Genomic DNA, 57,130 nt, shown 5'->3' with positions numbered 1-57,130 from the left:
TTGTCTCACTCGGTGGCAGTCCCAGCCAACGCTCCCGTTCCGGGGTGCTGCTGGAGCGCTCCCAACGCTGGTTGCAGGAGCAAGGTGTGGAAGTGGTGAGTTACCAGGTACGGGACTTCCCGGCCGAAGACTTGCTGCATACACGCTTCGACAGCCCGAAGGTGATCGACCTGCTGCAACAGATTGAAAACGCCGATGGCCTGCTGATCGCCACGCCGGTGTACAAGGCGTCGTTCTCCGGCGCATTGAAAACGGTGTTGGACCTGCTGCCCGAACGTGCTCTGGCTCACAAAGTGGTTTTGCCAATGGCCACCGGCGGCAGCATCGCTCACATGCTGGCGGTGGATTACGCGCTCAAGCCGGTGTTGTCGGCGTTGAAAGCCCAGGAAATGCTCCACGGGATTTTCGCCGTAGACAGCCAGATCGCTTACGGCGAAGGCAGCGTCCAGGCGCAGTTGGCACCGGAGCTGGAAGAAAGACTGAATGAATCACTGGAGCTGTTTTTCAGCGCCATGGCCCGACGGCCCAAGCCGATCGATCCGAACCTGTTGAATGAACGTTTGTTGAGTGCTCGCTGGAGCATTTAAACCCTTACCCGAATTTGAAGTACTCACCTTACTGGCCCGCTAACGGGCAAGCAGGTGCAGCCAAAACCCAACTGCAAAAAGGAGAGCGCCATGCGCACTGTCATTTTGCGTCGTGGTCTGGTCGCTCTGTTTGCTGCGGCTGTGTCCTTCGGCGTTATTACTCAAGCTCAAGCTCAAGCTCAAGCCGAGACCCTAAGAATCGGTTATCAAAAGTACGGCACTTTGGTGCTGCTCAAAGCCAAAGGCACTTTGGAAAAACGCCTCGCCGCCCAAGGCGTGGACGTGCAATGGACTGAATTCCCCGGCGGCCCGCAACTGCTCGAAGGCCTGAACGTCGGCTCCATCGACTTCGGCGTTACGGGTGAAACTCCACCGGTATTCGCTCAAGCCGCCGGCGCCGATCTGCTCTACGTCGCCTACGAACCGCCAGCGCCTCACAGCGAAGCGATCCTGGTGCCGAAGGACTCGCCGATCAAATCGGTGCAGGACCTCAAGGGCAAGAAAGTCGTCCTGAACAAAGGTTCCAACGTTCACTACTTGCTGGTCCGCGCACTGGAAGACGCCGGCCTCAAATACACCGACATCAAGACCGTATTCCTGCCGCCGGCCGATGCTCGCGCTGCGTTCGAACGTGGCAGTGTCGATGCCTGGGTGATCTGGGACCCGTACCAGGCTGCCGCCGAACAGCAACTGCAAGCACGCACCCTGCGTGATGGCCAAGGCATCGTCGACAACCATCAGTTCTACCTCGCGACCAAGCCATACGCGCAGAAAAATCCTGAGGTGATCAAGACCTTGGTGGAAGAAGTGCGCGCCGTCGGCGAATGGTCCAAGGCCAATCCCGACGACGTGACCAAACAAGTCTCGCCACTGCTCGGCCTGCCGGCGGACATCACCCTGACTTCGGTGAAACGCCAGGGCTACGGCGCGTTGTTCCTCACGCCTGAAGTGGTCGCCGCGCAACAGAAAATCGCCGACAGCTTCTACCAGCTCAAGCTGATTCCAAAGCCGCTGAGCATCAAAGACGTGATCTGGACGCCTCCGGCGGCCGTTGCCAAAGCTCAGTAATTCGAATCCCTAAGGAGACCACTCCATGAGCCTCAATATCTTCTGGTTCCTGCCTACCCACGGCGACGGCCATTACCTTGGCACCGCCGAAGGCGCTCGCGCCGTCGATCACGGTTATCTGCAACAAGTCGCGCAAGCAGCGGACCGGCTGGGCTTCGGCGGGGTGCTGATTCCTACGGGTCGCTCTTGCGAAGATTCGTGGCTGGTGGCCGCGTCGCTGATCCCGGTGACCCAGCGTTTGAAGTTCCTCGTCGCCCTGCGCCCCGGGATCATTTCCCCGACGGTGGCAGCGCGTCAGGCTGCGACGCTGGATCGCCTGTCCGGCGGTCGTGCGTTGTTCAACCTGGTCACCGGCGGTGATCCGGAAGAATTGGCCGGCGACGGTTTGTTCCTCACTCACGAAGAGCGCTATCAAGCCTCGGTGGAATTCACCCGCATCTGGCGCCGCGTGCTGGAAGGCGAAACCGTCGATTACGACGGTCAGCACATCAGCGTGAAGGGCGCGAAGTTGCTCTACCCGCCGATTCAGCAACCGCGTCCGCCGCTGTACTTCGGCGGTTCTTCGGAAGCGGCGCAAGACCTCGCGGCAGAACAGGTCGAGATGGTCCTGACCTGGGGCGAACCTCCGGCAGCCGTTGCCGAGAAGATCGAACAAGTGCGCGCCAAAGCCGCGAAGCTCGGGCGCACCGTGCGCTTCGGCATTCGTTTGCATGTGATCGTTCGTGAAACCAATGCCGAAGCCTGGCAAGCGGCGGATCGGCTGATCTCTCATCTGGACGACGACACCATCGCTCGCGCCCAGGCTTCTCTGGCGCGCTTCGACTCGGTCGGTCAGCAACGCATGGCCGCATTGCACGGCGGCAGCCGTGACAACCTGGAAGTCAGCCCCAACCTGTGGGCCGGTGTTGGCCTGGTGCGTGGCGGTGCCGGTACAGCATTGGTGGGCGATGGTCCGACCGTGGCCGCTCGCGTGAAGGAATACGCGGACCTGGGCATCGACACGTTCATCTTCTCCGGTTACCCACACCTGGAAGAGTCGTACCGCGTCGCCGAATTGCTGTTCCCGCATCTGGACATCGAACGTCCGGAATTGCCGAAAAGCGCCGGTTACGTCAGCCCGTTTGGTGAGATGGTCGCTAACGACATTCTTCCCAAAGCCGCGTCGCAGAGCTGAGGCGCGCCATGAAGAAACTTATCCATAGCCTTGCGCCCTGGGCGTTACCTGTTTTGCTGCTGGCGGTGTGGCAGTTGTCGGTGTCGGCGGGCTGGTTGTCGACACGGATTCTGCCGGCGCCGATCGCGGTCATCGAAGCCGGCGTCAGCCTGGTGCGCAGCGGTGAAATCTGGACTCACCTGGCGATCAGCGGCTGGCGTGCGGCGCTGGGCTTCGCCATCGGCGGCAGCATCGGCCTGACCCTGGGCTTCATCACCGGCCTGTCGAAATGGGGCGAGCGTCTGCTCGACAGTTCGGTGCAGATGATCCGCAACGTGCCGCACCTGGCGCTGATTCCACTGGTGATCCTGTGGTTCGGCATTGATGAGTCGGCGAAGATTTTCCTGGTGGCGTTGGGCACGTTGTTCCCGATCTACCTCAACACCTATCACGGCATCCGCAATGTCGATCCGGCGCTGGTGGAAATGTCCCGCAGTTATGGCTTGTCCGGTTTCAGCCTGTTCCGTCAGGTGATTCTGCCGGGCGCGCTGCCTTCGATTCTAGTCGGTGTGCGGTTCGCGCTGGGCTTCATGTGGCTGACGTTGATCGTCGCGGAAACCATTTCCGCCAGCTCCGGCATCGGCTACCTGGCAATGAATGCCCGGGAGTTCCTGCAGACCGACGTAGTGGTGCTGGCGATTCTCTTGTACGCCGTGCTCGGCAAACTCGCCGACCTCGCGGCCCGTGGACTTGAGCGCGTGTGGTTGCGCTGGCACCCGGCCTATCAGGTTGTTAAAGGAGGTGCGGCATGACGGCTCAACAACCTCCACGCCTGCTGCGCGGGATTCCGCTGGCAGTGCGCAAACTGCAAAAAACCTTCGGCGCGCGGCAAGTGCTGCGCGAGATCGATCTGCATATCCCGGCCGGTCAGTTTGTCGCCGTGGTCGGTCGTAGCGGTTGCGGAAAAAGTACCTTGCTGCGTTTGCTCGCCGGTCTCGACAAACCCACGGGCGGTGAATTGCTCGCGGGCTCAGCGCCACTGAATGAGGCGCGGGAAGACACCCGATTGATGTTCCAGGAAGCGCGTTTGCTGCCATGGAAAAAGGTCATCGACAACGTCGGCCTCGGGCTCAAGGGCAACTGGCGTCCGCAAGCGCTGGAAGCGTTGGAGTCGGTCGGTCTGGCCGACCGCGCCAATGAATGGCCAGCGGCCTTGTCCGGCGGCCAGAAGCAACGCGTGGCCCTGGCCCGCGCGCTGATCCATCAACCGCGTTTGCTGTTGCTGGACGAACCGCTGGGCGCGCTGGATGCACTGACCCGAATTGAAATGCAGCAGCTGATCGAACGGCTCTGGCAGAAGCACGGATTCACCGTGTTGCTGGTCACCCATGATGTCAGTGAAGCGGTGGCGATTGCCGATCGGGTGATCCTGATCGAAGAGGGCGAAGTCGGCCTCGACCTGCACGTTGAGTTGCCGCGCCCTCGGGTTCGCGGCTCCCATCGGCTGGCGGCGCTGGAAACCGAAGTCCTCAATCGCGTGCTGGCGTTGCCCGGCGAACCGCCGGCACCGGAACCTGTTTCACCATTGCCTACGCAATTGCGTTGGGCTCAATAACTCAAGCCTTATCCAACGACAGGAATCAACATCATGACAATCAAAGCCATCAACGTTCGTAACCAGTTCAAAGGCTCCATCAAGGAAATCGTACTCGGCGACGTACTGTCCGAAATTGACGTACAAACCGCCTCCGGCATCGTCACCTCGGTGATCACCACTCGCTCGGTGAAAGAGCTGGAACTGGTGGTCGGCAGCGAAGTGATCGCGTTTGTGAAATCCACCGAGGTGTCGATCGCCAAGTTGTAAGCGCGTGCGCAAACAACAACCCCGAACGGTTTAAGCCCTTCGGGGTTTTTTATGCGTGTGAGTCAGTGAGGTCGGCGGTGCGGCCTTCGCGAGCAAGCCTGCTCCCACATCTGACCGGCGTCGGACTCAGGTTTTGCATTCACTGGAGATCTAATGTGGGAGCGCGCTTGCTCGCGAAGAGGCCTGCACGGTCAATAAAGAAATCAGGCTGTAATAGCGCGCTTGGGCAGGTAGGGCGGCAAATACAGCCCTAGGTAGGCGTCGAATACCCGCATCCCTTCCTCAGCCATGCGCGGCGTGATCTGTCCGTGTTGTTGCACTGAGCGTGCATACACCCGATCCCCCAGCTCCATGGCCAACGCAAACACATCAACGTCCGTCGGCAGTCTCGGCAGCTCGAAGTGGTGGTCGAAGAGTTTGTGCATCAAGTCGCCAAGTTCGATGTCGTGCTGGCGGTCGGCCTGGGTGACCTCGGTCAGGCCGTGCTGGGCAAGGATCAGTTGGCGGGCGGCGGCGTCTTCGTCATAGATGTCGAGCATGCGCTGTTCCACTAGTCGCGAAAGATCGCGCCAGCCGTTGAGGGCTTCGTGGTCGATGGGGGCTTGCAGGCAGGCACGGAACGCAGCGTGGACGTCGGCCGTCAGGGCTTCGAGCAGCGCCGGGACGCTGGCAAAGAAGTGGTACACGGAGGAGGGCGGGATCTCCGCGCGTTCGGCGACGCTATAGATCGACAGGCTGGCCACGCCCTCGGCAGCCAGCAGCGTGCGGGCGGCATCGAGTATCGAATCGATCCGGGCCTGGCTGCGGGCGCGGGGTTTGCGTGGGGTGGCGAGTCGGGTCATCGAAGTCTCCTGCGGGGCAGCGGGCATTGTACGAGCAGGGATTGATGTTGTCTGCCAGGACGCCTTCGCGAGCAGGCTCGCTCCCACAGTTGATCTCCAGCGAACATGAATTTTGTGCACACAGGAAATCCCCTGTGGGAGCGAGCCTGCTCGCGATCCGCCGAAGGCGGCCATAAAAAAACGCCGCAAGCTGTGAGGCCGGCGGCGTTGTTTTTACTGCAACCGCTTACACGGTATGCAGGTACCAGTTGTACTCGAGGTCGGAGATGGAGTGTTCGAACTCCTCCAGCTCGCTCTCTTTACACGCGACGAAGATATCGATGTATTTCGGGTCGATGTACTTGGCCATGACTTCGCTGTCGTCCAGCTCACGCAATGCATCGCGCAGGTTGTTCGGCAGGCTTTGCTCGTTCTGCTCGTATGAGTTGCCTTCCACGGGAGCGCCCGGCTCGATCTTGTTGGTCAGGCCGTGGTGCACGCCTGCCAGGACCGAAGCCATCAGCAGGTACGGGTTGGCATCGGCGCCGGCAACGCGGTGTTCCAGACGGACCGCGTCGGCAGAACCGGTCGGCACGCGCACCGCAACAGTACGGTTGTCCAGACCCCAGCACGGTGCATTCGGCACGTAGAACTGTGCGCCGAAACGACGGTAGGAGTTGACGTTCGGGCAGAGGAAAGCCATCTGCGCCGGTAGGGTCTCGAGCACACCGCCGATCGCGTGACGCAGTGCGGCGTTCTGCTCGGGATCCTCACTGGCAAAAATGTTTTTGCCGTCTTTATCAAGAATCGAGATGTGGACGTGCAGACCGTTCCCCGCCTGGCCCGGGTAAGGCTTGGCCATGAAGGTGGTGTCCATTTCATGGTCGTAGGCGATGTTTTTGATCAGGCGCTTGAGCAGGACCGCGTAGTCGCAGGCCTTGATCGGGTCGGCAACGTGGTGCAGGTTCACTTCGAACTGCGCCGGGGCACTTTCCTTGACGATCGCGTCGGCAGGGATGCCTTGCTCTTTCGCACCTTCCAGAATGTCCTGGAGGCAGTCGACGTATTCGTCGAGGTCGTCGATCAGGTAAACCTGTGTCGAATGCGGGCGTTTGCCGGAGACCGGCGAGCGTGGCGGTTGCGGACGACCGTTCACGTTCTCCTGGTCGATCAGGTAGAACTCCAGTTCGAACGCGGCGCAGATGGTCAGGCCCATGTCGTCGAACTTGCGCACCACATTGGCCAGCACTTCTCGCGGGTCGGCAAAGAATGGCTGGCCTTCGAGTTCATGCATGGTCATCAACAGTTGCGCGGTAGGGCGCTTCTGCCAAGGCTCGTTGCACAGGGTGTCAGGGATTGGATAGCAGATTCGGTCAGCATCACCGATGTCCAGGCCCAGGCCGGTGCTTTCCACCGTCGAGCCATTGATATCCAGAGCAAATAGAGAGGCCGGCAGGTTGATGCCTTTCTCGTAAACCTTGTGGAGGCTGGTGCGTTCAATGCGCTTGCCGCGCACCACACCATTCATATCCGCAATCAGAAGGTCAACGTACAGAACCTCAGGATGTTCCTTAAGGAACGCGTTCGCTTCGTTAAGCTGAACGGCACGCGGGGGTACCGACATGATGCAACACCTTTGTTGTTAAAAATATCAATCATTGATCTCTGCGGATTCCAGTCAACCCGAACGGCATGCCGAAGTCAAGCGAGGCCTTTTTTGCCCTAAAAAAGCGCTCGTAAGGCTTTTTTGAGGCGCTTTGGGGCGTTTTTATGCCTTTGAACGCTTTGGCTGATGCACACTTGAGCGGGCCGTGTTGTATTTTTTACGGGGGTGTTGTGTAAAAAAATGAACAAGGCTAAGCTCGATTCAAACCCATAACACCAATAATACCGGGGTGCTTCATGTCTCGCCTGCCGTTAATCGGCGTCACCGCCTGCTCTAAGCAGATCGGTCTGCATGCTTATCACATCAGTGGCGACAAGTACGTCCGCGCCGTGGCCTCAGCGGCCAAGGGCCTGCCGATGATTCTTCCGTCCCTGGCCGATTTGCTGGCACCGTCCGATATTCTGGACAGTTTGGATGGCATCCTCTTTACAGGCTCTCCTTCCAATATAGAACCGTTTCACTATAGCGGCCTAGCCAGCGCGCCGGGCACTGCTCATGATTCTGCACGCGATGCCACAACCCTCCCGTTGATCCGCGCCGCAGTCGAGGCCGGCATTCCCGTACTCGGTATTTGCCGCGGCTTCCAGGAAATGAATGTGGCGTTCGGCGGCAGCCTGCATCAAAAAGTCCACGATGCCGGTCCCTTCATGGATCACCGTGAAGACGATAGCCTACCGCTTGAAGGACAGTATGCGCCAAGTCACCCGGTGCACATTCAACCGGGTGGTGTGCTTGCAGGTCTGGGCCTGGCGAGCGAGATACACGTCAATTCGATTCATGGTCAGGGCGTTGAACGTCTGGCGCCGGGCCTTTGCGTCGAAGCCTTGGCTCCTGACGGGTTGATCGAGGCAGTCTCGGTCCCGCAGGGCAAGGGTTTTGCTTTGGGAGTGCAATGGCATCCCGAATGGCAGGTAAGCTCAAACCCGGATTACCTTGCGATCTTCCAGGCATTTGGCGATGCCTGCCGTAAGCACGCATTACAACGCGACGCCGATGCGTCAAACAACGCCTGACTTATAAGAGTCAGGAAACCAAGCCTAGAGGCATTTATGAGTAACAACCTCGACCAGCTCACCGATTGGTTGAAAAACCACAAGATCACAGAAGTCGAATGCATGATCGCCGACTTGACCGGGATCACCCGGGGCAAGATTTCGCCGACCAACAAGTTCATTGCCGAAAAAGGCATGCGCCTGCCCGAGAGCGTTCTGTTGCAGACCGTGACCGGCGATTATGTCGAAGACGACATCTATTACGAACTGCTCGACCCGGCCGACATCGACATGATCTGCCGTCCCGACCAGAACGCGGTATTCCTTGTGCCCTGGGCCATCGAGCCCACCGCTCAGGTGATCCACGACACCTACGACAAGCAAGGCAACCCAATCGAGCTGTCGCCGCGCAACGTGCTCAAAAAGGTGCTGAAACTCTATTCCGACAAAGGCTGGCAGCCGATCGTGGCGCCAGAAATGGAGTTCTACCTGACCAAGCGCTGCGAAGACCCGGACTTCCCGCTGCAACCGCCGATAGGCCGTTCCGGCCGCCCGGAAACCGGTCGCCAATCCTTCTCGATCGAAGCGGCAAACGAATTCGATCCGCTGTTCGAAGACGTCTACGACTGGTGCGAATTGCAGGAGCTGGACCTCGACACGCTGATCCACGAGGACGGCACGGCGCAGATGGAAATCAACTTCCGTCACGGCGATGCCCTGTCCCTGGCCGACCAGATCCTGGTGTTCAAGCGCACCATGCGCGAAGCCGCGCTCAAGCACAACGTGGCCGCCACCTTCATGGCCAAACCCATGACCGGCGAGCCGGGCAGTGCGATGCACTTGCACCAGAGCATCATCGACATCGAGACCGGCAAGAACGTCTTCTCCAACGAAGACGGGACCATGAGCCAGCTGTTCCTGCACCACATCGGTGGTTTGCAGAAACTGATCCCCGAGCTGTTGCCGCTGTTCGCCCCGAACGTCAACTCGTTCCGCCGCTTCCTGCCAGACACCTCGGCACCGGTGAACGTGGAGTGGGGCGAAGAGAACCGCACCGTGGGCCTGCGGGTTCCGGATGCCGGGCCGCAAAACCGTCGGGTGGAAAACCGCCTGCCGGGCGCCGACGCCAACCCGTACCTGGCGATTGCCGCGAGCCTGCTCTGCGGTTACATCGGCATGGTCGAAGGCTTGGACCCGAGTGCGCCGGTGGTGGGGCGTGGCTATGAACGCCGCAACCTGCGCCTGCCACTGACCATCGAAGACGCGCTGGAACGCATGGAACACAGCGCGACTATCGAGAAGTACCTGGGCAAGAAATTCATCACTGGCTACGTCGCGGTCAAGCGGGCCGAGCATGAAAACTTCAAGCGCGTGATCAGTTCGTGGGAGCGGGAATTCCTGCTCTTCGCCGTCTGATGCGCCGGGCGCGGCTGAGAGGGCGTGATTACCGTAAATGATGGCCGCGCCGTCGTCCCGCAAAGCGCAAGACTAGGCGCGAGGAGTGAGATTTGGTTTTCTTCAAATGAACGACGAGTAACGACGTATTGCGCTTTGCGGGACACGGCCCTTCGGGTTGTTTCTGTGATCGCGCCATGCGGCGTTGCGGGACTCGGCAAGGAAACAACCCTTACCTTCGTCCCGCGCCTTGCCTGGCGCGATCACAGAAACAACGCGGCCGTCATTTACGGTAATCACGCCCTCTTGGCGGCGCCCTTCACTGAAATCTTAGGAGAATTCGCATGACCAGCAACAACCCGCAAACCCGTGAATGGCAAACCCTGAGCAGCGATCACCACCTGGCCCCGTTCAGCGACTTCAAGCAGCTGAAAGAGAAAGGCCCGCGGATCATCACCAACGCCAAGGGCGTTTACCTCTGGGACAGCGAAGGCAACAAGATCCTCGACGGTATGGCAGGCCTGTGGTGCGTGGCGATCGGCTACGGTCGCGATGAATTGGCTGATGCCGCCAGTAAACAAATGCGCGAACTGCCTTACTACAATTTGTTCTTCCAGACGGCTCACCCGCCGGTGCTGGAACTGGCCAAGGCCATCTCCGACATCGCGCCACAAGGCATGAACCACGTGTTCTTCACCGGTTCCGGCTCTGAAGGCAACGACACCATGCTGCGTATGGTTCGTCACTACTGGGCGATCAAGGGCCAGCCGAAGAAGAAAGTCATCATCAGCCGCAAGAACGGTTATCACGGTTCCACCGTGGCCGGCGCGAGCCTGGGTGGCATGAAGTACATGCACGAACAAGGCGACTTGCCGATCCCGGGCATCGTCCACATCGCGCAACCGTACTGGTTCGCTGAAGGCGGCGAGATGGCACCGGAAGAGTTCGGTATCTGGGCGGCCAATCAGCTGGAAGAGAAGATTCTGGAAGTCGGCGTGGACAACGTCGGTGCCTTTATCGCCGAGCCGATCCAGGGTGCCGGCGGCGTGATCATTCCGCCAGACACCTACTGGCCGCGCATCAAGGAAATCCTCGCCAAGTACGACATTCTGTTCGTGGCTGACGAAGTGATCTGTGGTTTCGGCCGTACCGGTGAGTGGTTCGGTAGCGATTTCTACGACCTCAAACCCGACATGATGACCATCGCCAAAGGCCTGACGTCCGGCTACATCCCTATGGGTGGCCTGATCGTGCGTGACGAAGTGGTTGCGGTGCTCAACGAAGGTGGCGATTTCAACCACGGTTTCACCTATTCCGGGCACCCGGTGGCCGCTGCGGTGGCACTGGAGAACATCCGCATCCTGCGCGAAGAAAAAATTATCGAGCGCGTTCATGCAGAAACGGCACCCTATTTGCAGAGTCGCCTACGAGAACTGAACGATCATCCCCTGGTGGGTGAAGTGCGTGGGGTGGGTCTGCTGGGGGCGATCGAACTGGTGCAGGACAAGGCCACTCGCAAGCGTTACGAAGGCAAGGGCGCTGGCATGATTTGCCGCACGTTCTGCTTCGAGAACGGCCTGATCATGCGCGCCGTGGGCGACACCATGATCATCGCTCCGCCACTGGTGATTACACCGGCTGAAATCGATGAGTTGGTGACCAAGGCACGCAAGTGTCTGGACCTGACCCTGAGTGCATTGCAGGGCTAAGTGCTAGGCTCTGAGCGGGGTGTGAAGTTCGCATTTCGCTCAGCGCAAACAAAGGATGGGTCTTTCCTTGAAAGCCTGCCTTGGATCTTGCCAGACTACCGGTTGTTTTAGTTGCCCAGGAATAGGCCGCTGGCTCTTGGTTAACAAGAACGTGGTTAAGAAGAAAAATTGGAGCATTACCCATGAAGGCATTAGGTATGAAGATAGCTGGCAAGACCCTCCTCGCCATGTCCCTGATGGGCGTGATGGTGGGCGCAGCTCAGGCGGACGACAAGGTTCTTCACGTGTACAACTGGTCCGATTACATCGCACCGGATACCGTCAAGAAGTTCGAAGCCGAGTCGGGAATCAAGGTTGTTTACGACGTATTCGACAGTAACGAAACCCTGGAAGCCAAGTTGCTGGCAGGCAAGTCCGGCTACGACATCGTCGTACCGTCGAACAACTTCCTGGCCAAGCAAATCAAGGCTGGCGTTTACCAGAAGCTCGACAAGTCCAAGCTGCCTAACTGGAAGAACCTGAACCCTGACCTGCTTAAAGCAGTATCGGTGAGCGACCCGGGCAACGAACACGCTTTCCCGTACATGTGGGGGTCGATCGGCATCGGCTTCAACGCCGAGAAGGTCAAGGCTGCACTGGGTGCCGATGCACCGACCAATTCCTGGGACCTGCTCTTCAAACCTGAAAACGCTGCCAAGTTGAAGTCATGCGGTATCAGTTTCCTCGATTCGCCAACCGAGATGATTCCGGTGGCGTTGCACTACCTGGGCTATCCAACCGACAGCCAGGACAAAAAACAACTGGCCGAAGCCGAAGCACTGTTCCTGAAGATTCGTCCTTCGGTGGGCTACTTCCACTCGTCCAAGTACATCTCCGACCTGGCCAACGGCAACATCTGCGTGGCCGTCGGTTACTCGGGTGACATCTACCAGGCCAAGTCCCGCGCGGCTGAAGCCGGTGACAAGGTGAAAGTCAGCTACAACATTCCGAAAGAAGGTGCAGGCAGCTTCTACGACATGGTCGCCATCCCTAAAGATGCCGAAAACGTCGAAGGCGCCTACAAGTTCATGACCTTCCTGCAGAAGCCGGAAATCATGGCTGAAATCACCAACGCCGTACGCTTCCCGAACGGTAACGCGGCGGCCACCGCATTGGTCGATAAAGAAATCACCGCCGACCCAGGCATCTACCCGCCGGCAGACGTGCTGGCCAAGCTGTACGCGATTGCCGACTTGCCGGCCGCGACCCAGCGGATCCTGACTCGCAGTTGGACCAAGATCAAATCCGGTAAGTAAGTAAAACCCTGTAGCAGCTGCCGCAGGCTGTGTTGAGGTCCGAAGGACCTCCGCTTTTCGACAGCACAACGGCTTCGCAGTTGAACGCAGCCTTCGGCAGCTGCTACAGGTATCTGCATAAAAGTTTTGCTGGAACGGTTTTTCGAGGGTAAGTTGCGCGCCGGTTTTGTTGCCAGGCAGCCATGGCTGTCATGTAACGCGGGGCCACTTGGGCCCAACTAATTTTAGAGGACCTCCACGTGCCTATTTTTTCTTTGTTGCGCAATGCACTGCTGGTCGGCGCCGGACTGACGCTTGCCGTTAGTGTCCAGGCCGCTGGCACCGTGCATATTTATAACTGGTCGGACTACGTCGGTTCGACGACCCTGGCAGACTTCCAGAAAGAGACCGGCATCAAGCCGGTGTATGACGTCTTTGATTCCAACGAAACCCTGGAAGGCAAGTTGCTGGCCGGGCGTACCGGTTATGACGTGGTCGTGCCTTCCAACCACTTCCTTGGCAAGCAGATCAAGGCGGGCGCTTTCCAGAAGCTCGACAAATCGAAGCTGCCCAACTATTCCAACCTCGACCCGGTGCTGCTCAAGCGCCTGGAGCAAAACGATCCGGGTAACCAGTACGCCGTGCCGTATCTGTGGGGCACCAACGGCATCGGTTACAACGTCGACAAAGTGAAGGCTGTACTGGGTCTCGACAAGATCGATTCCTGGGATGTGGTGTTCGAGCCGGAAAACATCAAGAAACTGCACAGCTGTGGCGTGGCGTTCCTCGACTCCGCCGATGAAATGATGCCCACGGTCCTCAACTACATGGGCCTGAACGCCAACAGCACCAACCCCGAAGACTACAAAAAGGCCGAAGCCAAGTTGCTGGCGGTGCGGCCTTACGTGACCTATTTCCACTCGTCCAAATACATCGCGGACCTGGCCAACGGCGATATCTGCGTGGCGATCGGTTTTTCCGGCGACATGTTCCAGGCCAAGGCCCGCGCGGCTGAAGCCGGCAAAGGCATGAACATCGCCTACTCGATTCCGAAAGAGGGCGGCGCGCTCTGGTTTGACATGCTGGCGATCCCCAAGGATGCGGCCAACGTCAAGGAAGCCCATGCCTTCATCAACTATTTGCTGAAACCTGAGGTGATCGCCCAGGTCAGTGATTCCGTGGGTTACGCCAACCCTAACCCAGGGTCGGACACACTGATGGAACAGTCCATTCGCACCGACGAATCGGTTTATCCACCGCAAGCAGTCCTCGACAAGACTTACGTGTCTATCGAGTTACCACCAAACATTCAACGTTTGATGACCCGCAGCTGGACCAAGGTCAAGTCGGGTAAATAGCTAAAAAGGCTCAAATTATCCAAGGTTGGCTCACCTTGAGCGAACTGCACTCTTTTTTTCTGGGAGTTTCGTAAATGGCAGTTGCCTCCGGCGCCTATAAGAAAGCCCTCGAGGGCGACCAATCACCTAAACAGGTGTTGGTCAAAATCGACCGGGTCACGAAGAAGTTCGACGAGACGATTGCCGTGGACGATGTGTCCCTGGAAATCAAGAAAGGCGAGATTTTCGCCCTGCTCGGCGGTTCGGGATCGGGCAAATCCACGTTGCTGCGCATGCTCGCAGGCTTCGAACGGCCCACGGAGGGGCGCATTTTCCTCGATGGCGTAGACATCACCGACATGCCGCCGTACGAGCGGCCGATCAACATGATGTTCCAGTCCTACGCCTTGTTCCCGCACATGACCGTGGCGCAGAACATCGCGTTCGGCCTCAAGCAGGACAAGCTTCCCGCCGCTGAAGTCGATGCGCGCGTGGCCGACATGCTCAAGCTGGTACAGATGAGCCAGTACGCCAAGCGCAAGCCGCATCAGTTGTCCGGTGGCCAGCGTCAGCGTGTGGCCCTGGCGCGTTCTTTGGCCAAGCGACCGAAGCTGTTGCTGCTCGACGAACCGATGGGTGCTCTGGACAAGAAGCTGCGTTCGCAAATGCAGCTTGAGCTTGTCGAGATCATCGAGCGGGTCGGCGTAACCTGCGTCATGGTGACCCACGACCAGGAAGAAGCCATGACCATGGCCGAGCGCATCGCGATCATGCACTTGGGCTGGATCGCCCAGATCGGCAGCCCGATCGACATCTACGAAACCCCGACCAGCCGTCTGGTCTGCGAGTTCATCGGCAACGTCAACATCTTCGACGGTGAAGTGATCGACGACGCCGAAGGTCACGCGACCATTACCTGCAAGGACCTGGACCGCCAGATTTACGTGGGCCACGGCATCAGCACGTCGGTGCAGGACAAATCCGTGACCTACGCGATCCGTCCGGAAAAACTGCTGGTGACGCCGACCATGCCGACCTGCGAATACAACTGGTCTAGCGGCAAGGTGCACGACATCGCCTACCTCGGTGGCCACTCGGTGTTCTACGTCGAACTGCCGAGCGGCAAGATCGTCCAGTCTTTCGTCGCCAACGCCGAGCGCCGTGGCCAGCGCCCAACCTGGGGTGACCAGGTTTACGTGTATTGGGAAGACGACAGCGGCGTGGTACTTCGCTCATGAACATGCGCAAATTCAAACGCCGCCTCAATCGAATAATTCCCGGCGGCCGTCAGCTGGTCATCGGGGTTCCGTTCATTTGGCTGTTCATGTTCTTCATGTTGCCGTTCTTCATTGTTCTGAAGATCAGCTTCGCCGAAGCCGACGTGGCCATTCCGCCGTACACCGAGATCTATAGCTTCGTCGAGCAGAAGCTGCAGGTGCTGCTCAACCTCGGCAACTACGCGATGCTCGCCGGTGACGAGTTGTACATCGCCGCGTACCTCGGTTCGTTGAAGATGGCGCTGATCAGCACCATCCTCTGTTTGCTGATCGGTTACCCGATGGCCTACGCCATTGCCAGCGCCCGTAAAGAGATGCAGACGGTGCTGGTGCTGCTGATCATGATGCCGACCTGGACCGCGATCCTGATCCGCGTGTATGCGTGGATGGGCATCCTCAGCAACAACGGTTTGCTCAACGGTTTCCTGATGACCATGGGCTGGATCGACGAACCGCTGCAGATCCTCAACACCAACCTCGCCGTGTATATCGGCGTGGTGTATTCGTACCTGCCGTTCATGATCCTGCCGCTCTATGCCAACCTGGTGAAGCACGACAACAGTTTGCTGGAAGCCGCGTCCGATCTGGGTTCGAGCACCTTCAACAGCTTCTGGAAGATCACCATTCCGCTGTCCAAGAACGGCATCGTCGCCGGTTGCATGCTGGTGTTCATTCCGGTGGTGGGCGAGTTCGTGATCCCGGAACTGCTCGGCGGTCCGGAAACCCTCATGATCGGTAAAGTGCTCTGGCAAGAGTTCTTCAACAACCGTGACTGGCCGGTGGCCTCTGCCCTGGCAGTGGTGATGTTGTTGATCCTGATTGTGCCGATCATCCTGTTCAACCGTAGTCAGGCCAAAGAAATGGAGGGCAAGGAATGAAGCGCTTCCGTTTTTCGAGTTTCATGCTGGTAGCGGGTTTGCTGTTCATCTACGCGCCGATGCTGATCCTGGTGATCTACTCGTTCAACGCCTCGAAACTGGTGACGGTGTGGGGCGGTTGGTCGATCAAGTGGTACGTCGGGTTGATGGACAACACCCAGTTGATGGGGTCGGTGGTGCGCTCGCTGGAAATCGCTTGCTACACGGCGGTGGCGGCGGTGGCGCTGGGTACGTTGGCGGCATTCGTGCTGACCCGTATCACCCACTTCAAGGGTCGCACGCTGTTCGGTGGCCTGGTCACCGCGCCGCTGGTGATGCCTGAAGTAATCACCGGTCTGTCGCTGTTGCTGCTGTTCGTCGCCATGGCGCAGATGATTGGCTGGCCGCAGGAACGCGGCCTCGTCACCATCTGGATCGCCCACACGACCTTCTGTTCAGCCTATGTGGCGGTGGTGGTATCGGCGCGTTTGCGCGAGCTTGACCTGTCCATCGAAGAGGCGGCCATGGACCTCGGTGCGAAGCCGTGGAAGGTGTTCTTCCTGATCACCATTCCGATGATCGCGCCATCCCTGGGGGCCGGTGGCATGATGTCCTTCGCCCTGTCGCTGGATGACCTGGTGTTGGCGAGCTTCGTATCGGGTCCGGGTTCCACGACCCTGCCGATGGAAGTGTTCTCGGCGGTGCGTCTGGGCGTGAAACCCGAGATCAACGCCGTGGCCAGCCTGATTCTGCTGGCGGTATCGCTGATGACCTTCCTGGTCTGGTTCTTCAGCCGCCGTGCCGAAGAAGCGCGCAAGCGTGCAATCCAGCAGGCGATCGAAGAAAGCGCAGCCGACTCCTGGAAACAACCGGACGTACGTCGCGCCCAGCAGGCGCCGGAAGCTGCTTGAGCTTGATGTTGGGTTGACCACATTTGTGTGGCCAACCCAAATCCATTGTGGGAGCTGCGGTGCGACGATTCGACTTGCTCGCGAAGACGGACTGACATTCAACATCCATGTTGACTGACACACCGCTTTCGCGAGCAAGTCGAATCGTCGCACCGCCGCTCCCACATTGGTTTATGCCACCCAAGGCGACTTGCGGATGATCTCGACGAAGTTCATCGGTTTGAAGCCAGGCTCGCTGTCGACCAGCACATCCGCGTTTACGGTGCCAAAAGTGGTGTCCGGCTTGTGTTTGAAGCCATTGGCGAACGCACACAGGATGCACTCCTTGAACCCTTCGCCACGTGGGTGGGCATGCACCACTTCTTCGCGTTGCGCGCTGGGGAACGCTGCGTAATCGATGCCCAGCACATCCATTTCAACGCCGGCAGTGACTAACGCTACGTTAGGCCGCAGGTGTTGCGGCACACGCGCTGGCGGGGATTTTGATACCGGCGATGGTGCTGCTCATGGTGCTGTCCTCATGGGGAACGCCGTGGCGGCGCTGATGGGGGCAGTCTGTCCGCGCCCCCGAAACCGGACAATCGATCCATAGCTGCGATCCCGGCCAATGAGCATGCATATCGCGCCAACTCGCTTGTTGGTCGCGGATTGACTAGGGTTGAACCAGATATCCGGGATGCACGCATACCCTGTAGCAGCTGCCGAGCCCGCGAGGCCGCGTCCGGCTGCGAAGCAGTCGTGAAATAAGACACTGCGGTCTTTCAGGTGAATCGCGTGCGTAGGGTTTAAGACTGCTGCGCAGCCGGACGCAGCCTCGCGGGCTCGGCAGCTGCTACAGATCGTGTGATGGCCGACTTTCATTTCAATACCTGGAAGGCGAATCTTGCCATGAGTAAAACCGTTGCCATCGTGGTCTTCGCCGGCGTCCAGTCTCTGGACGTCACCGGCCCCATGGATGTGTTTTGCGAAGCCAATCGTTTCCTTGAGCCGGCAGATCACTATCGACTGGAGGTGATTGGCGTCGAGCGCGGGGTGATGGCGTGTTCCAACGGTTTGTCACTCAATGCCCATAGGCATTTCAGCGAAGCGCTGAAGCCTTACGACTTGCTGCTGGTGGCCGGTGGCCGGTGGCCGGTGGGCCGCGGTTGCCGTTCATGGATTTTGGTGCGGCCTTCGATGCCTGGCTGCGCGATGCCTGCACACGGGCGCAACGCTTTGGCTCGATCTGCAACGGCGCGTTCATGCTCGCCCGGGCCGGATTGCTGGACGGGCGAACGGTGACCACCCACTGGGGCGACGCCGCGGCGCTGGCGCAGTTGTGCCCGTCGACTCAGGTCGAGGCGGATCGTCTTTACGTGGAGGACGGCGAGCTCTACACCTCGGCGGGTGTCACGGCCGGGATTGATCTGTCGCTGTACTTGCTGGCCAGGGATCACGGGCCGGAAGTCGCATTGAGTGTGGCAAAACGATTGGTGGTGTTCACTCAGCGCTCGGGCGGGCAGTCACAGTTCAGCCCATTCCTCACGCCACATGCCGAACCCACTTCTGCCGTGGCGTTGGTGCAGCTCTACGTGTTGGCCAACCTGACGGGCGACCTGACAATTGCCGACCTGGCCAACGCCGCCACCATGAGCGCCCGCAACTTTTCCCGGGTGTTTGCCAAAGAGGCGAAAGTCACCCCGGCGGAATTCGTTGAACGGGCCAGAGTGGATGCGGCGCGGGTGCTGCTCGAAAGCACCCAGTCGCCGCTGAAGACCGTGGCTTATCAGTGCGGATTTCGCGATGCCCAGCACATGCGCAGTGTGTTCAACCGCAGGCTGGGGGTGACGCCGCAGCAGTTCAGGCTGAACTTTGCGGCGATGGTTTGAGCAGGCATTGTTGTTGCCTGTGATGGCCTCTTCGCGAGCAAGCCCGCACACATTGGAATGCATTCTCCTGTGGGAGCGGGCTTGCCTGCGAAGGCGTCAGCCCGGCCAACAAAAATCTACTGCGCAGCCCGTGCCGGCAACAGCTTCAACGTGCTCCGCGTATTGGCCGTAACCTCTTCTTCATTGAGATGCGCCTGGTAGTAGATCCCTTCGATATACGCCTCAGCCTGGTCGTCATAGTGGCTGTCGAACGGTACGCCACTCTGGCCAACCGGGTTGACGGTCAGGCTGTGGGTCGGGTCGGCGAAGTCGATCAGGCGGCGGGTCGACGGACCATAAGTCACTGGCCATGGCGCCGGACCGATTTTCGCCGAAAGGTTGTTCGGCACTTCGTGAGTGCCTGGCGCCGCGAACGGGCCGACATTGAAGAGACGATCCAGCGGCTTTTGCTGTCCCAGCGGATGGCCATGGGTCAGCGTGTGCGCCTTGCCCCACTGCCATTGCGCGAAATCGCCGCCGAGGGTGGTTTTGAGATGAGCAATGCTCGCCTGCCACGCAACCTTGACCGTATCGGCGCGGGTTTCCTTGCCGAGGGTGTTGCGGTTGTCCCACCACGGCGAATCGGCAGTCGCGGCCAGGCGAGGCAGTGCGGAATCAATCACCCGGGTCGACAGCAAAGTCTCGAAGAAGTCATTGCCCAGTTCATCTCGCATCGTTGCGTCAGCCAGGTTGAACAGGAACTGGTTGAACAGCGTGGCGCTGGTGGAGTCGAGCGGGTAGTCGCCTTTCCATTGGGCCAGTTGCTCAACCAGTTTGAGTTCGGCGGGATCGCTCACCCCTTCACGCAGTACGGGCAACAACGGCGCCAGCAAGCGCGGGCCGTAGGCGGTGGTGGTGCCCAGTTGCAGCTTCTGGCTGGCGTCCAGATCCCACTTGATGGTTTTGTCGCTGAGCTGACGATTGAGCTGCTGACCTCGATCGGCCAGGTTGTAGTAACCGGGAATCTCCATGCCGGTCGGCGACACCGGCTGGAAGTTGGCCGAGACGATGTAACCGCGTGCCGGGTTCTCTTCCTGTGGGTTGGCGCTGAACGGGTAAAAACCTTCCTTATCCGCGTCGGCGGTGCTGCCATCGAGGATGAACCCCGGATGCACACCCGCCGGACGTTTTGGCAGTTGCGCCGCTGCCCACCAGCCGATGTCGCCCTTGGCGTTGGCCCAGACGATGTTCAGGCCCGGCGCCTGAACCTTTGCGGAGGCACTGCGCGCCTTGGCCAGGGTGTCGGCGCGGTTGAGCTGATAGAAGCCCTCAAGGATCGGATTCTGGCTTTCGAGAAAACCCCACCACATGGCGATCGGCGTTTTGCCGACGCCGCTGCCCAACGCATCGTTGACGATCGGGCCGTGGGGCGACTGGCGCAGCACCAGTGTTACCGGTGCCTGGCCCTTGACCGCGATCTGCTGTTCGCTGGTCACCATGTCCACCCACTTGCCGCGATACCAGACCTGATTGGGGTTGTCCGGGTTGACCTTTTCGGCGATCAGATCGAGGTCGTCGTTCTGGAACATGGTGATGCTCCAGCCGAAGTCGCGGTTCATCCCGAGAGAGGCGAACGGCATCAATGCCTGATAGTGGCCGTAGAGCTCGAAACCCGGCGCCGAGAGGTGCGCTTCGTACCACACCGACGGCGCGGAAAAGCGGATATGCGGGTCGCCGGCCAACAGCGGTTTGCCGCTTTTGGTTCGGCCTCCAGAGACGACCCAGGCGTTGCTGCCCTCGAACTGCGGCAAACCGTTGTCGGCGAGTGCGTGTTCGCTAAGGCGGGCGAGGGTATTGAGGTCTTTCCAGTCGGTGCTGGCGAGGGGCAGCGTGCTGCCGTTGAGCACACCTTTGGGCTGCCAGTCGAGATCGAAGACGTTCAGGTAGTTGGCGCCCAACTGATCGCGCACGTAGGTCAGCAACGGTTCGGTGCGAAACGCTGCGGCAAAACTGTAGGCCATGTAGCCGGCGATGCTGATGGTGTCCTGAGCAGTGAACGGGCGTTTGGGGATGCCCAGAACATCATACTCTGCGGGTTTTGGATGGCTGTCCTGATACTGGTTAATGCCGTCCAGATAGGCTTGCATGGCGATAAAGGTCGGCGACTGTTGGTCCAGATTCGCCAGGTAGGTTTCGGCGCGTTCACGAATGCGCAGACTGCGCATCAGCTTGTCAGTGTCGAGCAGTTTCGGGCCCAGGACCTCGGCCAGCTCGCCGCGGGCGAGGCGGCGCAGGACTTCCATCTGAAACAGCCGGTCCTGGGCGTGCACGTACCCGAGGGCGCGGTACAGGTCGGTTTCGTTCTCGGCGCGGATGTGCGGGATGCCGCGCTCGTCGTAGCGCACGGTGACCGAACCTTGCAGGTGTTGCAGCTCCACCATGCCCTGGCGTGTCGGCTGCTTGCTGTAGACGTACCCGCCGGCACCTGCGGCGAGTGCGACAATCAGCAGGGCGAGAACGGTCAGGCTACGTTTCATGGTGGTTCCTTGTTGTTATGAGTGGCAGCAGATCCCTGGCGGCACTGTTTTAACACGGCTTGGCGATAAGGCCATCGCACTTAGGAGGTATTCGCGTCTCCTGTCAGCCTTACTTCGTTGTGTCGACGGGCCACGGGCAGTAACAACCCACCGCCAGTGTGTGCGTGGCATTCACCGCGCGCCCTTCGTTCAACGCTTGCAGGATCGGCTCGATAAAGCTGTTGTTCGAATTGCAGGTCAGGCCTTCGCTGTACGGGCCGAAATACGCCAGTTTGCCGCTGCGATCCCAGATCGCCACGGCCGGGCTGGCGGGGATCTGTTCGGAGCCTGGGAGGACGGCGATGCTTTTCAGGCTGCTTAAGGTGCTCGGCAACTGGCCGTGGCTGCCAGGCTTTTGTACCGCATAAAACTCCACGCCTTGCGGTACATAGTGCTCAACCAGTTCGCTCAGGTGTTGTTGGTTACCGACGTTGCACGGGCAGGCCGGGTCCCAGAAGTGCACGAGGCGGATGGCGCCGGGGCCGGCGAGATGGTCGGGCAGGCGCAGCGGGTCACCGGAGAACACCGCGGTATGCTCGCTGAATGCTCGCAGGTAGCGGCCCTGAAACCAGTCGTAGGCAGTCCACAGCACGCCGGCACACACGAGGGCGAGCAGGCTGGCAAGCAGTGTGGCGCGGAAGGGCGAGCGCATGGATTTCAGTCCTCGAAGGTGCGCTAGCTTGCCATGCTTGTCCCAACAGATGAGTATCGCAGGCCCATAAAGTCCGTTTGCGTTCTGGAATTGCTCATGTCTGCCACTTTCGACTCCGATCATCTGCGTGCCAGCCTGCGGCCGCTGGCCGACTGGCAGCCGCTGTCGGTGGAAGCGCTGGCTTACCAGCGCTTCTACGGGCTGGATTTTGCGGGGCGTAACGTGCGCAGTGGCCTTGGACGTTTCGCGGTCGATGGTTATGAAGTGGTCAGCCAGGTCTGGTGGCCCGAGCGGGCGAAGGCGACGCTGTTTTTGTTCCACGGTTTTTACGATCACGCCGGGCTTTACCGGCATGTGATCGAATGGGCGCTGGATCAGGATTTTGCGGTGATTGCCTGCGACTTACCGGGGCATGGGCTGTCCAGTGGTGAACGGGCCAGCATCAAGGATTTCACCGAGTATCAGGACACGCTGCAAGGGTTGTTCACCGAAGCACAATCCCTCGATCTGCCGCAGCCGTGGCACCTGTGCGGGCAAAGCACCGGCGGCGCGATCGTGATCGATCATGTACTCAATCAGGGCGCCAGCAGTCCGGCCCAGGGCCAGGTCATCCTGCTGTCGCCGCTGGTCAGACCGCGGGCCTGGGGCTGGTCGCAACTCAGCTATTACCTGCTCAAGCCTTTCGTCAAAGCCATCGCCCGGCGCTTCAGCGAGAACTCCAACGACCCGGATTTTTTGCCCTTCCTGCAAGCCGATCCATTGCAGCCGCTACGTTTGCCGACCGCTTGGGTCGGTGCATTGGCGCGTTGGATCAAACGCATCGAAGCCGCACCGGACAGCACGCGGCGGCCGCTGATTGTTCAGGGGCAGGCGGACATGACCGTGGATTGGGAACATAACCTTGAGGTGTTGCGGGGCAAGTTCGATCGACCGCAGGTGCTGATGTTGCCTGAGGCGCGGCATCACCTGGCGAATGAGACGCTGGCGTTGCGGCGGGAGTATTTCGGGTTTTTGAGCAAGCGGATGAAGGGTCGGAATCTTTAGCGGTAGTTCGGGCCTCTTCGCGAGCAGGCTCGCTCCCACATTGGAATGCATACTCCTGTGGGAGCGAGCCTGCTCGCGAAAGCGATCCTACAGGCGCCGAATATTACTGGCGAAGACTTGAAGTATCCTGCCCCACCGCCAGCCCCGCGCGAATCGCCGCCAATGCTGCCTGGTAATAAGCCTTGCCCTCGGTGGACTCGGCGAAGGTCGCGAACTCTTCCAGTTCTTCATCCGACAGGTCGCGATAGACATACAACAGCGTGTTGTTCAGGTCGTTGCCGATCTGGTCCATCAAGCGCTGACGCTGACCGTTCAACATGCCTTGAGCCTGACCACCGCCGAGCAGGCCGGGGATCATCGAACTGAGGCTATCAGCCGCGACGCCGGCAATCGCCAGGCTGACTTCCGCGCCAGCCTCGCGAACGGGTAAGGCCTGGGCCAGATGGCCGATGATCAGCATGCGGCTGTCGCTGGCCTGGATCTTGGGCAAACCCTTGGCGTTTTTTGCCAACTGATCGCGACGGGTAGCGAGCAATTCGGCGGCCACGATTTTCTTGCCCAAGGGTGATTGAAAGAATGTCAGCGCAGGTTTCGGATCGGCGAGGGTCTTGCGCAATTGCGCTTCGGCGCGCTGGTCCACGGCCTGGGGGTCAAAGCGCTGATTACTGTTGTTCACCAGCGCCTGGAACACTGCCGGCGGCAGGCTGTTCTGGTACCGCTGCTGAGCGGCCGAGAGAGCGTCGTTGAAATGCGCGCGTTGTTCTGGCCAGCCGGCGACCTTGTACAACTGGTCGTGGCCGTCTGCCCAAGCAGGCATAACGCAGAACATCAGCATTGAGAAAAGCAAACGGCGCATAGGGACTCCTGTCAGCAGGCGACTATTCTCCGTGTGGCATTCGTCCTTGTCGAGAATTCGTATCAAGCCGCTGCGCGGCTCTGTCGGATTTTCAGGCACAGGAATACTATGCGCGGCATGCCAATACCCTCTGATCACCCGCTGCTGTTACGTATCGTCGACGACCTGGCTGAACATGGCTGGTCGCAGCAGAATATTTTCCTTCCTCTGGGTCTGACCCGGGAACTGTCGGCTGAGTGCCGTAAACGTGCTGCCGAGGGCGAACTGGCCCCGGCCGCCGTGGGGCGCGGGTCGACATCCGAGATTCGCGAGGGGATTCGCGGCGACCATATCCAGTGGATCGAGCCCGGCCAGGCGTTGGCGTGCGATAGCTATCTGGAGTTGATGGACAGCCTGCGCGAGGCGATGAATCGCGGTTTGTTTCTGGGCCTGGAAGATTTCGAAAGCCATTTCGCGCTGTACCCGCCCGGCGCGTTCTACCTCAAGCATGTCGACCGCTTTCGCGACGACGACCGGCGCATGGTGTCGGCGGTGGTCTATCTCAATGACGCCTGGCTGCCCGAGCACGGCGGCCAGTTGCGTATGTACCTGGGTGAAGGCGTCGAGCACGATGTAGTGCCTACCGGCGGATGCCTGGTGGTGTTTCTGTCGGGTGAAGTGCCCCACGAAGTCCTGCCCGCGACCCGCGATCGCCTGTCGTTGACCGGCTGGTTCCGGCGTCGTGGCAACGAGCCGTTCTGATCATGCAAAAAATTCTGGTTAGCCGCTGTCTGCTGGGCCACCTCGTACGTTATGACGGCGGGGCGAGTGGGCCGTTCGATCCGCTTCAACAGTGGCTTGATGAAGGTCGGGTGGTGCCGTTGTGTCCGGAGGTTGCTGGTGGGTTGACGACGCCGAGAGCGGCGGCGGAAATTCCGGGTGGGCAGGGTGCTGAAGTGCTTGATGGCCACGGCTCAGTGATCACCACCGAGGGCGAGGACGTCAGCGCCGAGTTTCTCTCGGGGGCTTATCAGGCGTTGGAACTGGTGCAAAAGCACGGCATCCGCATTGCCGTGCTCAAGGCCAACAGCCCGTCTTGCGGGAATCTGTTGACCTATGACGGGACGTTCAGTGGTGTGAAGGTGAGTGGTGAAGGCGTGACTGCCGCATTGCTCAAGCGCCATGGGGTTCAGGTCTTCAGTGAGCTGGAGTTGGTTGAAGCTGCGGTGGCTTTGAATAATCTGAACTGATTCAAGAGCCACCCCTCACCCCAGCCCTCCCGAAACGTCGGACCGCCCCAATGGGGAGAGGGGAAAGGGAGCCGATCGGGTAATGCCGATCAGTTAAGCCCTCTTGCTTGACCTTTGGCCGCAAGAAATCAAAATCCGATGCCTGTACTGGCATCGGATTTTTTTATGCGTCTCGCTCGGGCCCTGGAACTGACCCACAATATCGCCTCCACCCCTAACTCAATCGAGGGACTGGATTCTTTACTCGATCCATCTTTGGTCGAGCAGGCACTTGAACAGGCCGGCGTGGCGACCCTGCGCAAGCGGCGTTTGCCACTGGAAATGATGCTCTGGTGCGTGATCTCCATGGCCTTCTTTCGCCGCATGTCGGCGTGGGATGTGGTCAGCCGCATGAACATCATGCTGCCGGGCCAACGTCCATTGGTGGCACCCAGCGCTGTGGTTCAAGCCCGTCAGAGATTGGGCTGCGAGGCTGTACGACAAGTCTTCCATCTGACTCAGAAAAGTTGGCATGAGGCCGTGGATCACCCAACTTGGGCAGGCTTGCGTTTGCTGGGGGTCGACGGTGTCGTATGGCGAACGCCCGATACACCCGAAAATCGGGCGCGCTACGATTCCGCCAGCAACCAGCATGGCGACACCGGTTTCCCCCAGGTGCGCATGGTCTGCCAAATGGAGTTGACCAGCCACATGCTGATCGGCAGCGCGTTGGATGGCTATCGCAGCAACGAAATGAAACTGGCGGAGCAACTGATCGAAACCACGCCCGATCACTCGCTGACGCTGTTCGATCGCGGTTTTTACTCCTTGGGTTTGCTGCATCAGTGGCAGCAAGCAGGCATCGAGCGGCATTGGCTGATGCCTCTGCGCAAAGGTGCGCAGTACGAAGTGATTCAGCGCTTGGGGCGCCAGGACGCTGTGGTCTCGTTGAGCACTTCGCCGCAGGCCCGCACGCAATGGCCGGGGCTGCCGGAGCGCCTGACCGCGCGATTGCTGAGCAAAACCGTCAAGGGCAAGGTTTGTCAGATCCTGACGTCGATGGCCGATCCGCTACGCTTCCCGTCCGACGAAATCGTCGACCTGTACAGCCAGCGATGGGAGATCGAATTAGGGTTTCGCGAGATGAAACAGACGCTGCTCAACAGCAGCTATACATTGCGTAGCAAGACGCCCGAGATGATCGAGCAGGAACTGTGGGGTGTGTTGCTGGGCTACAACCTGCTGCGCTACCAGATGGTGGAAATGAGCCGCCACTGTCCAGGTATTTACCCGTGCGAAATGAGCTTTGCCGCGTGTACTTGGGCAATTTTAGGGTTTATCAACAGCGTTTCGGCCGACCGTTCCGGGAACATCCCCAAATATCTGGCCGAGCTGCACGCCTCTGCCCCGCATTATGTTCTGCCGCATCGACGGGAAGAGCGCATTTATCCCCGCGCCATAAGGCTCAAATCACCGAAATATCCGATCAGAAAGAAAAATGCCAGTCAGCTTAACTGACTGGCATTAGCCGATCGGGGGCTTTTCAAATCTTGAGTTCGACTCGGTTTCTCAGGTCGATGTAGCTCTAAGAACACCTCGGTCAGTCCCCTCGCCCCCTGGGGAGAGGGTTAGGGTGAGGGGCTGGATCTAAAGAGCGACAAAATTCTTAAGGCTTGGGCGCCACACTCGTATCCACCCCCAACCACTTCTGTTCCAGTGCCTCCAATCGCCCATCCGCCTTGATCCGCTGTAGCGCGTTCTCCAGGCTGGCATGAAACGCCGGGTTACCTTTCTGAAACGGAATCGCCAGGCTAACCGGCGAGCTGTCTTTTGGCTTTTCTTCAGTCAGCGACTGCACCAACAGGATTGAGCGTGGCTCTTCCTTCTGCGCGATCAATTGCGCGTTGGTGTGAATGTAAGGTTCGCTGAAGTCGAAACGATCCTCGAGGTCCGGGGTCACTGCTATGTGGTTGATGGCGACGTCGTACTTGCCGGTTTCAACACCTTGCAACAGATCGTTGGAATCGGTAACGACGAAGTCGGCCCGCACATCCAGTTCGTTGGCCAGCATTTGCCCCAATTCGACTTCGAACCCGGTGAGTTTGCCGTCTTCCTTGAAATTGAAGGGCGGTGTATTAGCCTCAAGGGCAATACGCAATTCGCCTCGGTCGTTTACATCGTCAATCAGCTCGGCATGAGCCAAAGGGCTCAGAAGGGGTAGCAGGCAGATCAGGCCAGGCAAAAAACGCATGGTCACTCCTTTGAATTCATTATCGCGATGCTCTGATTCAGGCTCGCTTTGCTATGGTTGTCGAGTGCCTTCGACAACGATTGGCCGTGAAGTTGTCATGGCCACACGGATTTTACGAAAAAACTGGAGAAGAGAATGAAAACCTTTATGTCACGAGCAGCATTGGCTGGCCTGTTGATGGGTGCTTCGATGCTGGCAACGGCTGGTACACCGGCTCCCAAAGGTGCAGAAGTGTCCATCGTTTCTCCTGCGGACGGAGCCACGGTTCCGCAAACCGTCGTCGTCAAGTTCGCTGTCGAGAATATTGCGCTGGCGCCAGCGGGCGATGTCACCAAGAACACCGGCCATCACCACTTGCTGATCGATGTCGATCAACTGCCAGCCGCCGGTGCGCCGATCCCCAACGATGCCAATCACCTGCATTTCGGCAAGGCGCAGACCCAGGCTGAAGTAAAGCTGACGCCGGGCAAACACACCTTGCAGCTGGAACTGGGCGATAGCGGCCACATGCCGTTCGATCCGCCAATCGTTTCGAAGAAAATCACCGTGAATGTGAAGTAACTTTTCCACAGGCATGAAAAAGGGAGACCCGAGGGTCTCCCTTTTTTGTCGCTCAAGTCACTATCAGAACAACACGCGGCAACGAATGGTGCCGTTGATGTGCTGCAGCTTCTCTTGCGCCATTTCCGAGTACTCGGCGTCGACGTCGATCACGACGTAGCCGACTTTCTCGTTGGTCTGCAGGAACTGACCGGAAATGTTGATACCGTTTTCGGCGAAGACCTTGTTGATCTCGCTCATCACACCCGGAATGTTCTCGTGGATGTGCAGCAGACGGTGCTTGCCAGGGTGAGCCGGCAGGGCCACTTCCGGGAAGTTCACCGACGATACCGACGTACCGTTGTCGCTGTACTTGACCAGTTTTTCTGCCACTTCCAGACCGATGTTGGCTTGCGCTTCAGCGGTGGAACCGCCGATGTGCGGGGTCAGGATCACGTTGTCCAGGCCACGCAGCGGGCTTTCGAACTCTTCGTCGTTGGAACGAGGCTCCACCGGGAATACGTCGATGGCCGCGCCGATCAGGTGCTTGTCCTTGATCGCGTCCGCCAGCGCTTGCAGTTCAACTACAGTGCCGCGAGCCGCGTTGATCAGAATGCCGCCCTTCTTGATCGCACGGATTTCTTTCTCGCCGATCATCCACTGGGTCGCAGCGGTTTCCGGAACGTGCAGGGTGACGATGTCGGACATGCCCAGCAGCTCGGTCAGGTTACCGACCTGAGTGGCGTTGCCCAATGGCAGCTTGGTCACGGTGTCGTAGAAGTACACCTGCATGCCCAGGCCTTCAGCCAGGACCGACAGTTGAGTACCGATCGAGCCGTAACCGACGATACCCAACTTCTTGCCACGGATTTCGAAGGAGTTGGCTGCGCTCTTGATCCAGCCGCCACGGTGGCAGGAAGCGTTCTTCTCAGGGATGCCGCGCAGCAACAGGATCGCTTCGGCCAGCACCAGCTCGGCAACGGAGCGAGTGTTGGAGTACGGAGCGTTGAACACTGCGATGCCGCGTTCGCGGGCAGCATTAAGGTCAACCTGGTTGGTGCCGATGCAGAAACAGCCGACAGCGACCAGTTTCTTCGCCTGATCGAAGATCTCTTCGGTCAGTTGAGTGCGGGAGCGAATGCCGATGAAGTGCGCATCAGCGATCTTTTCCTTCAGCTGGGCTTCCGGCAGAGAACCTGTGAGGTACTCGATGCTGGTGTAGCCCGCCGACTTGAGGACGTCGACAGCCGATTGGTGGACGCCTTCGAGAAGAAGGAACTTGATCTTGCTCTTATCGAGAGAAGTCTTGCTCATCTGCGTAAACCTGTATCCCGGAGAAAAATGGCAGGAAATAGCCAGCAGACGCTGACCCGGACGGCAAGAAAGCCGTCGCCACAGAATAGCCGTTGGGCACTATCCTGCGGGGTCGGTATGCTAGCATATGCACCCCGCTAAACACTCATTCCTGCGACGTGAAGCGTTCTCAGGATGACCATGAATTGTTCGAGAGTTCTGTCGATGACCAATCCTGCCTTGATTGAAGAGCTGAAGACCCTGGTTGAGCCTGGCAAGGTGCTGACCGATGCCGACTCCCTGAATGCTTACGGTAAGGATTGGACCAAGCATTTCGCCCCGGCCCCGACTGCCATCGTGTTCCCCAAGACCACCGAGCAGGTCCAGGCCATTGTCCGTTGGGCCAATGAGCACAAAATTGCGTTGGTGCCGTCCGGCGGTCGCACCGGGCTGTCCGCCGCTGCCGTGGCCGCCAATGGCGAAGTCGTTGTGTCCTTCGACTACATGAACCAGATCCTTGACGTGAACATGACCGACCGCACCGCGGTCTGCCAGCCGGGCGTGGTCACCGAACACTTGCAGAACGTCGCCGAAGAGAAAGGCCTGTACTACCCGGTGGATTTCGCCTCGGCAGGCTCGAGCCAGATTGGCGGCAATATCGGCACCAATGCCGGCGGGATCAAAGTGATTCGTTACGGCATGACCCGTAACTGGGTCGCGGGCATGAAAGTGGTCACCGGCAAGGGCGATCTGCTGGAACTGAACAAAGACCTGATCAAGAACGCTACAGGTTACGACCTGCGTCAGCTGTTCATTGGCGCTGAAGGCACCCTCGGTTTTGTGGTCGAAGCCACCATGCGCCTGGACCGAGCCCCGAAAAACCTCACCGCCATGGTCCTCGGCACGGCCGATTTCGACTCGATCATGCCGGTGTTGCACGCGTTCCAGAGCAAGCTCGACCTGACCGCTTTCGAATTCTTCTCCGACAAAGCGTTGGCCAAGGTGATGGCCCGCGGCGACGTACCAGCGCCATTCGAAACAGATTGCCCGTTCTACGCGCTGCTGGAATTCGAAGCGACTACCGAAGAAGTGGCCAACCACGCCCTGGAAACCTTCGAGCACTGCGTCGAGCAGGGTTGGGTGCTGGACGGCGTGATGAGCCAGAGCGAAACCCAGCTGCAGAACCTCTGGAAGCTGCGCGAATACATCTCCGAGACCATCTCCCACTGGACGCCGTACAAGAACGACATTTCGGTCACTGTGTCGAAAGTCCCGGCGTTCCTGAAGGAAATCGACGCGATCGTCGGCGAACACTACCCGGATTTCGAAATCGTCTGGTTCGGCCACATCGGCGACGGCAACCTGCACTTGAACATCCTTAAGCCCGAAAACCTGAGCAAGGATGAGTTCTTCGCCAAGTGCGCGACCGTCAACAAGTGGGTGTTCGAAACCGTCGAGAAGTACAACGGTTCGATTTCCGCCGAACACGGCGTGGGCATGACCAAGCGTGATTACTTGACCTACAGCCGCTCGCCGGTTGAGATCGAGTACATGAAAGCCGTCAAAGCCGTGTTCGACCCGAACGGCATCATGAACCCGGGCAAAATTTTCGCTGTTTGACTTTTGAATTTAAGAGCTACGAAACAGGAGTCGGTAATGAGCTATCAGCACCAGTATGTCGACGGTACGCGTATTCACTTTCCGCTGGGGAAAGTGGTGTGCATCGGCCGTAACTACGCCGAACACGCCAAGGAACTGGACAACCCGGTGCCTACAGAACCGCTGCTGTTCATTAAACCGGGCAGTTGCGTAGTGCCGCTGGAAGGTGGTTTCAGCATTCCGGCCGAACGTGGTTCGGTGCATTACGAAGCGGAAATCGCGGTGTTGATCGGCAAGCCATTGTCGACCAAACCGAGCCGTGAAGAAGTGCTGGATGCTATCTCCGGCTTCGCCCCGGCCCTGGACCTGACCCTGCGCGACAAGCAGGCCGAGCTGAAAGCCAAGGGCCTGCCGTGGGAAATCGCCAAGTCCTTCGACGGTGCGGCGGTGATTGCGCCATTCGTGTCCGGCAGCACGTTCGCTGACCTGACCGACATTGGCATCCGCCTGACCATCAATGGCGAAGTGCGCCAGGATGGCAACAGCAGCGCAATGCTCAACCCGATCGTGCCGATGATCCAGCACATGGCCGGCTGCTTCTCGCTGCAGGCCGGTGACGTGATCCTGACGGGTACGCCGGTTGGCGTTGGCCCGCTGAATGTCGGTGACGAACTGGTGATTGAATTGCCAGGCGCCAGCAGCTTCACCAGCAGCGTCCGCTAGTCGCAACACCGCAAAAACCTGTGGGAGCGAGCCTGCTCGCGAAGGCGGTGTGTCAGTCAACTTTAATGTCGACTGACGCACCGCCTTCGCGAGCAGGCTCGCTCCCACATTGGTTTTTGTGCTCGGCCGCAAAAGGGCTTTCCCGCCATTTCCCGTTTTTTTCACATATTGTCCGGATAATTCCGGGACTTGCGGCGTCTGAGCCGGTCCCAATTGTGCTATTACCCTTAGCCTGAATTTCTGGAACGCATCCCTCGATGGTCACCCAACCACTGCCCAAGCTTAAAACTGCCCGCCGCTCGCGCTTTGTCATGCGTTGGTATTCCTGGCTTTTGCTAGTGGCCGCCGCCGTGTATGGCCTCGCGTTTGCGATGCACTGGGATGACCGTGGTGTGCTCTGGGTGCTGGAGCGTTTCGAAAGCCCCGCCGAACGTCAGGAGAGCATCTGGCTGCCGAATTACCGGGCAGTGATCGATGCCAAGGTGCTGCCGGGCATGGAGAAGGACGAAGCGTCGGACCTGGCCTACGATCCGCAGTCCAAAACCCTGTTTTCGGTCATGGGCAAAAATCCGTTCCTGGTCGAACTGACTCTGCAGGGTGACGTGCTGCGCAAGATGCCGCTGGTGGGCTGGAGCAATCCGGAAGGGGTGACCGCGATGGGTAACGGTCTGCTGGCCATCGTCGATGAGCGCGAACACATGCTCTCCATCGTCAAGGTCGATGCCGATACCCGCGAGCTGAACATCGCCAACTTCCCGAAATACGACCTCGGTCCTTCGAAAGACCAGAACAAGGCGTTCGAAGCCATCGTCTGGGATTCGCGCAATCAGCAAATGTTGCTGGGTGAAGAGCGTCCACCGGCGTTGTTCACCTGGAAAAGCAACGATGGCCAGACACTCACCGGTGACAAGCAAAAACTCTTCAGTGATGAACTGGACATCCGCAACCTCTCGGCGCTGGCCATCGACCCGCGCACTGGGCACACCCTGGTGCTGTCTGCCGATTCCCACTTGTTGCTGGAGCTGGACGAGAAGGGCGAGCAGGTCAGCTTCATGACCTTGCTGGGTGGCTTCAATGGTTTGAAGAAGACCATTCCTCGCGCCGAAGGCGTGACCATGGACGATGCGGGCACGCTGTACCTGGTGAGCGAACCAAACCTGTTCTACCGTTTCGAAAAACAGAAATAAGCCCGCAGTGAGGGTGGCGCGCGGTCGCCTGTTGGCGTACACCTTCGGGGCCGCGGCCACTGGCCATTAAGCTTCAATTCAGACTGCCGTGGTATTTCATCCGCCCGTCCTGATTCCGAGCTTGCCCGAATGCGCCGACTTGCCCGCCCCAAACCCCTGATTCTGATCCTGTCGGTCATTGCGTTGATCGCGCTGGTTGCGGCCGGCCAGTACCTGCGCCTGTTCGAGCGCGCCTGGTTCAACCTGCACACCCTTTGGCAGCCAGTGAACGGTCAGTCCATCGCTCTGGATCAGTACCAGGTAGCGGTTGAGGCGCGAGTCATTGTTGGGCTGGACGACGATGTCTCGGCGCTGACCTTCGATCCAGTGCGCAAAAGCCTGTTCACCGTCACCAACAAAAACTCAGAGCTGATCGAACTGTCGCTGGACGGCCAGATTATTCGACGCATTGCGCTGGTCGGGTTTGGCGATCCTGAAGCCGTGGAATTCATTAGTGCCGACACTTACGTGATCACTGATGAACGTCAGCAGCGGCTGATCAAGATTCATCTGGAGAACGACACAACGTTCCTCGACGCAGCGGATGCCGAACAGATGACCCTTGGCGTGCACATGAGCGGCAACAAGGGCTTCGAAGGCCTGGCTTACGACTCGGTGGGCAAGCGGTTGTTTGTCGCCAAGGAACGCGACCCGATGCTGATCTACGAAGTGCACGGCTTTCCGCATTACAACCCGGAAAAGTCCTACGCGGTGCACGTAGTGAACAACCCCAAACGCGATGCCGGGATGTTCGTGACGGACCTGTCGAGCCTGCAATACGACGAGCGCAGCGGCCATCTGCTGGCGTTGTCGGATGAGTCGCGGTTGATTCTGGAACTCGATGTGGACGGACGACCGCTGAGCACCATGTCACTGAGCAAGGGGCGTCAGGGGTTGCAGAAGACAGTGCCGCAAGCGGAAGGGATCGCCATGGATGACGACGGTACGATGTATTTGGTGAGCGAGCCGAACCTGTTCTACGTCTTCAAAAAACCGCCACAACCCTAACAATCACCCCAAAACAACTGTGGGAGCGAGGCTGCTCGCGAATAGGCCGTGTCAGTCGATGGAAATGTCGGCTGACAGACCGCCTTCGCGAGCAGGCTCGCTCCCACAGGTTTTGCTATGTGTTTGGTTTACTTTGCGCGCAGGGTTTTCACGCCTTCGCTGGTGCCCAGCAGCAGCAAATCAGCCGGACGCGCCGCGAACAAACCGTTGGTGACCACGCCGACGATGGCGTTGATCTGCGTCTCGAGCTCCACCGGGTTGGTGATCTGCATGTTAAACACGTCGAGGATGATGTTGCCGTTGTCGGTCAGCACGCCTTCACGATAGACCGGGTCGCCGCCGAGCTTCACCAGCTCGCGGGCCACGTGGCTGCGGGCCATCGGGATCACTTCCACCGGCAGCGGGAACGCACCGAGCACCGGCACCAGTTTGCTGGCGTCGGCGATGCAGATGAAGGTCTTGGCCACAGCCGCCACAATCTTCTCGCGGGTCAGGGCTGCGCCGCCGCCCTTGATCAGGTTCAGGTGTTCGTCGCTTTCATCGGCGCCGTCGACGTAGAACTCCAGATCGCTGACGGTATTCAACTCATACACCGGAATGCCGTGGCCCTTGAGGCGGGCAGCGGTGGCTTCGGAACTGGCGACCGCGCCGTCGAACGCGCCTTTGTGCTTGGCCAGTGCGTCGATGAAGCAGTTGGCGGTGGAGCCGGTGCCGACCCCGACGATGCTCTTGTCGTCGAGTTTCGGGAGGATGAAGTCGACGGCGGCCTGAGCCACTGCCTGTTTGAGTTGATCCTGGGTCATGCGGGCTCCGAAGCGGGCAAGGGGAGAACGGAAAGGCCGGCATTATAGCCCCATGCCCGGCTAAAACCTCTTGATTCGTGTGGTCGCCCAGCCGAAAGCCGGGTTAGACTCCTTGGCCCTGCCCAACCCGCTCAGTGATGCTTTCCGATGCTCGAACAGTACGTCAAAAAGATCCTCACCTCGCGCGTTTATGACGTTGCCGTAGAAACCCCATTGCAGACTGCCCGCCAGCTCTCCGAGCGGCTGGGCAACAGTATTTTGCTCAAGCGCGAAGACTTGCAGCCGGTGTTCTCGTTCAAGATTCGCGGCGCCTACAACAAGCTCACGCAGCTTTCCGACGAAGAGCGCGCTCGCGGTGTCGTCACTGCTTCCGCGGGCAACCACGCGCAAGGCCTGGCCCTGGCGGCGAAAGTGTTGGGCGTGAAAGCGACCATCGTCATGCCCAAGACCACCCCGGAAATCAAAGTCGAAGGCGTGCGTTCCCGTGGCGGCAAAGTGGTGTTGCACGGGGATTCGTTCCCGGAAGCCCTGGCCTACTCGCTGAAACTGGTCGACGAAAAAGGCTACGTCTACATTCACCCTTACGACGATCCCCACACCATTGCCGGGCAGGGCACGGTGGCGATGGAGATTTTGCGCCAGCACCCTGGCCGTCTGGATGCGATTTTTGTCCCGGTGGGCGGCGGCGGGCTGATCGCCGGCATCGCGGCGTACGTGAAGTACTTGCGACCTGAGATCAAAATCATCGGCGTCGAGCCGGACGACTCCAACTGCCTGCAAGCCGCCATGGCGGCTGGCGAGCGCGTGATCCTGCCGACCGTGGGCCTCTTCGCCGACGGCGTTGCTGTGGCGCAGATTGGTCAGCACACCTTCGACATCTGCAAAGACTATGTCGATGAAGTGATCACCGTCAGCACCGATGAAATCTGCGCGGCGATCAAGGACATCTACGACGATACCCGCTCGATTACTGAACCTGCCGGCGCATTGGGCGTGGCCGGGATCAAGAAATACGTCGAGCAACGCGGCGTCACCGGTCACACCTTTGTGGCCATCGATTCCGGTGCCAACGTCAACTTCGACCGCCTGCGCCACGTCGCCGAGCGCGCTGAACTGGGCGAGGGCCGCGAAGCGATTATCGCCGTGACGATCCCCGAGAAGCCGGGCAGCTTCAAGGCGTTCTGTGAAGCCATCGGCAAGCGTCAGATCACCGAATTCAACTACCGCTACAACACCGGCAGCGAGGCGCACATCTTTGTTGGTGTGCAGACGCATCCGGAAAACGATCCGCGCAGTGCGCTGATTGCCAGCCTGACCGAGCAGGGTTTCCCGGTGCTCGACCTGACCGACAACGAACTAGCCAAGTTGCACATCCGCCACATGGTCGGCGGCCGTGCGGCTCATGTGGTGGATGAAGTGATTCTGCGCTTCGAATTCCCGGAGCGTCCGGGTGCGCTGTTCAACTTCCTCAACAAGCTCGGCGGGCGCTGGAACATCTCGATGTTCCACTACCGCAACCATGGCGCGGCGGATGGTCGTGTGGTCGCGGGCTTGCAAGTACCTCATGATGAACGCCACCTGGTGCCCGCAGCGCTGGAAGAAATCGGCTACCCATATTGGGACGAAAGCGACAACCCGGCCTATCAGCTGTTTCTCGGCTGAGCGGCTACGCTGATGGCCAGGCCATAAGGAAATCGAACAATGGAAACGTTAACCGCCCTGAAAGTCGCTCATATGGTGGCGACGGTGTTGCTGCTGGTCAGCGCGCTGGGTCTGGCCATCTGGGTCTGGCGTACACGCCGTAACGGTGACGCAACGGCTCACGCGCGCACGTTGCAGCGCCCGCGCGTGTTCATCTGGCTGGTGATGGGGCTGGCGTTGCTGAGCATGCCATTTACCGGTTGGTGGATGGTGCATCTGGTGGGCTGGCCGCTGGGGCAGATCTGGTTGTTGGCTTCCAGTGTGCTTTACACCGTCGCGGCGTTGGGCTGGTTCTGGTTGCTGGTGCGGCTTAACAAGTTGCGCAAGGCGCCGGCGGGGAGCAATGGGAAGTTTACGTTTGCCTTGGCGTTGTTCAGTTTTGTCTGCTTTATCGCCATTGCGGGGTTGATGGGCGCCAAGCCGGTTTAGCGCGGAATCTGTAGCAGCTGCCGAGGTACGAGGCTGCGTTGGGCTGCGAAGCGGCCCCATGGGCGGTCCTGCAGACCGCGACGCAGCCTCGTACCTCGGCAGCTGCTACAGGCAATTTCAGTCGCGCAGAGACATCACCGGCCAGCCACGCCTCTCGGCTTCAGCGCGCAGATTTGGATCAGGATCGACCGCAACCGGATTGGCCACTTGTTCAAGCAGCGCCAAATCATTCATCGAGTCGCTGTAGAAATAGCTGTCCTCCAACGAATACCCGGTCTCTTCCAGCCAACGATTCAACCGCGTCACCTTGCCTTCGCGGAAGCACGGGACGTCGGTGCTGCGCCCGGTGTAGCGGCCATCAACCATTTCACATTCCGTGGCGATCAGGGTTTCGACGCCCAGACGCTGGGCAATCGGCCCGGTAACAAAACGGTTGGTCGCGGTGATGATCACCAGTTTGTCACCCGCCTCGCGGTGCTTGGCCAGCAGTTCGAGACCCTTGGGCAACACAATCGGCTCAATGCAATCGCGCATGTAATCCAGATGCCATTGACCCAGCGTGGCCATCTCGGTGCGGCCGAGCACTTCCAGGCAGAAGTTCAGGTAGGCATCGTTATCCAGCTTGCCAGCCAGGTAATCCTGGTAGAACTCGTCGTTGCGTGCCTTGTAGGCGACGGCGTCGAGGAAGCCGCGTTCGCACAGGTAATCGCCCCAGGCGTGGTCACTGTCACCGCCCAAGAGCGTGTTGTCCAAGTCGAATAAAGCCAGCCGCATTGCAGTTACTCGCTGAAAAGTCTGTAGAAAGGTGTCCAGAATACGGACTTTTCACAAGAGTGCACATAAGGTAGACCGGCTCGTTGCTGCTATCACAACCTTTGTGGAACAATGCGGCGACATGCGTTTGCGAGGTTGTTGCCGTGATCGACCCCGATGGTTTCCGCCCCAATGTCGGGATCATTCTCACGAATGATGCCGGACAGGTGCTATGGGCTCGCCGTATCAATCAAGATGCCTGGCAGTTTCCACAGGGCGGGATCAACCCCCAGGAGACGCCGGAAGACGCCTTGTACCGCGAGTTGAACGAAGAAGTGGGTCTTGAGCGCGAAGATGTTGAAATTCTCGCCTGCACCCGGGGCTGGTTGCGCTATCGTTTGCCGCAACGTCTGGTCAGGACGCACAGCCAACCGCTGTGTATCGGCCAGAAACAGAAATGGTTTCTCCTGCGCCTGGTCTCCAACGAGCAGCGGGTGCGGATGGATTTGACCGGTAAACCGGAATTCGATGGCTGGCGCTGGGTCAGCTATTGGTATCCGTTGGGCCAGGTGGTGACATTCAAGCGCGAAGTGTATCGACGCGCTCTCAAAGAGCTTGCCCCGCGCCTTTTATCGCGCGACTGACGACGGAGTTCGACCCCGAGCCATGCTCAATACGCTGCGCAAGATCGTCCAGGAAGTTAACTCCGCCAAGGATCTCAAGGCGGCGTTGGGGATTATTGTGTTGCGCGTCAAAGAGGCCATGGGCAGCCAGGTCTGCTCGGTCTACCTGCTTGACCCTGAGACCAACCGCTTCGTGCTGATGGCCACCGAGGGCTTGAACAAGCGCTCGATCGGCAAAGTCAGCATGGCACCCAACGAAGGTCTGGTTGGCCTGGTCGGCACGCGTGAAGAACCCCTGAACCTCGAAAACGCCGCGGATCACCCGCGCTACCGCTACTTCGCCGAGACCGGTGAAGAGCGCTACGCCTCATTCCTCGGGGCGCCGATCATTCACCACCGCCGCGTCGTCGGCGTGTTGGTCATTCAGCAAAAAGAACGTCGCCAGTTCGATGAAGGTGAAGAAGCCTTCCTCGTGACCATGAGCGCGCAGCTTGCCGGCGTTATCGCCCACGCCGAAGCCACCGGTTCGATCCGGGGCCTGGGCCGTCAGGGCAAGGGCATTCAGGAAGCCAAGTTCATCGGCGTACCGGGTTCGCCGGGTGCGGCGGTCGGTACCGCGGTGGTCATGCTGCCGCCGGCCGATCTGGATGTGGTGCCCGACAAGACCATCATCGATATCGCCGCCGAACTCGGGCTGTTCAAGACCGCCATCGAAGGCGTGCGCGCCGACATGCGCGCCTTGTCCGCCAAGCTCGCGAACCAGTTACGCCCGGAAGAGCGGGCGCTGTTCGACGTCTACCTGATGATGCTCGACGATGCCTCGCTCGGCAGCGAAATCACCACCGTGATCAAGACTGGGCAGTGGGCCCAGGGCGCGTTGCGTCAGGTGGTCACCGAACACGTCAACCGTTTCGAATTGATGGACGACGCCTACCTGCGTGAGCGCGCCTCCGACGTCAAAGACCTCGGCCGGCGCTTGCTGGCTTACTTGCAGGAAGAGCGTCAACAGACCCTGGTCTACCCCGACAACACCATCCTGATCAGCGAAGAACTGACGCCGGCAATGCTCGGCGAAGTGCCGGAAGGCAAGCTGGTCGGTCTGGTGTCGGTACTCGGTTCCGGCAACTCCCACGTGGCGATCCTGGCGCGAGCCATGGGTATCCCGACGGTGATGGGCCTGGTCGACCTGCCGTATTCGAAAGTCGACGGCATCCAGATGATCGTCGACGGCTACCACGGCGAGGTCTACACCAACCCCAGCGAAGTGTTGCGCAAGCAGTTCGCCGAAGTGGTCGAGGAAGAGAAGCAACTGGCCCTCGGGCTGGACGCTTTGCGTGACTTGCCATGCGTGACCCTCGATGGCCACCGCATGCCGCTGTGGGTCAACACCGGCCTGCTGGCGGACGTGGCGCGGGCTCAGAAGCGGGGTGCTGAAGGCGTCGGTCTGTACCGCACCGAAGTGCCGTTCATGATCAACCAGCGCTTCCCGAGTGAAAAAGAGCAGTTGGCGATCTATCGCGAGCAACTCGCCGCGTTCCACCCGCAACCGGTGACGATGCGCAGCCTGGACATCGGTGGCGACAAGTCGCTGTCATACTTCCCGATCAAGGAAGACAACCCGTTCCTCGGCTGGCGCGGTATTCGCGTCACGCTCGACCACCCGGAAATTTTCCTGGTGCAGACCCGCGCCATGCTCAAGGCCAGCGAAGGCTTGAACAATCTGCGGATTCTGCTGCCGATGATCTCCGGCACCCACGAGCTGGAAGAAGCCCTGCACCTGATTCACCGGGCCTGGGGCGAAGTCCGCGACGAAGGCTGCGACGTGCCTATGCCGCCGATCGGCGTGATGATCGAAATTCCGGCGGCGGTTTATCAGACCAAGGAACTGGCGCGGCAAGTGGACTTCCTGTCGGTCGGCTCCAACGACCTGACCCAGTACCTGCTGGCCGTGGACCGAAACAACCCGCGGGTAGCCGACCTCTACGACTACCTGCACCCAGCGGTGCTGCAAGCGCTTCAGAGCGTGGTGCGTGACGCTCATGCCGAAGGCAAGCCAGTGAGTATCTGCGGTGAGATGGCCGGTGACCCGGCGGCGGCGGTGCTGTTGATGGCGATGGGTTTCGACAGCCTGTCGATGAACGCCACCAACTTGCCAAAAGTGAAGTGGATGTTGCGTCAGATCAACCTGAGCAAGGCCAAGGAATTGCTCGCCGAACTGATGACCATCGACAATCCGCAAGTTATCCACAGCTCGCTGCAACTGGCGCTGAAGAACCTTGGGTTGGCGCGGATGATTAATCCGGCTTCGGCGAAGACGCTGTAGATCTGCGGCGGATTCAGAAGCCACCCCTCACCCCAGCCCTCTCCCCAAGGGGGAGAGGGGGAAAGGGAGCCGATCTCCATGCTGTTCAAACTCTGAGCTCGACTCGATTTTCTCGGTCGCAAAATATCAAAAAAACACCTCGGTCAGTCCCCTCGCCCCTTTGGGGTGTTTGTACCGGACACATGGTGGACACATGTTCGGGGACATGGTGGACGTCTTCAAAGCCGCTTTCCTGATACAACGGTCTGCAAGCTCAAGTCAATTTTGGCAATGCGATGTCTGCTCCAATAGATGTCGTAGATGCCATCCTCGGTCGTTTCTCTGATGGCTATGTGCTCGCCGATGAAGGCCTTTCCAATCGCATACTTGCGGCTTTTCCAGTACATCTCGCCATTGGCCTGAACCTTTCTGATCAAATCCCCTTCGGCGTACTCCAGTGCTTGCCGATGCTCCTGGTATTCACGAGGACTACAGCTGTAGCGAGTCGCTGGAACCTCCATTTCCAATGCTTGATGGGGGCGTTTCTGGTTGTAGATATCGCGCCAGATATCGAAGGCGTTCTGTGCCCCAAGCAGGTCGATGAAGCACTGACCTTGCAAAACTTCAGCCTTGAGGCTGCGGTGAAAACGCTCAAGCTTGCCCTGAGTCTGCGGGTGATAAGGCCTGGAGTGGCCCACTCGGATGCCCTGGCTCATCAGCCAGACCTCTAACGCGGTATAAACCCCGCTCTGATCGCCCCACGGTGCACCGTTATCCATGGTCATGCGCATCGGCAAGCCGTAGCGCCGAAACACGTGGATAAGCTGCTCCTGCACGGTCTGACGCTGCTCGTTGCCACAGGCCGCGATGCACAGCGAGAACCGCGAATGGTCGTCCAATACCGTCAAGGGATGGCAGCGACCATGGCGCATGCCGACATGTCCCTTGAAGTCCATCTGCCAAAGATCGTTGGGGGCTTCATGCTCAAATCGGATAAAGGGTTTGGTATTTGCCGCCTGCGGGTCGATTCGCGAATTACGCTGCAAAATCGCATGCACCGTGCTGACGGCGGGCATCAAATACCCCTCATCCTCCAGATTGCGTTTGAGCTTGCGGGCGCCCCAGGCCGTGTGCTCCACCCCCAAGGCCAGAATCTGCTTTTCAACCGTATCAGCGCAGCGTTTGGGTGAATGTTTTGGGCGCCGAGACTGGTCGTGCAAGCCGTCTGCACCAGAGGTTTCGAACCGGCCAAGCCATTTGTATCCGGTGCTTGGGCTGATATGAAAGCGTCGGCAGAGTTGTCGGATATTGGCCCCTTCTTGCCGAGCTAACAGTACAAATTCGGAACGAAGCTGCATGGTGGACACCTCTTCCCAAGACACAAACCATCTCCTTTCAGATGAGCAATGTGTCTATTTAAAAGTGTCCACCATGTCTCCGAACACCTGTCCACCATGTGTCCGGTACAAACATGGGGAGAGGGTTAGGGTGAGGGGTGGTTCTAACTGACACCTCACAATCTAAACCCGCACCTCTACCTCCCCCAAATGCCCCCCATACGGCCCAAAACTCCGCTCAACCATCCACCGCGTCCCATCCTCCTGAACAATCAGTGCCGTACTCGCTCGCGTCCCATAAGTCGGACTGGCAATAAACACACTCGACAGCAACGTCTCGGTGGCCAACCCGACCCCAGTATCCGGCAGTTCGGCAAACGTCGCCGTCTGCGGATCATTCAGCAACGCCAGTAGCGCCTGGGGCTGCGGATTTTCCAGCACTTCCTCCAGCGCTGCCCGGGCCTTGAGCAGTTTCGGCCACGGCGTATCCAGCCCCGCGTTCGACAACCCATAAACCCCCGGTGGCAGCATCACCGCCTCAGTCTCCCGGGCATTGAAGTGCCACAGCTCGTTAGCGTTACCGATCAGCAGATTAAATCCGGAATATTCCAGCGAACGTGCAACAACGTCGCTCAAATAGTCATCTATCGGCATATCCCCGCTAAGAAATCGCGCCACCAGCTCCCCTCGCGACTTGCGTGCGGGCGGCTGATGCGGATCGCGGATATTGGTCAGTGCGGCGAAGCGTCCATTGGCGCCAACACCGAGCCAGGTGCCCCCTGCCTCCAGATCGCGACCGGCATGCACGTGCGGTGCTTCGGGCCATTGCGCCAGGGGCAGGCTGGGCCGGGCATAGAATTCGTCGCGGTTGGCCGCCACGATCAGCGGCTGGGCGTGACCCGGTCGCCAGGCGAAAACAATCAGGCACATAAGGTAGTCCTTGTGTGTTTTCTGCCCACTCTACTCAGTCATCGTGTGGGTATCCATCGCCATCCAGTGGAGCTTGAGGCCATGCATCCGTTACCATGCCGCTCTCATTTGGGGATGCGCATGGAATTTCTGCTCTATCTGGCGCTCGGCGCCTGTGCAGGTGTGCTGGCCGGGCTGTTCGGGGTCGGCGGCGGGATCATTATCGTTCCGGTGCTGGTGTACAGTTTCACCTTGCAGGGTTTCGATGCGTCGATCCTCACGCACCTGGCGGTCGGTACGTCCCTGGCGACAATCATATTTACCTCGGTCAATGCGATCCGCGAACATCACCGTCGCGGTGCCGTGCGTTGGCCGATTTTTGCCTGGATGACCCTCGGTATTCTCATCGGTGCCGGTTTTGGCGCGCTGACGGCAGAGGCGATCTCCGGGCCTAACTTGCAGAAAATCATTGGCGTATTTGCACTGATCATCGCAGTTCAGCTCGCCTTGGACTTCAAACCAAAGGCCAGCCGAACGGTGCCCGGTAAAGTCGGTCTGACCGTCGCCGGCAGTGTGATTGGCTGGGCCTCGGCGATTTTCGGGATTGGCGGCGGCTCGCTGACGGTACCGTTCCTGACCTGGCGCAGCGTACCGATGCAGCAAGCCGTGGCGACTTCATCCGCCTGCGGTCTGCCGATTGCGTTGTCCAGTGCACTATTTTTCATGATTCTGGGCTGGCACGACCCGTTGCTGCCGGCCCATAGTCTCGGTTTTGTTTATTTGCCGGCGCTGCTGGGGATCGCCCTGACTAGCATGGTCTTCGCCCGACTCGGCGCACGACTGGCCCACAGCCTGTCGCCGAAGTTGCTGAAAAGACTGTTCGCCGCTTTGCTGTTCTGCGTCGGCCTGAGCTTTTTGCTCTGACGCGTACCGCAATCCTGGCTTAATCCTGGCGTGGCAGCGTCGCCCAGGAATTTTGGTTTTAACTCTAACAAGGAGTCGCAATGCTGCCTTACCCGCAGATCGACCCGGTGGCATTGGCCATCGGTCCGCTGAAAATCCACTGGTACGGCTTGATGTACCTGATCGGCATCGGCGGCGCCTGGCTACTGGCGTCGCGCCGGTTGAACCGCTTTGACCCAACCTGGAGTAAAGAGAAGCTCTCCGACATGGTGTTCTGGATGTCGATGGGGGTCATTGTCGGCGGCCGCTTGGGCTATGTGCTGTTCTATGATCTGAGTGCTTACCTCGCCAACCCGCTGTTGATCTTTGAAGTGTGGAAGGGCGGCATGTCGTTCCACGGCGGGTTCATCGGCGTGATGTTGGCCGCGTTGTGGTTCGGTAAAAAGAACGGCAAGTCGTTCTTCCAACTGATGGATTTCATCGCACCGATGGTGCCGATCGGCCTGGGTGCCGGGCGCATCGGCAACTTCATCAACGCCGAGTTGTGGGGTAAGGCAACCGATGTGCCGTGGGCGATGATCTTCCCGACCGATCCGGCGCAGCTGGCGCGCCACCCGTCGCAGCTGTATCAGTTCGCGCTCGAAGGCGTAGCGCTGTTCGCCATTCTCTGGCTGTTCTCGCGCAAGCCGCGGCCGACCATGGCGGTGTCCGGAATGTTCGCGCTGTTCTATGGCATTTTCCGTTTCATCGTCGAATTCGTCCGGGTGCCGGACGCGCAACTGGGCTATCTGGCCTGGAACTGGCTGACCATGGGTCAGGTACTGTGCGTACCGATGATCGTCGGCGGTCTGTTCCTGATCTGGCTGGCGTATCACCGTGCACCGGCGGCTCCAGCGGCGGCTGTATAAATTCGAACCCCGGGGCGACGGTCCCGGGTTCAAGGACACAGGTAACTCATGAAGCAATATCTCGAACTGGTCGCCCACGTCATCAAGAACGGCACCAAACAGGCCAACCGCACTGGCGTAAACACCATCAGCTTCCCTGGCGCGATGCTGCGTTATGACCTTAAGGAAGGTTTCCCGGCCATCACCACGCGCAAGATGGCCTTCAAATCGGCCATCGGCGAGATGTGTGGTTTTCTGCGCGGGGTGAACAACGCCGCCGAATTCCGTGCGCTGGGCTGCAAGGTCTGGGATCAGAACGCCAACGAAAACGCCCAGTGGCTGGCCAACCCGTTCCGTCAGGGCGAGGACGACCTTGGCGAGATCTACGGCGTGCAATGGCGCAAATGGCCGGCGTACAAGCAGATTCCGGTCAGCAACCAAGCCGCCATCGAGCAGACCCTGAGTCAGGGCTACCGCCAAATCGCCGAAGGCGAAGAAGACGGCCAAGCTTATGTGGTGCTGTACAAGGCGATCGACCAGATCCGCCAATGCGTCGACACCATCATCAAAGACCCGGGCAGCCGCCGCATTCTGTTCCACGGCTGGAACGTCGCCCAACTTGATGAAATGGCCCTACCCCCGTGCCACTTGCTGTACCAGTTCCACCCGAATGTAGAGACCAAAGAGATCTCTTTGACGCTGTACATCCGCTCCAATGATTTGGGCCTGGGCACGCCGTTCAACCTCACCGAAGGCGCCGCGCTGCTGAGCCTGATCGGTCGCCTGACCGGTTACACGCCGCGCTGGTTCACCTATTTCATCGGTGATGCCCACGTCTACGAAAACCACTTGGACATGCTGAATGAACAGCTCAAGCGCGAGCCGTTCCCGATGCCGAAACTGGTGATTAGTGATCGTGTGCCTGAGTTTGCCAAGACCGGTGTGTATCAGCCGGAGTGGCTGGAGTTGATCGAGCCGAGCGATTTCTCGCTGGAAGGCTACGAGCACCACGCGCCGATGACTGCGCCGATGGCGGTCTAAAGCCTCACCGCCTACCAACTGTGGGAGCGGGCTTGCTCGCGAATGCGGTGTGACAGTCGACAGAAGTGTTGTCTGACACACAGCATTCGCGAGCAAGCCCACACATTGGTTTTGTGGTGTTCTTAATGGCCGTGACTGCGGCCAACATGGGAATGCTCAACCTCCGTCGCCACAACTCCACCACTCACCTCCAACCGCTGCAAAATCCCGCACTGATCAATATCCGGCCCTTCGCTGCAACGTTGGCGCAGGTCGAGCAGTTGTGTCTGCAACGCCAGCAACCCATCGATCCGCGCTTTGACGTGATGAATGTGTTCGTCGATCAACGCATTCACGCTTTCACATTGATCCTGCGGGCTGTCGCGCAGGGCCAGCAGGCTGCGGATTTCTTCCAGCGTCATGTCGAGCGTGCGGCAGTTGCGGATGAAAGTCAGACGCTCGGCATGGGCCTGGGTGTAGACGCGGTAGTTGCCGTCGCTGCGGGCCGGTTCCGGCAGGAGGTTTTCGCGCTCGTAGTAGCGGATGGTTTCCACGGCGCAGTCGGTGAGTTTGGCCAGTTCTCCGATCTTCATGACGGCAATCTCCAAAAGGGTGCTTGACCCTATAGTGGCTACAGGGTCTTTACTTGGCAACAGGCACCTTTCCGGACGCGACCCAATGAGCGATTCCCTTCACACGCACAAACCCGAGGCTGATCACGATCACGATCACGATCACGATCACGATCACGATCATGATCATGATCACAGCCACAAGCTGCAGCCTGTACAGAAACATGAGCATGGCAGTCACGGGGATTCTTGCTGTTCGTCCAAAGTGGCGGCACCGTCGCTGATCAAACTCAGCGAAACTCCAACGGCTGGCGCGCGCCTGAGCAGCTTCCGCATCGACGCCATGGACTGTCCGACCGAGCAGACGCTGATCGAGAACAAACTCGGCAAGCTCGTGGGTGTGCAGCAACTGGAATTCAACCTGATCAATCGCGTGTTGGGCGTCACCCATGACCTGCCGAGCACCGCGCCGATCATCGACGCGATCAAGTCCCTCGGCATGCAGGCCGAGCCGCTGGAGCAGGGCGCCGAACCGCCAGCGCCGGCTCCCGAGAAAAAGCCTTGGTGGCCCTTGGCGCTGTCGGGTATTGGTGCGTTGGCCGCCGAAGTTATCCACTTCACCAACGCTGCGCCGAACTGGGTTGTGGCCGTCATCGCGCTGATCTCGATCCTCAGCGGCGGCCTCAGTACCTATAAAAAGGGCTGGATCGCACTTAAAAACCTCAACCTGAACATCAACGCGCTGATGAGCATCGCGGTGACTGGCGCGATCCTGATCGGTCAGTGGCCGGAAGCGGCGATGGTGATGTTCTTGTTCACCGTGGCCGAGTTGATTGAGGCCAAGTCTTTGGACCGGGCACGCAACGCCATCGGTGGTCTGATGCAGATGACCCCGGAACAGGCCACGGTGCAGCAGGCCGACGGTAGTTGGGTCGAGCGGGACGTCAAAGTGATCGAGCTGGGCGCGCGGGTGCGGGTGCGCCCCGGCGAGCGAATCGGTCTTGACGGTGAAGTGGTGTCGGGCAGTTCAACCATCGATCAGGCGCCGATCACCGGTGAAAGCCTGCCCGTTGAGAAAACTCTCGGCGACAAAGTCTTCGCCGGTACCATCAATCAGGCCGGTTCCCTGGAGTACTCGGTAACCGCGGCGGCCAACAACTCGACCCTGGCGCGAATCATCCACGCCGTGGAACAGGCCCAGGGCGCGCGGGCACCGACCCAGCGTTTCGTCGACAGCTTCTCGAAAATCTATACGCCAGCAGTGTTTATCCTGGCGCTCGCGGTGGCGGTGATTCCGCCACTGTTTATGGGCGCGCTGTGGTTCGACTGGATCTACCGGGCGCTGGTTTTGTTGGTGGTCGCCTGCCCATGCGCCTTGGTGATTTCGACCCCCGTAACCATCGTCAGCGGCCTTGCGGCGGCGGCGCGCAAAGGCATTCTGGTGAAGGGCGGCGTTTATCTGGAGGGCGGTTACAAGCTCGATTACCTGGCTTTGGACAAGACCGGCACCATCACGCACGGCAAACCGGTGCAGACCGATTACCTGTCGCTTGATCCGACCGCGGACGAATCAGCCCCGGCGATTGCAGCAGCGCTGGCCGGACGCTCCGATCACCCGGTGTCCTTGGCCATTGCCAACGCGGCTGTGGATAAACAACTCGCACCGCTGACTGTGGATAACTTTGAGGCGCTGGCCGGTCGCGGTGTACGCGGCGAAATCAATGGTCAGGTTTACCACTTGGGCAACCACCGCTTGGTGGAAGAACTGAACCTGTGCTCGCCTGCACTGGAGGAAAAGCTGTTTGCGCTGGAGAAACAGGGCAAGTCAGTGGTGCTGCTGCTCGACAAATCCGGCCCGCTGGCACTGTTCGCCGTGGCCGACACCGTGAAAGAGTCCAGCCGCGAAGCAATCCAGCAACTGCACGACCTGGGCATCAAAACCCTGATGCTCACCGGCGACAACGTCCACACCGCTCAGGCGATTGCCGCGCAAGTCGGCATCGACGAGGCCAAGGGCGATCTGCTGCCGACCGACAAGCTGCAAGCCATCGAAGCCCTTTATGCACGGGGCCATAGCGTCGGCATGGTCGGCGACGGCATCAACGACGCTCCGGCGCTGGCGCGAGCCGAGATCGGTTTTGCCATGGCTGCGGCGGGCACCGATACCGCCATCGAGACCGCCGATGTCGCCCTGATGGACGACGATCTGCGCAAGATTCCGACCTTCATCCGGCTGTCACGGCAAACCTCAAGCATCCTCAAACAGAACATCGCCCTGGCATTGGTCATCAAAGCGATCTTTCTTGGGGTAACCTTCGCCGGGATCGCCACCATGTGGATGGCGGTGTTCGCCGACATGGGCGTCAGCCTGTTGGTGGTGTTTAACGGTTTGCGCCTGTTGCGCAAATAAGCGATGAGGGACGGGTGTGCTGAGTGCCGAGCTGAAGGCGTTTTACATGGTTGCCCGCCTGGGCAGCATTACCCTGGCGGCGAAAAAACTCGGCCTGAGCCAACCCACGGTGACGACGCAGATTCGCAATCTGGAAAGTCACTACTCGGTTGAATTGTTCTACCGTGGCGGCCGCCGCCTCAGCGTCAGCGATGAAGGTGCGCGGCTGCTGCCGATGGTCAAGGCGCTGTTGCAGCAGGAAGCCGACATCGAGTTTTTCCTGCGTAACAGCGGGCAGGTCCAAGGCACGTTGCGCATTGCGGCCACGGCGCCTTACTACATCCTTGATCTGGTGAAGACCTTTCGCGAGCGTTTGCCGCAGGTGGAAGTGTCGGTGGAAATCGGCAACTCCCAGCAGGTGCTTGAAGCGCTGGAGGATTACCGGGTTGATATCGCTGCGTCTTCGCAGTTACTGGAGGATGCGCGGCTGATTCGCCGGGTGCTCGGCAGCGATCCGCTGGTGCTGGCGGTGCATCGCAATCATCCGTTGGCGGTCCACGACCATGTTCCTCTGAGTGCATTAGCCGGGCATACCTTATTGATGCGCGAGTCGGGCTCGACCACTCGACGTCTGACCGAGGAATTGCTGGCCAGCGCCGGGGTGAGTTTCGGGCCTTTGCTGGAGATTGGCAGCCGCGAGTCGATCCGTGAGGCGGTGTTGCGCAATATCGGCATCAGCATCATTGCCCGGCAGGAAGTGCCGCACGATCCGCAATTGCGCGTGCTGACCATCGAGAATGCGCCGCAGATTCCCGAGTATTTGTACTGCCTCAAAGAGCGAAAAAGCGCGCGACTGCCGGCGGCGTTTCTCGGGTTGGCGCAGGAAATGGCTCCGGCCTGAAGTCTTGTGCTGACTGAGCTGACGCCTTCGCGAGCAGGCTCGCTCCCACAGGTGACCGCATTCCCCTGTGGGAGCGAGCCTGCTCGCGATGGCGTCAGACGGGGCAACCCAAATCCTTGAATACCACTATCAGCCGTTTTTGCCTCACTGCCACATGACGGACGCATTACAAATCTAGGATGGCCTTCATCTGCTTGATGAGGCCTGTCCATGAACCACTCGATCGCAACTGCCCTGACCAATCCCGGCGCCCCGATGAAAGTGCGCGGCGTGCAGAAACGCTTCGGCGCTTTCACCGCGCTGGATAACGTGTCCCTCGACGTGGCGGCCGGCGAGTTGGTATGCCTGCTCGGCCCGTCGGGCTGTGGCAAAACCACTTTGCTGCGCTGCATCGCCGGTCTTGAGAAGCAGGACAGCGGCGAGTTGTACCTCGGCGATCGCGACGTTTCCCACCTGGCGCCTCAGGCTCGGGACTACGGCATTCTGTTTCAGTCCTACGCGCTGTTTCCCAATCTCACCGTCGAAGCGAACATCGCCTACGGCCTCGCCGGCAGTGGTCGCGATGAAGTGCGCAAGCGTGTCGCTCAGATGCTGGAGCTGGTCGGCCTGATCGGCAGTGAGAAAAAGTACCCCGGCCAATTGTCCGGCGGCCAACAGCAGCGCGTCGCACTGGCTCGGGCCTTGGCGCCGGCACCTTCGTTGCTGCTGCTGGACGAACCGATGTCGGCCCTCGACGCCAGGGTACGCGAGCATCTGTGCACCGAACTGCGCCAATTGCAGCGCAACCTCGGCATCACCACCCTGATGGTCACGCACAATCAGGACGAAGCCATGCTGATGGCCGACCGCATCGCCGTGATGAACAACGGCAAGGTCGAGCAATACGCCACGCCGCAGGAAATCTACGACCGCCCGGCGACGCCGTTTGTGGCGGAGTTCGTCGGCCAGGGTAACTGGCTGCCATTCCAGCGCAGCAGCGACAGCCACGCTCAGGTCGGCGGTATGAACATGCGCCTGGCCGCCGGTTCGGGCAACGCCGCATCGGGTCGTCTGTTTTGCCGCCCGGAAGCGATCAACGTCAACCCGCCCGTGCATGAAGAAAACCTGTTCCCGGCCAAGGTTCGCGAGATCACCTTCCTCGGCAACCGCTGCCGCATGAGCTTCGAACTCGATCAACTGCCAGGCCACGCATTGCTGGCCGAGCTCGCGCCGGAAGCCATGCCACGCCTCGGCGCCCAGCAGATCATGGTCGCCTTGCCACCACGCAGCCTGCAGGTGTTTGCCTGATGAGCGCGAACCTCGCGCTGCCGATACCGCACAAGCAGGTTCGGCAGACCTCCCGTGCCGAAATCGGCGACCGGGTGTTCGTGGTCGGCGGCAAAGTCCTTTTGCTGGTGTTGCTCGGCGTCGCGGTATTGATGCCGTTGCTGGCGATCTTCTGGCGCGGTTTCAGTTCTGAGGCGGGGCAGGGCGGTGGTCTGGTCGCCGCCCGTGAATTGGTGACCAGTGCCAATTTCCACTGGTTGCTCGGCAACAGCCTGAAAGTGTCTCTCAGTGTCGCTGCGATTGTCGTACCGCTGGCTTACCTGTTTGCCTACGCCCTGCAACGCACATTGATACCGGGCAAAGGCATCTGGCGTGGCATGTCACTGTTGCCACTGATGGCGCCGTCGATGCTGCCGGGCATTGCGCTGGTTTATCTGTTCGGCAACCAGGGCATGCTGCGCGGTTTGCTCTCGGACAATATCTACGGCTTCTGGGGCATTGTTCTGGGCGAGGTCATCTACACCTTCCCACACGCGCTGATGATTCTGCTGTCGGCGCTGTCCCTGGCGGATGCGCGACTGTTCGATGCTGCCTCCAGCATGGGCGCCAGCCCGGCGAAAGCTTTCCGTAGCATCACTTGGCCGGCGACTCGTCAGGCGGTGTTCGCGGCGTTCTGTCTGGTGTTCACCCTGACCATCACCGACTTCGGCGTGCCCGTGGTGGTCGGTGGCGATTATCAAGTACTGGCGCTGGAAGCCTACAAAGCCGTGGTTGGCCAACAACAGTTCGGCCGCGGCGCGTTGATCGGCATGGTCCTGCTGCTGCCAGCGCTGTTCAGCTTTGGTGTCGACGCCTGGCTGCGTCGGCGTCACGGCGACTCCATGAGCGGTCGGGCGCAAGTCTTTCAACCGGCGCCGTCGAAACTGCGGGACGGTTGCTACCTGGCCATCGTGCTGCTGATCTGCGCGGTGTTGCTGCTGGTGTTCGGCATGGCGGTGTATTCGTCGCTGGTGAAATTCTGGCCGTACAACCTGTCGCTGTCGCTCAACCATTACCAGTTCAACGACACGGCGGGCGGTGGCTGGCTGGCCTACGGCAACAGCGTGAAGATGGCCTTGTGCACGGCGTTGATCGGCAGCGTGCTGATCTTTACCGGCGCGTACCTGATGGAAAAAACCAAGGGCCAGCGCGGGTTGAATCTGACCCTGCGCATGCTCAGTTTCGTACCGATGGCGGTGCCGGGTCTGGTGCTGGGCCTGGGTTACGTCTTCTTCTTCAACCTCACCGGCAACCCGCTGCATGTGTTCTACGGGACCATGACCCTGCTGGTGGTCTGCACCATTGCTCACTATTTGACCACTGCGCAAATGACCGCCACCACCGCGCTGCGCCAACTCGATGCCGAGTTCGAAGCCGCCGCGCTGTCGCTCAAGGCGCCGCTGTATCGGCATTACCTGCGCGTCACCGTGCCGATCTGCCTGCCGGCGCTGCTGGACATCGTGCGCTACCTGTTCGTCTCGGCCATGACCACCGTCTCGGCGGCGATCTTCCTCTACAGCCCCGACACCATCCTTGCGGCCGTGGCGGTGCTGAACATGGACGACGCCGGCAACGTCGGCGGCGCGGCAGCGATGTCGACCCTGATTCTGTTCACCTCGGCGGGCGTGTCGCTGCTGCTGGCCTGGGCCTCGCGCGGTTTGCTGCGCCGTTCCCAGGCCTGGCGGCAGACCGCGCCTGGCAATTGATTCGCTGCTCCTAAAACCGAAAACCCCTCAACTCAAAACAGGAAAAGATCATGTTCAAGCCCCTGGCCCTGGCCGCTGCTGTCCTCACCGCTTTCAGCCTGAACGCCTTCGCGGCGAAAACCGAGTTGACGGTGTACACCGCCCTCGAAGCCGAACAACTGAAGACCTACAAGCAAGCCTTCGAAAAGGCCAATCCGGACGTCGAGATCAAGTGGGTGCGCGACTCCACCGGCATCATCACCGCCAAGCTGCTGGCCGAAAAAGCCCGCCCGCAGGCTGACGCGGTGTGGGGCCTGGCGGCTTCAAGCCTGGCGATCCTCGATCAGCAAGGCATGCTGCACAGCTACGCACCAAAGGACCTGGGCAAGATCGGCGGCAACTACCGCGACGCCGCCAACCCGCCGGCCTGGGTCGGCATGGACGTCTGGGCCGCGACCATTTGCTTCAACACTGTCGAAGCCGAGAAACAGGGTTTGAGCAAACCCGTGAGCTGGCAGGACCTGACCAAGCCTGAGTACAAAGGCAAGATCGTCATGCCCAACCCGGCCTCGTCTGGCACCGGTTTCCTCGACGTCAGCGCCTGGCTGCAAACCTTCGGCGAGAAGCAGGGCTGGCAGTACATGGACGACCTGCACCAGAACATTGGCCAGTACGTTCACTCCGGTTCCAAGCCTTGCAAACTGGCGGCTGCGGGTGAATTCCCGATTGGTATTTCCTTTGAATATCCGGCCGTTCAACTGAAACGCCAAGGCGCACCGCTGGACATCATCCTGCCGAAAGAAGGCCTGGGCTGGGAGATCGAAGCCACCGCCGTGATCAAGGGCACACCGCATGAAGAGGCGGCGAAGAAACTGGCTGACTTCTCTGCTAGCCCGGCTGCGATGGAGCTTTATAAAGAGAACTTCGCCGTGCTCGCGCAACCGGGTATTGCCAAACCGCAGACCGAATTGCCGGCGGATTATGAGCAGCGTTTGATCAAAAACGACTTTGCCTGGGCGTCGAAGAATCGCGATGAAATCCTCACCGAGTGGCGCAAGCGCTATGACGGCAAGTCCGAGAAAGTGGCTGCCAAGTAAGATCTTCATCGGCTGTGAGGGCTCTTTCGCGGGCAAGTCGGATCGCCGCACCGCTCGCTCCTACAGGGATACGGGTTCCCCTGTAGGAGCGAGGCTTGCCCGCGAAGGCGGCTTCGAGTTCAGGACAAAACTCCATGACACAACACAACGACATGCTGATCGTCGGCGCCGGCATCCTCGGCCTGTCCCACGCCTACGCCGCCGCCAAGCGCGGTCTGAAAGTCACCGTTTTCGAGCGCAGCGAAACGCCCTTAGGCGCATCGGTACGCAACTTCGGTCAGGCATTGGTAACCGGCCAACCACCGGGCCCGATGCTCGAACTGGCCAAAGCCAGTCGCGAAATATGGGGCCAATTGGCACAGCTCGCCGGTCTGCAGCTCAAGCGCAACGGCTCGTACCTGTTTGCCCGCACCGAAGCCGAAGAACACCTGCTGGAAGCCTTCTGCGCCGGCCGCGCCGTGGAACACGGTTACCGCGTCGACCTGCTGCATGGCGCTGCGTTGCGTGACTTGTATGGCGGCCAATTCAGCCATCACCGCGCCGCGTTGCACGGCATGGACGATCAGCAACTGTATTCCCGTGAAGCCATTCCAGCGCTGATCGACTATCTGCGCCGCGAACTCGGCGTCGCGTTTCACTTCTCCACACTCGTGCGCGATATCGAGCCTGGCCGCTTGCACAGCACCGCCGGGGCCTTCACTGCCGAACAGATCATCGTCTGTTCCGGCCACGATTATCAGACGTTGCTGGCCGAGCCGATCGCCGAACTCAACCCGCAAATTTGTCGTTTGCAAATGCTCCGCGCTCGGTCGCAAATCAACCTCAACCTGCAACACGCCTTGCTCACCGGTTTGAGCTGCGTGCACTACGGCGCCTTCGCCGATCTGCCGGAAGCGGCGGCGGTGCACGCGCAAATCATGCGAGAGGAACCGCATCTGCATGAAAACGGCATTCACCTGCTGATCAGCCCGACGCCTCACGGTGAATTGATCATCGGCGACTCCCACCATTACGGCAGCGACCCGTCGCCGTTCAACGCCGAGCAAGTGGACAACTGGATGATTGAACTGGCCGAGCAGACGTTGGGTTGCAAGGTGCAAGTGGTGGAACGCTGGCAGGGTGTCTATGGTTCTCGTGGGCCGGGGCCGTTCTCGTTCCTGCGTCCGATGCCGGGCGTGAGCGTGGCACTGATGCACAGTGGTGTCGGCATGAGCGTCGGGCCGGCGATGGCTGAACGCAACGTAGCGACTGTGTTGGGAGAGCGTTGATGGACCGCAATGAGCAAGTGATCGCCGAGGTGTTCGGTCTGTATGAGCGCTTTGGTGACCGCGATTATATCGGCGAGCCGGTCTCGCAGATCGAGCACATGTCCCAGGCCGCCGAACTGGCCCTGGCCGAGGGCTTCGATGACGAAGTGGTGCTGGCGGCATTCTTCCATGACATCGGGCATATCTGCGCCGAGAGTGCCGAGAACATGGGCGGCTTCGGCGTGGTCAGTCACGAGCGTCTGGGCGCCGAATACTTGCGTCGTGCAGGTTTCAGCGAGCGCATGGCGCGGCTTGTGGAATACCACGTTCAGGCCAAGCGCTACCTGACGCTGAAAGAGCCTGGGTACTACGAGCGCTTGAGTGAAGCCAGTCGCCGCACTCTGGAGTATCAGGGCGGGGTGATGACCGCTGCCGAGGCTGAAGCCTTCGAGAAGGATCCGTTGTGCGAGGTCAGTTTGCGGATGCGCCAGTGGGATGAGCAGGCGAAGGACATGTGGGTGCCGGTGATCGACCTCAAAATATTGAAGGCGAAAGCATCAGCGTTGCTGGCCAAGAGCAAGTCTCCTGCAACGGAGACGTCTTTTGCGACGGATGCTTAGCGAAACTCCTTACTTGTCACGGCGAAGTCGAGCCATGGCTACGAGGTTTTCGAGCCGCTAGTGTTTGAGCTTCTTTAATTGCCAAGGAATGCTCATGCGCTATTTGAAAGTCACCGTTCAGGATCGAATCGGCAATGGTCGACCGGATTCTGTTTTGCTGCAGTTCTATGAACCTGCTTGTACGCCAGGCGAAGATGTCCTGGCCAACAAAGCCTTTGCACTGGATTTCGATGCTGATGGCAACGTCGATTACAAAATGGGCGACGTCACTAACAACGGCAGGGAAAACAGTGTTGACCAGCGTCTGCTGAAAACCTTCGCCAATGCCTGTCTCAAACTCAACTGGTTCAATCCCGGTGCTTCCACAAAACGCTATCTGAAGATCTTCGCCGAGGATTTTGCCGAAGATGGCAGCCCGGATACCGTGCGTTTGCATTTTCACGAAGGCAACGGGAAACCGACTGACAAGACGCTGACTTACACCGCGTCTGCCTACGACACGGATAACAACGGCACACTGGACTGGTCGATCCACTTTGATGTGGATAACGATGGCGATATTGATGCACTGGACCGTGGTTTGGTGTCGTTGCTGAGCGCCACTTACCTGAAGTTCAAATGGAAGTGAGCGCGAGGACGCGCTACTTGAAAGTGATCGCCCAAGCGCCGATCGGTCAAGGGCAGGACGGAATCGTGCGTTACCGGTTTTCTGAAAGTGATCATTTACAGCGTGAGGCTACGGACGCTGAACTTCGGTGGCTCAAGACCTTCGGCAAGACGTATTTGAAGTGTGCCTGGTACAACGAGGGGCAAGGCGAGGAGCACCACTTACGGATCTTCTCGGAAAATCCAGGCGGTGATGGCACGCCGGAAACGGTGCGACTGCATTTTCATGAAGGGCAGACGATTGCCTATAAAGCAGCTGCCCGTGATCTTGATAATGATGGGGATTTCGAGCTGATATTGAGTTCGGATGTGGACAACGACGGGCGTGCTGATCGCACGGATCGGCGACGAGTCGCGTCGCTGGTGCGAGAATTTTTGAAGCTCGGCTTTTGATCGTTCCCACGCGGGAGCGTGGGAACGATCAGGTTCAGAGCTGCTGCGCCAGCACTTCGATCTGTTCCTGCCTTTGCGCCTGATTCAACTTCGGATGCGCATTAAGCGGCGACCACTGCGGATGCGCCCGCGCCTTGTTCAGTGCCTCGGGCAGTTTGCCTTCGCGCCAGGATTTGTCCTGGGGCGTGGCCACCTGAATGCTGTCCATCGCCGCATGCCCACGCGCATTGAGCGCTTGCAGCAGTTGCCGCTGACGCAATGCTAATAGCCGCAGCACGCCGTCATCGACGGTCAGCTCTCGCTGGCCTTTGATCTTGCCCATTAACCGGCTGCCATAACTGCGCGCGGTTTGCAGGGCGCCGCCGGCAATCGCGCCGGCCAGTGCCGCCGCGCCGAGGGTCAGGCCGCCCACCAGCAAGTCGACCCCGGCGCCGGCTGCCGCGCCGGCCGCGATACCGCCACCGACTCGCACGCCCAGTTGTTTCAGGGTTTCCGGGTTGAACAGGTCGTCACCCCAGCGGCCATCGAGCAGTGGCAGATCACTGGCCGCCGCGTCCTGTGGACGGAAGGCGTAGAGCTTGAGCAGCGCTTCGACGCAGCGTTGTTCCCGTTGTCGAACCGCTTTGCGCAGTTCGTTGATGGCCTGCTGTTCTTGCTCGGCTTCGCTGACCACGCTGCGACGGCACGCGGCGCAGTCGATCAATAATTCGGCAATCAGCCGCGCCGCACTCTGTTGCCGGGCCTGGCGTTGGGCTTGCTGATCGGCGATCAGGCGTTCCAGTTGCGGGCGGGCGTTTTCCAGCAGCAGTGCGAGGCTTTCATACAGTCGACGTTCGCCATCCTCCGGCGGTGCG

The 57,130-nt window shown here is 59.6% G+C and carries 52 protein-coding genes and 2 pseudogenes (2 of these 54 running past the window's edge); 40 read left to right on the top strand and 14 right to left on the bottom strand.

The genetic code is table 11. From position 1 onward, the window contains the following. From ssuE to QFX16_RS27790, 6 genes are all read left to right on the top strand, one after another. Positions 1-587 carry the 3' portion of an NADPH-dependent FMN reductase gene (ssuE, locus tag QFX16_RS27815; protein WP_283182101.1) on the top strand. Its footprint begins 7 nt before the window's first position, so only the last 587 of its 594 coding nucleotides appear in the window; its start codon lies beyond the left edge, outside the window; the stop codon is at positions 585-587. A gap of 90 nt (positions 588-677) precedes the next feature. Continuing rightward, positions 678-1,655, top strand: coding sequence for a sulfonate ABC transporter substrate-binding protein (locus tag QFX16_RS27810; protein WP_283182100.1), 978 nt, complete (start codon positions 678-680; stop codon positions 1,653-1,655). Between the two features lie 25 nt (positions 1,656-1,680). After that, positions 1,681-2,829, top strand: coding sequence for an FMNH2-dependent alkanesulfonate monooxygenase (gene ssuD / locus QFX16_RS27805; RefSeq protein WP_008026018.1), 1,149 nt, complete (start codon positions 1,681-1,683; stop codon positions 2,827-2,829). A gap of 8 nt (positions 2,830-2,837) precedes the next feature. After that, entirely contained in the window at positions 2,838-3,620 is a 783-nt protein-coding gene (ssuC, locus tag QFX16_RS27800; RefSeq protein ID WP_033060593.1) for an aliphatic sulfonate ABC transporter permease SsuC, read from the top strand. Next, the gene (gene ssuB, locus QFX16_RS27795) at positions 3,617-4,423 is read left to right on the top strand and encodes an aliphatic sulfonates ABC transporter ATP-binding protein (RefSeq protein WP_283182099.1); all 807 of its coding nucleotides are present in this window, start codon (positions 3,617-3,619) and stop codon (positions 4,421-4,423) included. Before ssuC ends, ssuB begins: the two co-directional genes overlap by 4 nt. A 33-nt stretch (positions 4,424-4,456) precedes the next feature. Continuing rightward, on the top strand, positions 4,457-4,672 hold the full coding sequence (locus QFX16_RS27790; protein WP_003229256.1) for a TOBE domain-containing protein: 216 nt from the start codon (positions 4,457-4,459) through the stop codon (positions 4,670-4,672). Positions 4,673-4,875: 203 nt separating this feature from the next. Here QFX16_RS27790 and QFX16_RS27785 read toward each other — a convergent pair whose 3' ends face one another. Then, a complete protein-coding gene (locus tag QFX16_RS27785) occupies positions 4,876-5,514 on the bottom strand; it encodes a TetR/AcrR family transcriptional regulator (protein WP_283182098.1) in 639 nt (212 codons plus the stop codon). A gap of 226 nt (positions 5,515-5,740) precedes the next feature. After that, a complete protein-coding gene (locus QFX16_RS27780) occupies positions 5,741-7,117 on the bottom strand; it encodes a glutamine synthetase family protein (protein ID WP_283182097.1) in 1,377 nt (458 codons plus the stop codon). Positions 7,118-7,395: 278 nt separating this feature from the next. On the opposite strand from QFX16_RS27780, the gene QFX16_RS27775 reads away from it, so the two are divergent. From QFX16_RS27775 to QFX16_RS27740, 8 genes are all read left to right on the top strand, one after another. Beyond that, positions 7,396-8,172 carry a gamma-glutamyl-gamma-aminobutyrate hydrolase family protein gene (locus QFX16_RS27775; protein WP_283182096.1) on the top strand — a complete coding sequence of 259 codons (777 nt, stop codon included), beginning with the start codon at positions 7,396-7,398 and terminating at the stop codon, positions 8,170-8,172. A gap of 36 nt (positions 8,173-8,208) precedes the next feature. Next, positions 8,209-9,567, top strand: a complete 1,359-nt coding sequence (locus QFX16_RS27770; RefSeq protein ID WP_283182095.1) for a glutamine synthetase family protein — start codon at positions 8,209-8,211, stop codon at positions 9,565-9,567. A gap of 323 nt (positions 9,568-9,890) precedes the next feature. Then, positions 9,891-11,255: an aspartate aminotransferase family protein gene (locus tag QFX16_RS27765; protein WP_283182094.1), complete on the top strand. Its 1,365-nt coding sequence runs from the start codon at positions 9,891-9,893 to the stop codon at positions 11,253-11,255. A 197-nt stretch (positions 11,256-11,452) separates the two neighbouring features. Further along, positions 11,453-12,550: a polyamine ABC transporter substrate-binding protein gene (locus tag QFX16_RS27760; RefSeq protein ID WP_283184648.1), complete on the top strand. Its 1,098-nt coding sequence runs from the start codon at positions 11,453-11,455 to the stop codon at positions 12,548-12,550. A 239-nt stretch (positions 12,551-12,789) separates the two neighbouring features. After that, positions 12,790-13,887, top strand: a complete 1,098-nt coding sequence (locus QFX16_RS27755; protein ID WP_283182093.1) for a polyamine ABC transporter substrate-binding protein — start codon at positions 12,790-12,792, stop codon at positions 13,885-13,887. Between the two features lie 74 nt (positions 13,888-13,961). Next, positions 13,962-15,104, top strand: a complete 1,143-nt coding sequence (locus QFX16_RS27750) for an ABC transporter ATP-binding protein (RefSeq protein ID WP_157714327.1) — start codon at positions 13,962-13,964, stop codon at positions 15,102-15,104. A gap of 35 nt (positions 15,105-15,139) precedes the next feature. Further along, entirely contained in the window at positions 15,140-16,021 is an 882-nt protein-coding gene (locus tag QFX16_RS27745; protein WP_283184647.1) for an ABC transporter permease subunit, read from the top strand. After that, positions 16,018-16,911 (top strand): ABC transporter permease subunit, encoded by an 894-nt coding sequence (locus QFX16_RS27740; protein WP_283182092.1) that lies wholly within the window; start codon positions 16,018-16,020, stop codon positions 16,909-16,911. Before QFX16_RS27745 ends, QFX16_RS27740 begins: the two co-directional genes overlap by 4 nt. 171 nt (positions 16,912-17,082) lie before the next feature. Here the strand turns inward: QFX16_RS27740 and QFX16_RS27735 are convergent. Beyond that, positions 17,083-17,376: pseudogene (locus QFX16_RS27735) on the bottom strand (phosphohydrolase); the annotation flags it as partial. Positions 17,377-17,799: 423 nt separating this feature from the next. Between QFX16_RS27735 and QFX16_RS27730 the strand changes: the two are divergent. Continuing rightward, a pseudogene (locus QFX16_RS27730) lies at positions 17,800-18,779 on the top strand (GlxA family transcriptional regulator). Between the two features lie 116 nt (positions 18,780-18,895). On the opposite strand, the gene QFX16_RS27725 reads toward QFX16_RS27730, so the two are convergent. Beyond that, entirely contained in the window at positions 18,896-21,295 is a 2,400-nt protein-coding gene (locus QFX16_RS27725; protein WP_283182091.1) for a penicillin acylase family protein, read from the bottom strand. Positions 21,296-21,404: 109 nt separating this feature from the next. Further along, positions 21,405-21,986, bottom strand: coding sequence for a DUF6436 domain-containing protein (locus QFX16_RS27720; RefSeq protein WP_283182090.1), 582 nt, complete (start codon positions 21,984-21,986; stop codon positions 21,405-21,407). 96 nt (positions 21,987-22,082) lie between these two features. On the opposite strand from QFX16_RS27720, the gene bipL reads away from it, so the two are divergent. Further along, complete coding sequence (bipL, locus tag QFX16_RS27715; protein ID WP_283182089.1) at positions 22,083-23,030, top strand: phospholipase BipL; 948 nt, start codon at positions 22,083-22,085, stop codon at positions 23,028-23,030. Positions 23,031-23,133: 103 nt separating this feature from the next. Here the strand turns inward: bipL and QFX16_RS27710 are convergent, their stop codons facing one another. Beyond that, positions 23,134-23,886, bottom strand: a complete 753-nt coding sequence (locus tag QFX16_RS27710; RefSeq protein ID WP_283182088.1) for a DUF2059 domain-containing protein — start codon at positions 23,884-23,886, stop codon at positions 23,134-23,136. Between the two features lie 108 nt (positions 23,887-23,994). Between QFX16_RS27710 and QFX16_RS27705 the strand changes: the two genes are divergently transcribed. From QFX16_RS27705 to QFX16_RS27695, 3 genes are all read left to right on the top strand, one after another. Continuing rightward, positions 23,995-24,627, top strand: a complete 633-nt coding sequence (locus QFX16_RS27705) for a 2OG-Fe(II) oxygenase (protein ID WP_283182087.1) — start codon at positions 23,995-23,997, stop codon at positions 24,625-24,627. 2 nt (positions 24,628-24,629) lie between these two features. After that, positions 24,630-25,115, top strand: a complete 486-nt coding sequence (locus tag QFX16_RS27700) for a 2-thiouracil desulfurase family protein (protein WP_283182086.1) — start codon at positions 24,630-24,632, stop codon at positions 25,113-25,115. Positions 25,116-25,280: 165 nt separating this feature from the next. Then, the gene (locus tag QFX16_RS27695) at positions 25,281-26,612 is read left to right on the top strand and encodes an IS4 family transposase (RefSeq protein ID WP_283182085.1); all 1,332 of its coding nucleotides are present in this window, start codon (positions 25,281-25,283) and stop codon (positions 26,610-26,612) included. Positions 26,613-26,760: 148 nt separating this feature from the next. Here the strand turns inward: QFX16_RS27695 and QFX16_RS27690 are convergent, their stop codons facing one another. Beyond that, positions 26,761-27,345 (bottom strand): transporter substrate-binding domain-containing protein, encoded by a 585-nt coding sequence (locus tag QFX16_RS27690; protein WP_283182084.1) that lies wholly within the window; start codon positions 27,343-27,345, stop codon positions 26,761-26,763. A gap of 135 nt (positions 27,346-27,480) precedes the next feature. On the opposite strand from QFX16_RS27690, the gene QFX16_RS27685 reads away from it, so the two are divergent. After that, positions 27,481-27,906 carry a DUF4399 domain-containing protein gene (locus QFX16_RS27685; RefSeq protein ID WP_283182083.1) on the top strand — a complete coding sequence of 142 codons (426 nt, stop codon included), beginning with the start codon at positions 27,481-27,483 and terminating at the stop codon, positions 27,904-27,906. Positions 27,907-27,969: 63 nt separating this feature from the next. Here QFX16_RS27685 and serA read toward each other — a convergent pair whose 3' ends face one another. Next, the gene (gene serA / locus QFX16_RS27680) at positions 27,970-29,199 is read right to left on the bottom strand and encodes a phosphoglycerate dehydrogenase (RefSeq protein ID WP_140675198.1); all 1,230 of its coding nucleotides are present in this window, start codon (positions 29,197-29,199) and stop codon (positions 27,970-27,972) included. A gap of 204 nt (positions 29,200-29,403) precedes the next feature. On the opposite strand from serA, the gene QFX16_RS27675 reads away from it, so the two are divergent. The 4 genes from QFX16_RS27675 to QFX16_RS27660 all read left to right on the top strand — a co-directional run bounded on the left by QFX16_RS27675 (position 29,404) and on the right by QFX16_RS27660 (position 33,734). After that, a complete protein-coding gene (locus QFX16_RS27675) occupies positions 29,404-30,798 on the top strand; it encodes a D-2-hydroxyglutarate dehydrogenase (protein ID WP_134420760.1) in 1,395 nt (464 codons plus the stop codon). A gap of 36 nt (positions 30,799-30,834) precedes the next feature. Further along, positions 30,835-31,500 (top strand): fumarylacetoacetate hydrolase family protein, encoded by a 666-nt coding sequence (locus tag QFX16_RS27670; protein WP_283182082.1) that lies wholly within the window; start codon positions 30,835-30,837, stop codon positions 31,498-31,500. 257 nt (positions 31,501-31,757) lie between these two features. Then, positions 31,758-32,687 carry an SdiA-regulated domain-containing protein gene (locus QFX16_RS27665; protein WP_283182081.1) on the top strand — a complete coding sequence of 310 codons (930 nt, stop codon included), beginning with the start codon at positions 31,758-31,760 and terminating at the stop codon, positions 32,685-32,687. A gap of 129 nt (positions 32,688-32,816) precedes the next feature. After that, positions 32,817-33,734 (top strand): SdiA-regulated domain-containing protein, encoded by a 918-nt coding sequence (locus QFX16_RS27660; protein WP_283182080.1) that lies wholly within the window; start codon positions 32,817-32,819, stop codon positions 33,732-33,734. Between the two features lie 128 nt (positions 33,735-33,862). Here QFX16_RS27660 and rpiA read toward each other — a convergent pair whose 3' ends face one another. Beyond that, positions 33,863-34,537: a ribose-5-phosphate isomerase RpiA gene (rpiA, locus tag QFX16_RS27655; protein WP_134420752.1), complete on the bottom strand. Its 675-nt coding sequence runs from the start codon at positions 34,535-34,537 to the stop codon at positions 33,863-33,865. Positions 34,538-34,684: 147 nt separating this feature from the next. Between rpiA and ilvA the strand changes: the two genes are divergently transcribed. Beyond that, the gene (gene ilvA, locus QFX16_RS27650) at positions 34,685-36,199 is read left to right on the top strand and encodes a threonine ammonia-lyase, biosynthetic (protein ID WP_283182079.1); all 1,515 of its coding nucleotides are present in this window, start codon (positions 34,685-34,687) and stop codon (positions 36,197-36,199) included. 39 nt (positions 36,200-36,238) lie between these two features. Beyond that, on the top strand, positions 36,239-36,667 hold the full coding sequence (locus tag QFX16_RS27645) for a DUF2269 domain-containing protein (RefSeq protein WP_283182078.1): 429 nt from the start codon (positions 36,239-36,241) through the stop codon (positions 36,665-36,667). A gap of 117 nt (positions 36,668-36,784) precedes the next feature. Here the strand turns inward: QFX16_RS27645 and QFX16_RS27640 are convergent, their stop codons facing one another. Then, the gene (locus QFX16_RS27640; protein ID WP_283182077.1) at positions 36,785-37,441 is read right to left on the bottom strand and encodes a histidinol-phosphatase; all 657 of its coding nucleotides are present in this window, start codon (positions 37,439-37,441) and stop codon (positions 36,785-36,787) included. Between the two features lie 143 nt (positions 37,442-37,584). Here QFX16_RS27640 and QFX16_RS27635 point away from each other — a divergent pair, with 143 nt between their 5' ends. Next, on the top strand, positions 37,585-38,064 hold the full coding sequence (locus QFX16_RS27635; RefSeq protein WP_008150514.1) for an RNA pyrophosphohydrolase: 480 nt from the start codon (positions 37,585-37,587) through the stop codon (positions 38,062-38,064). A gap of 22 nt (positions 38,065-38,086) precedes the next feature. Continuing rightward, complete coding sequence (gene ptsP / locus QFX16_RS27630; RefSeq protein ID WP_283182076.1) at positions 38,087-40,366, top strand: phosphoenolpyruvate--protein phosphotransferase; 2,280 nt, start codon at positions 38,087-38,089, stop codon at positions 40,364-40,366. Positions 40,367-40,584: 218 nt separating this feature from the next. Here the strand turns inward: ptsP and QFX16_RS27625 are convergent, their stop codons facing one another. Then, positions 40,585-41,727 carry an IS481 family transposase gene (locus QFX16_RS27625; RefSeq protein ID WP_439900100.1) on the bottom strand — a complete coding sequence of 381 codons (1,143 nt, stop codon included), beginning with the start codon at positions 41,725-41,727 and terminating at the stop codon, positions 40,585-40,587. A 138-nt stretch (positions 41,728-41,865) separates the two neighbouring features. Continuing rightward, entirely contained in the window at positions 41,866-42,612 is a 747-nt protein-coding gene (locus QFX16_RS27620) for an NRDE family protein (RefSeq protein WP_283182075.1), read from the bottom strand. A 120-nt stretch (positions 42,613-42,732) separates the two neighbouring features. On the opposite strand from QFX16_RS27620, the gene QFX16_RS27615 reads away from it, so the two are divergent. The 3 genes from QFX16_RS27615 (at position 42,733) to QFX16_RS27605 (ending at position 45,422) form a co-directional block, all read left to right on the top strand. Then, positions 42,733-43,515, top strand: coding sequence for a sulfite exporter TauE/SafE family protein (locus tag QFX16_RS27615; protein ID WP_283184646.1), 783 nt, complete (start codon positions 42,733-42,735; stop codon positions 43,513-43,515). Between the two features lie 80 nt (positions 43,516-43,595). Then, entirely contained in the window at positions 43,596-44,402 is an 807-nt protein-coding gene (lgt, locus tag QFX16_RS27610; protein ID WP_283182074.1) for a prolipoprotein diacylglyceryl transferase, read from the top strand. Between the two features lie 48 nt (positions 44,403-44,450). Then, complete coding sequence (locus tag QFX16_RS27605) at positions 44,451-45,422, top strand: thymidylate synthase (protein WP_033060541.1); 972 nt, start codon at positions 44,451-44,453, stop codon at positions 45,420-45,422. Between the two features lie 122 nt (positions 45,423-45,544). Here the strand turns inward: QFX16_RS27605 and cadR are convergent, their stop codons facing one another. Then, positions 45,545-45,994, bottom strand: a complete 450-nt coding sequence (gene cadR / locus QFX16_RS27600; RefSeq protein WP_046045180.1) for a Cd(II)/Pb(II)-responsive transcriptional regulator — start codon at positions 45,992-45,994, stop codon at positions 45,545-45,547. An 85-nt stretch (positions 45,995-46,079) separates the two neighbouring features. On the opposite strand from cadR, the gene QFX16_RS27595 reads away from it, so the two are divergent. The 9 genes from QFX16_RS27595 to QFX16_RS27555 all read left to right on the top strand — a co-directional run bounded on the left by QFX16_RS27595 (position 46,080) and on the right by QFX16_RS27555 (position 56,276). Beyond that, the gene (locus tag QFX16_RS27595) at positions 46,080-48,383 is read left to right on the top strand and encodes a heavy metal translocating P-type ATPase (RefSeq protein WP_283182073.1); all 2,304 of its coding nucleotides are present in this window, start codon (positions 46,080-46,082) and stop codon (positions 48,381-48,383) included. Between the two features lie 16 nt (positions 48,384-48,399). Beyond that, complete coding sequence (locus QFX16_RS27590; protein WP_283182072.1) at positions 48,400-49,263, top strand: LysR family transcriptional regulator; 864 nt, start codon at positions 48,400-48,402, stop codon at positions 49,261-49,263. A 210-nt stretch (positions 49,264-49,473) separates the two neighbouring features. Beyond that, positions 49,474-50,550 carry a putative 2-aminoethylphosphonate ABC transporter ATP-binding protein gene (locus tag QFX16_RS27585; protein WP_283182071.1) on the top strand — a complete coding sequence of 359 codons (1,077 nt, stop codon included), beginning with the start codon at positions 49,474-49,476 and terminating at the stop codon, positions 50,548-50,550. After that, positions 50,550-52,274, top strand: a complete 1,725-nt coding sequence (locus QFX16_RS27580; protein ID WP_283182070.1) for a putative 2-aminoethylphosphonate ABC transporter permease subunit — start codon at positions 50,550-50,552, stop codon at positions 52,272-52,274. The genes QFX16_RS27585 and QFX16_RS27580 overlap by 1 nt, the downstream gene beginning before the upstream one ends. A gap of 50 nt (positions 52,275-52,324) precedes the next feature. Next, entirely contained in the window at positions 52,325-53,350 is a 1,026-nt protein-coding gene (locus tag QFX16_RS27575) for a putative 2-aminoethylphosphonate ABC transporter substrate-binding protein (protein ID WP_283182069.1), read from the top strand. A gap of 134 nt (positions 53,351-53,484) precedes the next feature. Continuing rightward, complete coding sequence (locus QFX16_RS27570; protein ID WP_283182068.1) at positions 53,485-54,618, top strand: TIGR03364 family FAD-dependent oxidoreductase; 1,134 nt, start codon at positions 53,485-53,487, stop codon at positions 54,616-54,618. Continuing rightward, positions 54,618-55,217, top strand: a complete 600-nt coding sequence (locus QFX16_RS27565; RefSeq protein ID WP_283182067.1) for a phosphonate degradation HD-domain oxygenase — start codon at positions 54,618-54,620, stop codon at positions 55,215-55,217. The genes QFX16_RS27570 and QFX16_RS27565 overlap by 1 nt, the downstream gene beginning before the upstream one ends. A 94-nt stretch (positions 55,218-55,311) precedes the next feature. Then, positions 55,312-55,845, top strand: a complete 534-nt coding sequence (locus QFX16_RS27560; RefSeq protein ID WP_283182066.1) for a hypothetical protein — start codon at positions 55,312-55,314, stop codon at positions 55,843-55,845. 23 nt (positions 55,846-55,868) lie between these two features. Next, positions 55,869-56,276: a hypothetical protein gene (locus tag QFX16_RS27555; protein ID WP_283184645.1), complete on the top strand. Its 408-nt coding sequence runs from the start codon at positions 55,869-55,871 to the stop codon at positions 56,274-56,276. A 34-nt stretch (positions 56,277-56,310) separates the two neighbouring features. Here the strand turns inward: QFX16_RS27555 and QFX16_RS27550 are convergent, their stop codons facing one another. Continuing rightward, positions 56,311-57,130: the 3' portion of a GTPase/DUF3482 domain-containing protein gene (locus QFX16_RS27550; protein WP_283182065.1), read on the bottom strand. The gene runs 557 nt beyond the window's last position; only the last 820 of its 1,377 coding nucleotides appear in the window; its start codon lies beyond the right edge, outside the window; it ends in the stop codon at positions 56,311-56,313.

Origin of the sequence: Pseudomonas svalbardensis (assembly GCF_030053115.1) — a bacterium.
Classification (GTDB): domain Bacteria; phylum Pseudomonadota; class Gammaproteobacteria; order Pseudomonadales; family Pseudomonadaceae; genus Aquipseudomonas; species Aquipseudomonas svalbardensis.
This window is presented reverse-complemented; position numbering and strand designations above follow the sequence as displayed.

Bases quoted from the DNA above. Each gene is read 5' to 3' on its own strand.
- QFX16_RS27665 (WP_283182081.1), top strand. From the start codon at position 31,758: ATGGTCACCCAACCACTGCCCAAGCTTAAAACTGCCCGCCGCTCGCGC.
- QFX16_RS27560 (WP_283182066.1), top strand. From the start codon at position 55,312: ATGCGCTATTTGAAAGTCACCGTTCAGGATCGAATCGGCAATGGTCGA.
- ilvA (WP_283182079.1), top strand. From the start codon at position 34,685: ATGCTCGAACAGTACGTCAAAAAGATCCTCACCTCGCGCGTTTATGAC.
- QFX16_RS27785 (WP_283182098.1), bottom strand. From the start codon at position 5,514: ATGACCCGACTCGCCACCCCACGCAAACCCCGCGCCCGCAGCCAGGCC.
- QFX16_RS27620 (WP_283182075.1), bottom strand. From the start codon at position 42,612: ATGTGCCTGATTGTTTTCGCCTGGCGACCGGGTCACGCCCAGCCGCTG.
- QFX16_RS27770 (WP_283182095.1), top strand. From the start codon at position 8,209: ATGAGTAACAACCTCGACCAGCTCACCGATTGGTTGAAAAACCACAAG.
- QFX16_RS27670 (WP_283182082.1), top strand. From the start codon at position 30,835: ATGAGCTATCAGCACCAGTATGTCGACGGTACGCGTATTCACTTTCCG.
- QFX16_RS27705 (WP_283182087.1), top strand. From the start codon at position 23,995: ATGCGCGGCATGCCAATACCCTCTGATCACCCGCTGCTGTTACGTATC.
- rpiA (WP_134420752.1), bottom strand. From the start codon at position 34,537: ATGACCCAGGATCAACTCAAACAGGCAGTGGCTCAGGCCGCCGTCGAC.
- QFX16_RS27695 (WP_283182085.1), top strand. From the start codon at position 25,281: ATGCGTCTCGCTCGGGCCCTGGAACTGACCCACAATATCGCCTCCACC.
- QFX16_RS27570 (WP_283182068.1), top strand. From the start codon at position 53,485: ATGACACAACACAACGACATGCTGATCGTCGGCGCCGGCATCCTCGGC.
- QFX16_RS27640 (WP_283182077.1), bottom strand. From the start codon at position 37,441: ATGCGGCTGGCTTTATTCGACTTGGACAACACGCTCTTGGGCGGTGAC.
- QFX16_RS27775 (WP_283182096.1), top strand. From the start codon at position 7,396: ATGTCTCGCCTGCCGTTAATCGGCGTCACCGCCTGCTCTAAGCAGATC.
- ssuB (WP_283182099.1), top strand. From the start codon at position 3,617: ATGACGGCTCAACAACCTCCACGCCTGCTGCGCGGGATTCCGCTGGCA.
- QFX16_RS27750 (WP_157714327.1), top strand. From the start codon at position 13,962: ATGGCAGTTGCCTCCGGCGCCTATAAGAAAGCCCTCGAGGGCGACCAA.
- ssuC (WP_033060593.1), top strand. From the start codon at position 2,838: ATGAAGAAACTTATCCATAGCCTTGCGCCCTGGGCGTTACCTGTTTTG.
- ssuD (WP_008026018.1), top strand. From the start codon at position 1,681: ATGAGCCTCAATATCTTCTGGTTCCTGCCTACCCACGGCGACGGCCAT.
- QFX16_RS27710 (WP_283182088.1), bottom strand. From the start codon at position 23,886: ATGCGCCGTTTGCTTTTCTCAATGCTGATGTTCTGCGTTATGCCTGCT.
- QFX16_RS27700 (WP_283182086.1), top strand. From the start codon at position 24,630: ATGCAAAAAATTCTGGTTAGCCGCTGTCTGCTGGGCCACCTCGTACGT.
- QFX16_RS27765 (WP_283182094.1), top strand. From the start codon at position 9,891: ATGACCAGCAACAACCCGCAAACCCGTGAATGGCAAACCCTGAGCAGC.
- QFX16_RS27740 (WP_283182092.1), top strand. From the start codon at position 16,018: ATGAAGCGCTTCCGTTTTTCGAGTTTCATGCTGGTAGCGGGTTTGCTG.
- ptsP (WP_283182076.1), top strand. From the start codon at position 38,087: ATGCTCAATACGCTGCGCAAGATCGTCCAGGAAGTTAACTCCGCCAAG.
- lgt (WP_283182074.1), top strand. From the start codon at position 43,596: ATGCTGCCTTACCCGCAGATCGACCCGGTGGCATTGGCCATCGGTCCG.
- QFX16_RS27595 (WP_283182073.1), top strand. From the start codon at position 46,080: ATGAGCGATTCCCTTCACACGCACAAACCCGAGGCTGATCACGATCAC.
- QFX16_RS27725 (WP_283182091.1), bottom strand. From the start codon at position 21,295: ATGAAACGTAGCCTGACCGTTCTCGCCCTGCTGATTGTCGCACTCGCC.
- QFX16_RS27790 (WP_003229256.1), top strand. From the start codon at position 4,457: ATGACAATCAAAGCCATCAACGTTCGTAACCAGTTCAAAGGCTCCATC.
- QFX16_RS27645 (WP_283182078.1), top strand. From the start codon at position 36,239: ATGGAAACGTTAACCGCCCTGAAAGTCGCTCATATGGTGGCGACGGTG.
- QFX16_RS27810 (WP_283182100.1), top strand. From the start codon at position 678: ATGCGCACTGTCATTTTGCGTCGTGGTCTGGTCGCTCTGTTTGCTGCG.
- QFX16_RS27760 (WP_283184648.1), top strand. From the start codon at position 11,453: ATGAAGATAGCTGGCAAGACCCTCCTCGCCATGTCCCTGATGGGCGTG.
- QFX16_RS27605 (WP_033060541.1), top strand. From the start codon at position 44,451: ATGAAGCAATATCTCGAACTGGTCGCCCACGTCATCAAGAACGGCACC.
- serA (WP_140675198.1), bottom strand. From the start codon at position 29,199: ATGAGCAAGACTTCTCTCGATAAGAGCAAGATCAAGTTCCTTCTTCTC.
- QFX16_RS27660 (WP_283182080.1), top strand. From the start codon at position 32,817: ATGCGCCGACTTGCCCGCCCCAAACCCCTGATTCTGATCCTGTCGGTC.
- cadR (WP_046045180.1), bottom strand. From the start codon at position 45,994: ATGAAGATCGGAGAACTGGCCAAACTCACCGACTGCGCCGTGGAAACC.
- QFX16_RS27615 (WP_283184646.1), top strand. From the start codon at position 42,733: ATGGAATTTCTGCTCTATCTGGCGCTCGGCGCCTGTGCAGGTGTGCTG.
- QFX16_RS27580 (WP_283182070.1), top strand. From the start codon at position 50,550: ATGAGCGCGAACCTCGCGCTGCCGATACCGCACAAGCAGGTTCGGCAG.
- QFX16_RS27690 (WP_283182084.1), bottom strand. From the start codon at position 27,345: ATGCGTTTTTTGCCTGGCCTGATCTGCCTGCTACCCCTTCTGAGCCCT.
- bipL (WP_283182089.1), top strand. From the start codon at position 22,083: ATGTCTGCCACTTTCGACTCCGATCATCTGCGTGCCAGCCTGCGGCCG.
- QFX16_RS27585 (WP_283182071.1), top strand. From the start codon at position 49,474: ATGAACCACTCGATCGCAACTGCCCTGACCAATCCCGGCGCCCCGATG.
- QFX16_RS27575 (WP_283182069.1), top strand. From the start codon at position 52,325: ATGTTCAAGCCCCTGGCCCTGGCCGCTGCTGTCCTCACCGCTTTCAGC.
- QFX16_RS27720 (WP_283182090.1), bottom strand. From the start codon at position 21,986: ATGCGCTCGCCCTTCCGCGCCACACTGCTTGCCAGCCTGCTCGCCCTC.
- QFX16_RS27780 (WP_283182097.1), bottom strand. From the start codon at position 7,117: ATGTCGGTACCCCCGCGTGCCGTTCAGCTTAACGAAGCGAACGCGTTC.
- QFX16_RS27685 (WP_283182083.1), top strand. From the start codon at position 27,481: ATGAAAACCTTTATGTCACGAGCAGCATTGGCTGGCCTGTTGATGGGT.
- QFX16_RS27675 (WP_134420760.1), top strand. From the start codon at position 29,404: ATGACCAATCCTGCCTTGATTGAAGAGCTGAAGACCCTGGTTGAGCCT.
- QFX16_RS27565 (WP_283182067.1), top strand. From the start codon at position 54,618: ATGGACCGCAATGAGCAAGTGATCGCCGAGGTGTTCGGTCTGTATGAG.